General features: G+C 60.0%; 58 protein-coding genes and 2 tRNA genes (2 of these 60 running past the window's edge). 30 read left to right on the top strand and 30 right to left on the bottom strand.

The features are described from left to right. From FHT28_RS12745 to FHT28_RS36675, 4 genes are all read right to left on the bottom strand, one after another. Positions 1–720, bottom strand: the 5' portion of a protein-coding gene (locus FHT28_RS12745; protein WP_037195791.1) for an ABC transporter permease. It extends 306 nt beyond the left edge of the window; only the first 720 of its 1,026 coding nucleotides appear in the window; it begins with the start codon at positions 718–720; its stop codon lies beyond the left edge, outside the window. A gap of 32 nt (positions 721–752) precedes the next feature. Beyond that, on the bottom strand, positions 753–2,294 hold the full coding sequence (locus FHT28_RS12740; protein WP_168596447.1) for a sugar ABC transporter ATP-binding protein: 1,542 nt from the start codon (positions 2,292–2,294) through the stop codon (positions 753–755). 72 nt (positions 2,295–2,366) lie between these two features. After that, the gene (locus FHT28_RS12735) at positions 2,367–3,296 is read right to left on the bottom strand and encodes a sugar ABC transporter substrate-binding protein (protein WP_037195787.1); all 930 of its coding nucleotides are present in this window, start codon (positions 3,294–3,296) and stop codon (positions 2,367–2,369) included. A gap of 38 nt (positions 3,297–3,334) precedes the next feature. Continuing rightward, a complete protein-coding gene (locus FHT28_RS36675; protein ID WP_280518134.1) occupies positions 3,335–3,457 on the bottom strand; it encodes a hypothetical protein in 123 nt (40 codons plus the stop codon). Positions 3,458–3,665: 208 nt separating this feature from the next. On the opposite strand from FHT28_RS36675, the gene FHT28_RS12730 reads away from it, so the two are divergent. Next, on the top strand, positions 3,666–4,172 hold the full coding sequence (locus tag FHT28_RS12730; protein WP_037195786.1) for a DUF1993 domain-containing protein: 507 nt from the start codon (positions 3,666–3,668) through the stop codon (positions 4,170–4,172). A 21-nt stretch (positions 4,173–4,193) separates the two neighbouring features. Here FHT28_RS12730 and FHT28_RS12725 read toward each other — a convergent pair whose 3' ends face one another. From FHT28_RS12725 to FHT28_RS12710, 4 genes are all read right to left on the bottom strand, one after another. After that, positions 4,194–5,765, bottom strand: coding sequence for an alkaline phosphatase family protein (locus FHT28_RS12725; RefSeq protein WP_168596446.1), 1,572 nt, complete (start codon positions 5,763–5,765; stop codon positions 4,194–4,196). Next, on the bottom strand, positions 5,743–6,726 hold the full coding sequence (gene galE / locus FHT28_RS12720) for a UDP-glucose 4-epimerase GalE (protein ID WP_034510998.1): 984 nt from the start codon (positions 6,724–6,726) through the stop codon (positions 5,743–5,745). Before galE ends, FHT28_RS12725 begins: the two co-directional genes overlap by 23 nt. A 139-nt stretch (positions 6,727–6,865) precedes the next feature. Further along, entirely contained in the window at positions 6,866–7,549 is a 684-nt protein-coding gene (locus FHT28_RS12715; RefSeq protein WP_168596445.1) for a DUF1275 family protein, read from the bottom strand. Positions 7,550–7,675: 126 nt separating this feature from the next. Further along, entirely contained in the window at positions 7,676–7,864 is a 189-nt protein-coding gene (locus FHT28_RS12710; protein ID WP_168596444.1) for a hypothetical protein, read from the bottom strand. 258 nt (positions 7,865–8,122) lie between these two features. Between FHT28_RS12710 and FHT28_RS12705 the strand changes: the two genes are divergently transcribed. Continuing rightward, the gene (locus tag FHT28_RS12705) at positions 8,123–9,409 is read left to right on the top strand and encodes a nucleotide sugar dehydrogenase (RefSeq protein ID WP_168596443.1); all 1,287 of its coding nucleotides are present in this window, start codon (positions 8,123–8,125) and stop codon (positions 9,407–9,409) included. A gap of 32 nt (positions 9,410–9,441) precedes the next feature. On the opposite strand, the gene FHT28_RS12700 is transcribed toward FHT28_RS12705, so the two are convergent. After that, complete coding sequence (locus FHT28_RS12700; RefSeq protein ID WP_168596442.1) at positions 9,442–10,377, bottom strand: NAD-dependent epimerase/dehydratase family protein; 936 nt, start codon at positions 10,375–10,377, stop codon at positions 9,442–9,444. A gap of 189 nt (positions 10,378–10,566) precedes the next feature. Here FHT28_RS12700 and FHT28_RS12695 point away from each other — a divergent pair, with 189 nt between their 5' ends. Both FHT28_RS12695 and FHT28_RS12690 read left to right on the top strand, forming a co-directional pair. Further along, positions 10,567–11,142 carry a sugar transferase gene (locus FHT28_RS12695; RefSeq protein WP_168596522.1) on the top strand — a complete coding sequence of 192 codons (576 nt, stop codon included), beginning with the start codon at positions 10,567–10,569 and terminating at the stop codon, positions 11,140–11,142. Positions 11,143–11,312: 170 nt separating this feature from the next. After that, positions 11,313–12,698: an O-antigen ligase family protein gene (locus FHT28_RS12690; protein WP_246704855.1), complete on the top strand. Its 1,386-nt coding sequence runs from the start codon at positions 11,313–11,315 to the stop codon at positions 12,696–12,698. A gap of 5 nt (positions 12,699–12,703) precedes the next feature. Here FHT28_RS12690 and FHT28_RS12685 read toward each other — a convergent pair whose 3' ends face one another. The 12 genes from FHT28_RS12685 to FHT28_RS12630 form a co-directional block, all read right to left on the bottom strand. After that, on the bottom strand, positions 12,704–13,819 hold the full coding sequence (locus FHT28_RS12685) for a glycosyltransferase family 1 protein (RefSeq protein ID WP_168596440.1): 1,116 nt from the start codon (positions 13,817–13,819) through the stop codon (positions 12,704–12,706). A 42-nt stretch (positions 13,820–13,861) separates the two neighbouring features. Further along, the gene (locus FHT28_RS12680; RefSeq protein ID WP_168596439.1) at positions 13,862–16,717 is read right to left on the bottom strand and encodes a glycosyltransferase family 1 protein; all 2,856 of its coding nucleotides are present in this window, start codon (positions 16,715–16,717) and stop codon (positions 13,862–13,864) included. 542 nt (positions 16,718–17,259) lie between these two features. After that, positions 17,260–18,225, bottom strand: coding sequence for a GDP-mannose 4,6-dehydratase (locus FHT28_RS12675; RefSeq protein ID WP_047554421.1), 966 nt, complete (start codon positions 18,223–18,225; stop codon positions 17,260–17,262). Positions 18,226–18,253: 28 nt separating this feature from the next. After that, on the bottom strand, positions 18,254–19,228 hold the full coding sequence (gene gmd, locus FHT28_RS12670) for a GDP-mannose 4,6-dehydratase (RefSeq protein ID WP_168596438.1): 975 nt from the start codon (positions 19,226–19,228) through the stop codon (positions 18,254–18,256). Between the two features lie 351 nt (positions 19,229–19,579). Further along, positions 19,580–20,713: a glycosyltransferase family 4 protein gene (locus tag FHT28_RS12665; protein WP_168596437.1), complete on the bottom strand. Its 1,134-nt coding sequence runs from the start codon at positions 20,711–20,713 to the stop codon at positions 19,580–19,582. A gap of 123 nt (positions 20,714–20,836) precedes the next feature. Further along, positions 20,837–21,385, bottom strand: coding sequence for a dTDP-4-dehydrorhamnose 3,5-epimerase (rfbC, locus tag FHT28_RS12660; protein ID WP_092573093.1), 549 nt, complete (start codon positions 21,383–21,385; stop codon positions 20,837–20,839). A 62-nt stretch (positions 21,386–21,447) separates the two neighbouring features. Further along, on the bottom strand, positions 21,448–22,335 hold the full coding sequence (gene rfbA, locus FHT28_RS12655; protein WP_168596436.1) for a glucose-1-phosphate thymidylyltransferase RfbA: 888 nt from the start codon (positions 22,333–22,335) through the stop codon (positions 21,448–21,450). Between the two features lie 83 nt (positions 22,336–22,418). Next, the gene (rfbD, locus tag FHT28_RS12650; RefSeq protein WP_168596435.1) at positions 22,419–23,318 is read right to left on the bottom strand and encodes a dTDP-4-dehydrorhamnose reductase; all 900 of its coding nucleotides are present in this window, start codon (positions 23,316–23,318) and stop codon (positions 22,419–22,421) included. Continuing rightward, positions 23,315–24,382, bottom strand: a complete 1,068-nt coding sequence (rfbB, locus tag FHT28_RS12645; RefSeq protein WP_168596434.1) for a dTDP-glucose 4,6-dehydratase — start codon at positions 24,380–24,382, stop codon at positions 23,315–23,317. The genes rfbD and rfbB overlap by 4 nt, the downstream gene beginning before the upstream one ends. A gap of 521 nt (positions 24,383–24,903) precedes the next feature. After that, positions 24,904–24,977, bottom strand: a tRNA-Gln gene (locus FHT28_RS12640). A gap of 239 nt (positions 24,978–25,216) precedes the next feature. After that, positions 25,217–25,852, bottom strand: a complete 636-nt coding sequence (locus tag FHT28_RS12635) for an NrsF family protein (RefSeq protein WP_168596433.1) — start codon at positions 25,850–25,852, stop codon at positions 25,217–25,219. After that, positions 25,839–26,405, bottom strand: coding sequence for a sigma-70 family RNA polymerase sigma factor (locus tag FHT28_RS12630; protein ID WP_037195762.1), 567 nt, complete (start codon positions 26,403–26,405; stop codon positions 25,839–25,841). The genes FHT28_RS12635 and FHT28_RS12630 overlap by 14 nt, the downstream gene beginning before the upstream one ends. Positions 26,406–26,716: 311 nt before the next feature. On the opposite strand from FHT28_RS12630, the gene FHT28_RS12625 reads away from it, so the two are divergent. The 5 genes from FHT28_RS12625 (at position 26,717) to FHT28_RS12605 (ending at position 29,523) form a co-directional block, all read left to right on the top strand. Further along, positions 26,717–26,983, top strand: coding sequence for a DUF2282 domain-containing protein (locus FHT28_RS12625; protein WP_037195760.1), 267 nt, complete (start codon positions 26,717–26,719; stop codon positions 26,981–26,983). A 47-nt stretch (positions 26,984–27,030) separates the two neighbouring features. After that, on the top strand, positions 27,031–27,315 hold the full coding sequence (locus FHT28_RS12620; RefSeq protein ID WP_037195758.1) for a DUF2282 domain-containing protein: 285 nt from the start codon (positions 27,031–27,033) through the stop codon (positions 27,313–27,315). 84 nt (positions 27,316–27,399) lie between these two features. Continuing rightward, positions 27,400–28,254: a DUF692 domain-containing protein gene (locus tag FHT28_RS12615; protein WP_168596432.1), complete on the top strand. Its 855-nt coding sequence runs from the start codon at positions 27,400–27,402 to the stop codon at positions 28,252–28,254. A 9-nt stretch (positions 28,255–28,263) separates the two neighbouring features. Then, a complete protein-coding gene (locus tag FHT28_RS12610) occupies positions 28,264–29,019 on the top strand; it encodes a DNA-binding domain-containing protein (protein WP_168596431.1) in 756 nt (251 codons plus the stop codon). 18 nt (positions 29,020–29,037) lie between these two features. Beyond that, positions 29,038–29,523: a DoxX family protein gene (locus FHT28_RS12605; protein ID WP_047637656.1), complete on the top strand. Its 486-nt coding sequence runs from the start codon at positions 29,038–29,040 to the stop codon at positions 29,521–29,523. Between the two features lie 67 nt (positions 29,524–29,590). Here FHT28_RS12605 and FHT28_RS12600 read toward each other — a convergent pair whose 3' ends face one another. Further along, positions 29,591–30,547 carry a phytanoyl-CoA dioxygenase family protein gene (locus FHT28_RS12600; RefSeq protein WP_112440721.1) on the bottom strand — a complete coding sequence of 319 codons (957 nt, stop codon included), beginning with the start codon at positions 30,545–30,547 and terminating at the stop codon, positions 29,591–29,593. 480 nt (positions 30,548–31,027) lie between these two features. Between FHT28_RS12600 and FHT28_RS12595 the strand changes: the two genes are divergently transcribed. After that, complete coding sequence (locus FHT28_RS12595) at positions 31,028–31,945, top strand: DUF1003 domain-containing protein (RefSeq protein WP_092573085.1); 918 nt, start codon at positions 31,028–31,030, stop codon at positions 31,943–31,945. A 128-nt stretch (positions 31,946–32,073) separates the two neighbouring features. Here FHT28_RS12595 and FHT28_RS12590 read toward each other — a convergent pair whose 3' ends face one another. Further along, the gene (locus FHT28_RS12590) at positions 32,074–32,736 is read right to left on the bottom strand and encodes a flavin reductase family protein (RefSeq protein ID WP_168596430.1); all 663 of its coding nucleotides are present in this window, start codon (positions 32,734–32,736) and stop codon (positions 32,074–32,076) included. Between the two features lie 271 nt (positions 32,737–33,007). Between FHT28_RS12590 and FHT28_RS12585 the strand changes: the two genes are divergently transcribed. Next, positions 33,008–33,403: a cupin domain-containing protein gene (locus FHT28_RS12585; RefSeq protein WP_047559473.1), complete on the top strand. Its 396-nt coding sequence runs from the start codon at positions 33,008–33,010 to the stop codon at positions 33,401–33,403. 64 nt (positions 33,404–33,467) lie between these two features. On the opposite strand, the gene FHT28_RS12580 is transcribed toward FHT28_RS12585, so the two are convergent. Then, positions 33,468–33,557 (bottom strand) — tRNA-Ser (locus FHT28_RS12580). A gap of 305 nt (positions 33,558–33,862) precedes the next feature. Here FHT28_RS12580 and rplU point away from each other — a divergent pair. The 11 genes from rplU (at position 33,863) to modC (ending at position 43,474) form a co-directional block, all read left to right on the top strand. Then, positions 33,863–34,180, top strand: a complete 318-nt coding sequence (gene rplU, locus FHT28_RS12575) for a 50S ribosomal protein L21 (RefSeq protein WP_168596521.1) — start codon at positions 33,863–33,865, stop codon at positions 34,178–34,180. A 32-nt stretch (positions 34,181–34,212) separates the two neighbouring features. Then, entirely contained in the window at positions 34,213–34,482 is a 270-nt protein-coding gene (gene rpmA / locus FHT28_RS12570; protein WP_037195734.1) for a 50S ribosomal protein L27, read from the top strand. Positions 34,483–34,610: 128 nt separating this feature from the next. Beyond that, entirely contained in the window at positions 34,611–35,246 is a 636-nt protein-coding gene (locus FHT28_RS12565; protein ID WP_047637652.1) for a GNAT family protein, read from the top strand. Further along, complete coding sequence (locus tag FHT28_RS12560) at positions 35,243–35,830, top strand: GNAT family N-acetyltransferase (RefSeq protein WP_168596429.1); 588 nt, start codon at positions 35,243–35,245, stop codon at positions 35,828–35,830. The genes FHT28_RS12565 and FHT28_RS12560 overlap by 4 nt, the downstream gene beginning before the upstream one ends. Before the next feature lie 267 nt (positions 35,831–36,097). Then, positions 36,098–37,198: a GTPase ObgE gene (obgE, locus tag FHT28_RS12555; RefSeq protein WP_112440766.1), complete on the top strand. Its 1,101-nt coding sequence runs from the start codon at positions 36,098–36,100 to the stop codon at positions 37,196–37,198. Further along, the gene (gene proB / locus FHT28_RS12550) at positions 37,195–38,364 is read left to right on the top strand and encodes a glutamate 5-kinase (protein ID WP_168596428.1); all 1,170 of its coding nucleotides are present in this window, start codon (positions 37,195–37,197) and stop codon (positions 38,362–38,364) included. The genes obgE and proB overlap by 4 nt, the downstream gene beginning before the upstream one ends. Continuing rightward, positions 38,357–39,640, top strand: a complete 1,284-nt coding sequence (locus FHT28_RS12545) for a glutamate-5-semialdehyde dehydrogenase (RefSeq protein ID WP_168596427.1) — start codon at positions 38,357–38,359, stop codon at positions 39,638–39,640. The genes proB and FHT28_RS12545 overlap by 8 nt, the downstream gene beginning before the upstream one ends. A gap of 37 nt (positions 39,641–39,677) precedes the next feature. Then, positions 39,678–40,259 carry a nicotinate-nucleotide adenylyltransferase gene (locus tag FHT28_RS12540; protein WP_234903911.1) on the top strand — a complete coding sequence of 194 codons (582 nt, stop codon included), beginning with the start codon at positions 39,678–39,680 and terminating at the stop codon, positions 40,257–40,259. Between the two features lie 558 nt (positions 40,260–40,817). Then, on the top strand, positions 40,818–41,615 hold the full coding sequence (gene modA / locus FHT28_RS12535; protein WP_168596426.1) for a molybdate ABC transporter substrate-binding protein: 798 nt from the start codon (positions 40,818–40,820) through the stop codon (positions 41,613–41,615). Positions 41,616–41,702: 87 nt separating this feature from the next. Next, positions 41,703–42,404 carry a molybdate ABC transporter permease subunit gene (gene modB / locus FHT28_RS12530; protein ID WP_037195715.1) on the top strand — a complete coding sequence of 234 codons (702 nt, stop codon included), beginning with the start codon at positions 41,703–41,705 and terminating at the stop codon, positions 42,402–42,404. Continuing rightward, positions 42,401–43,474: a molybdenum ABC transporter ATP-binding protein gene (modC, locus tag FHT28_RS12525; protein WP_168596425.1), complete on the top strand. Its 1,074-nt coding sequence runs from the start codon at positions 42,401–42,403 to the stop codon at positions 43,472–43,474. Before modB ends, modC begins: the two co-directional genes overlap by 4 nt. Positions 43,475–43,481: 7 nt before the next feature. Here modC and FHT28_RS12520 read toward each other — a convergent pair whose 3' ends face one another. Next, entirely contained in the window at positions 43,482–43,865 is a 384-nt protein-coding gene (locus tag FHT28_RS12520; RefSeq protein WP_037195711.1) for a winged helix-turn-helix domain-containing protein, read from the bottom strand. A gap of 174 nt (positions 43,866–44,039) precedes the next feature. Between FHT28_RS12520 and FHT28_RS12515 the strand changes: the two genes are divergently transcribed. The 7 genes from FHT28_RS12515 to FHT28_RS12485 all read left to right on the top strand — a co-directional run bounded on the left by FHT28_RS12515 (position 44,040) and on the right by FHT28_RS12485 (position 50,452). Continuing rightward, positions 44,040–44,339, top strand: a complete 300-nt coding sequence (locus tag FHT28_RS12515) for a DUF1330 domain-containing protein (RefSeq protein ID WP_037195709.1) — start codon at positions 44,040–44,042, stop codon at positions 44,337–44,339. A gap of 151 nt (positions 44,340–44,490) precedes the next feature. Further along, complete coding sequence (gene rsfS / locus FHT28_RS12510) at positions 44,491–44,946, top strand: ribosome silencing factor (protein ID WP_034510911.1); 456 nt, start codon at positions 44,491–44,493, stop codon at positions 44,944–44,946. 116 nt (positions 44,947–45,062) lie between these two features. Then, positions 45,063–45,545, top strand: coding sequence for a 23S rRNA (pseudouridine(1915)-N(3))-methyltransferase RlmH (gene rlmH / locus FHT28_RS12505; protein WP_037195705.1), 483 nt, complete (start codon positions 45,063–45,065; stop codon positions 45,543–45,545). A 200-nt stretch (positions 45,546–45,745) separates the two neighbouring features. Continuing rightward, positions 45,746–47,176, top strand: a complete 1,431-nt coding sequence (locus FHT28_RS12500) for a murein hydrolase activator EnvC (RefSeq protein WP_047559544.1) — start codon at positions 45,746–45,748, stop codon at positions 47,174–47,176. Further along, entirely contained in the window at positions 47,166–48,494 is a 1,329-nt protein-coding gene (locus FHT28_RS12495; protein WP_037195701.1) for a S41 family peptidase, read from the top strand. Before FHT28_RS12500 ends, FHT28_RS12495 begins: the two co-directional genes overlap by 11 nt. Positions 48,495–48,721: 227 nt before the next feature. Next, entirely contained in the window at positions 48,722–49,897 is a 1,176-nt protein-coding gene (locus FHT28_RS12490; RefSeq protein ID WP_092573077.1) for a divergent polysaccharide deacetylase family protein, read from the top strand. A 15-nt stretch (positions 49,898–49,912) separates the two neighbouring features. Then, positions 49,913–50,452: an RNA pyrophosphohydrolase gene (locus tag FHT28_RS12485; RefSeq protein ID WP_168596424.1), complete on the top strand. Its 540-nt coding sequence runs from the start codon at positions 49,913–49,915 to the stop codon at positions 50,450–50,452. A gap of 46 nt (positions 50,453–50,498) precedes the next feature. Here the strand turns inward: FHT28_RS12485 and bfr are convergent, their stop codons facing one another. Further along, the gene (gene bfr, locus FHT28_RS12480) at positions 50,499–50,984 is read right to left on the bottom strand and encodes a bacterioferritin (RefSeq protein ID WP_047559539.1); all 486 of its coding nucleotides are present in this window, start codon (positions 50,982–50,984) and stop codon (positions 50,499–50,501) included. Further along, complete coding sequence (locus FHT28_RS12475) at positions 50,950–51,222, bottom strand: (2Fe-2S)-binding protein (RefSeq protein WP_312865278.1); 273 nt, start codon at positions 51,220–51,222, stop codon at positions 50,950–50,952. The genes bfr and FHT28_RS12475 overlap by 35 nt, the downstream gene beginning before the upstream one ends. On the opposite strand from FHT28_RS12475, the gene FHT28_RS36840 reads away from it, so the two are divergent. Beyond that, entirely contained in the window at positions 51,109–51,351 is a 243-nt protein-coding gene (locus FHT28_RS36840; protein WP_312865279.1) for a hypothetical protein, read from the top strand. The two genes, FHT28_RS12475 and FHT28_RS36840, sit on opposite strands and share 114 nt — an antisense overlap. 51 nt (positions 51,352–51,402) lie before the next feature. Here the strand turns inward: FHT28_RS36840 and FHT28_RS12470 are convergent, their stop codons facing one another. The 3 genes in view from FHT28_RS12470 to FHT28_RS36160 are tightly spaced (at most 40 nt apart) and all read right to left on the bottom strand, a layout consistent with a single transcriptional unit that may run on beyond the window. Next, a complete protein-coding gene (locus FHT28_RS12470) occupies positions 51,403–54,873 on the bottom strand; it encodes an error-prone DNA polymerase (protein WP_168596423.1) in 3,471 nt (1,156 codons plus the stop codon). Continuing rightward, on the bottom strand, positions 54,870–56,297 hold the full coding sequence (locus FHT28_RS12465; RefSeq protein WP_246704858.1) for a DNA polymerase Y family protein: 1,428 nt from the start codon (positions 56,295–56,297) through the stop codon (positions 54,870–54,872). Before FHT28_RS12465 ends, FHT28_RS12470 begins: the two co-directional genes overlap by 4 nt. Positions 56,298–56,337: 40 nt before the next feature. Next, positions 56,338–56,525 carry the final stretch of a hypothetical protein gene (locus tag FHT28_RS36160; RefSeq protein WP_246704854.1) on the bottom strand. It continues 763 nt past the right edge of the window, so only the last 188 of its 951 coding nucleotides appear in the window; its start codon lies off the right edge, out of view; it ends in the stop codon at positions 56,338–56,340.

The following is a 56,525-nucleotide window of genomic DNA, read 5'->3' as shown; positions in this document are numbered from 1 at the left end:
AATTGCATAGACCTTGACCAGATGCCCCTCGACATTGATGCCCGACACGCGCGCTGCCTGCATGTTGGCGCCGATCGCATAGGTGAACTTGCCGTAGCGGGTGTAGCGCAGCACGACATGGAACGCGACCGCGATGATCAGGAAAACGATGACGGGCCAGATTCCGGAACCGATGAAATTGAACTGCTCGGTGAGGCCGGAGATCGGCTGTCCCTTGGTGTAGAGCTTCGACAGGCCGCGCGCCGAGACCATCATGCCGAGCGTGGCGATGAAAGGCGGAATTTTCGTCCGGGTGATGAGCTGACCGTTGATATAGCCTGCAAGCAGGCCGATCAAAAGCCCGACGCCGATCGGAACGAAGAAGGGCATGTCGGTCAGCGCCGGATAGACGGCCCGCGCCCAGGTGGAGGACTGGGCAAAACTCGCAGCGATCATGGCGGTCAGGCCGACGACGGAGCCCGACGACAGATCGATCCCGCCGGTTATGATGACCTGCGTCACGCCGATGGAGATGATGCCGATGACGGAGACCTGCAGGATCATGATCTTCAGGCGCTGCACGTTCATCAGGAAGCTCTGCCCGACGAAGATCCAGCCAAGGATTTCGCAGACGAGTGCAATGCCGATCAGCACGAGGAAGATGCCGAGTTCGGGCGGAACACGGCGACGTCTCGGACGCGTCAATGCCGGTGCGGCCGCCTCTGCAACTTTGCTAACCATGGTTCAATCCTCCCTTGCGATGATTGACGGCGTCACTGCGCCGCCAGCTCCATCACCTTCACTTGAGTTGCTTCCGCTCGATCCAGGAATCCGGTGACCCGTCCCTCATGCATCACCATGATGCGGTCGCTCATGCCGAGTACCTCGGGCATTTCCGACGAGATCATGACGACGGCGACGCCGTCGCGCGCCATTTCGGTGACCAGGCGATGGATTTCCGCCTTGGCGCCGACATCGATGCCGCGCGTCGGCTCGTCCAGGATCAAAATGCGGGGTTTGGTAAGCAGCCACCGGCCGATCAGCGCCTTCTGCTGATTGCCGCCGGAAAGATTTTCGATCCGCTCATCAAGGTTCGGCGTCTTGACGCGCAGCTTGCGCGCCATCTCCTCGCAAGCCTGCTCCACAGAGCCCTCCTGCACGAAGCCGCCACGCACGAACTTGTCGTGCAGCACGGCGACCTGCATGTTTTCGAGCACGCTGAGGATCAGCAGACAGCCGGTGTCCTTGCGGTCTTCGGTCAGAAACGCCATGCCGTGACGGATCGCCGCCGCCGGCGAGGAAATCTCGACCTTCTTGCCGAAAAGCTCGATCGTGCCTGACGATGCCGGCGTCACGCCGAAGATCGTCTCGGCGACATTCGATCGCCCGGAGCCGACCAGTCCGGCAACACCGAGGATTTCGCCGGCCCTGACATCGAAGGAGACATTCGAAAAGACGCCGTCGAGGCTCAAGTCCTCGACCGAAAGGACGGTTTCGCCGATCGGCACCTCCTCTTTCGGGAACATCTGCGTGATCTCGCGACCGACCATCATACGGATGATGTCGTCGCGGGTGACATCGGTGGACGCATGCGTGCCGATATATTTGCCGTCGCGGAAGACCGAGAATTCGTCGGCGATCTCGAACAGCTCGTTCATCTTGTGGGTGATGTAGACGATACCGATGCCCTGTTCGCGCAGGCCGCGGATAATCTCGAACAGATGCGCCACCTCGCGCTCGGTCAGCGCCGAGGTCGGCTCGTCCATGATCAGCACGTCGGAATCGTAGGAGACCGCCTTGGCGATTTCGACCATCTGCCGGCTGGCAACCGAAAGCTCGCTGACCTGGATTTCGGGATCGATCGAAATGTTGAGGCGGCGGAAAAGCTCTTCGGTCTTGCGGCTCATCTCGGCGTGATCGACGAAACCGAAGCGGTTCTTCGGCTCGCGCCGGATCCAGATATTCTCGGCAACAGTCATGAACGGCATCAGGTTGAGCTCCTGATGGATCATCGCAATGCCGTTTTCCAGCGCATCCAGCGGCGATTTCAGCCGGATCTCGACGCCCTTGAGGCGCACTTCGCCCTGGTCTGGAATATAGATGCCGGCAAGGATCTTCATCAGCGTCGACTTGCCGGCGCCGTTTTCGCCCATCAGCGCATGCACAGTGCCGCGCTTCAGACGGAAGGAAACATCGTCGAGGGCCAGGACGCCCGGAAATTCCTTGCGGATGCCTTCTGCGCTGAGCAGGTAGGCGGCGTTGGGGACGGCGCCGCTGGCGCGTACCGCAGCCATGGTGGATGGGCTGACAGCCATTTTTTCCTCCCGGGCAGCTCGGATTTGTGAGGATGCGGGCTCAAACGCCCGCATCCGTCGATCATCGCACCGTCAGTTCTTCTTGACGAAGTCCTTGACGTTTGCCGGCGTCACGAGCTGGAAGGGAATGTAAACCTTCTTCTCGATCTTATCACCCTTGGCGAGCTTCAGCGCGGCATCCACGGCGCCCTTGCCCTGACCGGCGGCATCCTGGAATACCGTGACCTTCAGGTCGCCGGCCTGCATCGCAGCCAAGGCATCCTGCGTCGCGTCGACACCGGCGACGACGATCTTGTCGAGCGATTTGCCGGAAGCCTTCAGCGCCTGGATGGCGCCGATCGCCATTTCGTCGTTGTTGGAGATAACGGCATCGAATTCGATGCCGCTGGAAAGCCAGTTGGTCATCAGGTCGGCGCCCTGGGTACGCTGCCAGTTGGCAGTCTGCTCCTGGACGATGGTAATGCCCTTGCACTGGTCGGTGGCGATAACGTCATGCACGTCCTTCGTGCGCATGCGAGCAGCCTGGTTGGACAGCTCACCCATCATGACGACAGCCTTGCCCTTGCCGCCGAGAAGCCGGCAAACTTCCTTGGCTTCCAACGTGCCGGATTCCTGCTCGTTGGATGCGACGAAGGCCTGCTTGTCCGGAAGGCTGTCGACGTTCGCCGGCTCGCGGTTGACGTAGATCAGCGGGATCTTGGCATCGGCAGCCAGTTTGGAGATGGCAGCCGTCGCGTCGGTATCGACCGGGTTGACGATGATGGCATCGACCTTACTGGCGATGAAGTTCTGAATCTGGCTCTGCTGCTTGGCGATGTCGTTCTGAGCGTCTTCGACCTGCAGGTTCACGCCCTTCAAGGTCTTGGCGTAGTCCTGCATGCCGTTGCGCAGGACGGTCAGGAAGTTGTCGTCGAACAGCGCCATCGAGACGCCGATGGTTTCGGCATGGGCCGCAGTCGACAGCATAAGTGCCATCGCCGAGCCAAGGATGAATTTCTTCATGTTTTTCCTCCCAGATACGGTGCCCGGCCGCACCCCTCCTAAATGCCGGAGCCCCCGGTTTCGACCGCAGGACCTACAATCAATTCGGCCGTCACTCCCATGGCGGCCACATTGAAAAACGGAACAAACAAACCGTAAAATTCTCTATGCGGAATATTCATTCCATTTTTCCACACAAAGGTCAATACTATTTTCTGACCGCATCGCAGAAGCCGGCGATGACGGATTTCTCAGGGCGGATACTGCAAGAATCGACGATCGAACCTACATACGGGCACCCCTCAGGTGGAACCGACGTTCCATCGCCATATGAACGGGGTAGAATGCCATTGATACCGGCCGCCCGGCCGGCCATAACGGAGAACAAGCATGCCTTCGATGTACAGTTTCTCGGTCCCCGTCTTTCAGCGCGGCCTGCAAAATCTTTCCGCCTATCTCGACAGGATCGAAGCCTATGCCGCTGAAAAAGGCATCGAGCCCAATGAACTCATCGCGGCGCGTCTGTTTGACGACATGCTGCCGCTTTCCGGTCAGTTCCAGCGCGCTTCCGATACCGCAAAGCTCACCATATCCCGGCTCGCCGGCATCGATGCTCCGCGCTTCGAGGACAACGAGACGACCGTCGCCGACCTGCGCGAGCGCCTGAAGAAAACGCAGGATTTCCTCGCGACGGTGACGCCGGAGGCTATGGAAGGCAGCGCCGAGCGGGAAGTCACCATCTCGCCGGGAGGCAACAAGACGGTCTTCAAGGGCGAGGATTATCTTGCAAAGTTCGCGCTGCCGAACTTCTTCTTCCACATCACCACGGCACACGGCATATTGCGCAGCCGTGGCCTGCCCGTCGGCAAGATGACCTATCTCGGACCGTTTGCCTGATAGCCTGCCATTGAATCTCGATCAGGGCCGGCGCGAAACCGGCCCTTCTTCCGTCAGCTCCGTATAGGCAAGCGTCTGGTCCAGGTGCTGTGCCCGCAGGGACAGGAGCTTTTCGGCATAGGCAAGCCGGGTTGCCGCGTAGGCTCCATCAGCAGCGACATTGGAAAGCTCCATCGGGTCTTTCGCCAGATCGAACAGGAGTGGCGGCAGGCCGGCGAAATGGACATATTTGAAGCGCTCGTCCCTGATGACGGCGAGGTTGCAGGCGTTGGATTTCAGGCCGAAATGCCGCTCAGGCTCGCCATTGGCGATATCGCGGAAATCGAACTCCCAGAATGCCGCCTCGCGCCAACCCTCCGGCACCGCGCCCGCGAGAAAAGGCAACAGCGTCTCACCATCGACATGGTTTCGAGGCTCGATACCGAGCCGGTCGCACAGGCTCGGGAAGATATCCGCCGCGCTGGTGAAATGCTCCACTTCCCGACCGTGGGCAACAGGCCGGCCCGGATCGCGAATAACGAGCGGGACATGATAGCTGCCGTCGAAAAAGCCGCCCTTGCCGAGCATCCAGTGATCGCCCATCATTTCGGCATGGTCCGATGTGAAGATGATCAAGGTGTCATCCCAGGCATCGGCATCCCTGAGCGCCTGCCAGATCCGCCCGAGCTGTGCGTCGACCTCGGCAATCATGCCGTAATAGATGGCGCGGATCGCCGACAGATCCTGCGACGTCCAGTCGGCGATGGGACCTTCGCCGCCGTAGATGAAACCGCTCTTGTCGATCAGCGGCAGGGCGAAGGCAAGAAGCGGATGCGCTGCCTGCTCCGTCCCGCGGTCGGCGGCGCGCGCAAAAGTCGGGCCATCACTCGCCGAGAACATGCGATTATAAGGCTCCGGCACCGAGAACGGCGGATGGGGCCTCAGAAAGGAAACATGCGCGAACCAGGGCGCATCCTGCTCGCCGAGCCAACGGATGAATTCGCCGGCGAGGAAGGCCGTCTGCGTCTCGTCCCTGGAATAGGTGGGCGCATTGCTTGAAATTTCGCCGGGCTTCGCGCCGACAGGAATATGGATTTCGCGGCTGACGGCATCGGCATGGCCGCGCGAACGCAGCCAGGATAGCCACTGCTTTTCATGCTCGGGCAGAAGCTGCCGCGCCGTGAAGCCCGGCAGCACGCCCTCATAGGTCGTCAGGTGCGGATCGTGAGGATCCCTGCCGCGTGGATCGGGCGCCGTGTCCGTATAGCCGAACAGCGTCGGATCGTAGCCGGCCCGGCGGGCTGCAAGCGCCAGATTGTCGAAACGGGCATCCAGCGGCGACCCGTTGCGGCAAACGCGATGGTTCATCTGATAAAGGCCGGTATAGAGCGTCGCCCGCGCCGGCGAGCAGGGCGCGGCCCCCGCAAAATGCCGGCGGAACAGCACGCCCTCCCGCGCCAGCGCATCGACATTCGGCGTCCTGACGCAATCGTGCCCAACCGCGGAAAGGCAATCGCCCCGCCACTGATCAGCCGAAATCAACAGCACGTTTGGGCGCTTGCCCCCAATACCATTCAGAGAGGAACGCTGCTCAGTGCTGGTTCGACTTGGCATGCCAATTCCAGGCGGATTCGACGATCTCAGTCAGATCATATTTCGGCGACCAGCCGAGAACGTCGCGGGCCTTGTCGTTATTGGCGACCAAGGTCGTCGAATCGCCCTCGCGACGACCGACATATTCGACCGGGAACGGCCGATCCGACACGGTCTCGATCGTTCCCAGCAATTCCTTCACCGTCGTGCCGGTGCCGGTGCCGAGATTGAGCGCGACGGATTCGCCGCCGCGCAGCAGATATTCCACCGCCCGGACATGCGCGTCGGCGAGGTCGAGCACATGGATGTAATCGCGCACACAGGTCCCATCGCGGGTGTCATAATCGCTGCCGAACACCTTGAAGCCCTGGCGGCGACCGAGCGCGGCATCGATGGCGAGCGGAATGGCATGCGTTTCCGGCGTGTGCCACTCGCCGATGCGCCCCTCGAAATCGGCGCCGGCGGCGTTGAAATAGCGCAGCACCACGGAACGCAGCCCCTTGTACTGATCATAATCGGCAAGCGCCTGCTCGACGATATATTTCGTGCGGCCGTAAGGGTTGATCGGCACCTGCCGATGGCTTTCGTCGAGCGGCACGCTCTGCGGCAGGCCATAGGTCGCGCAGGTGGAGGAAAAGACGAAGGCCCCGACACCGGCCGCCTGCGCCGCCGAAAGCAGGGTCAACGTGCCGATGACGTTGTTTTCATAGAAGGAAACGGGATCCTTGACCGACTCGCCCACTTCGATCAGCGCGGCGAAATGCAGGATGGCGGCTGGCTTGTGTTTGGCAAGCACCTCGTCGAGGCGCGCGCGATCGCGGATATCCCCCTCCTCGGCCGGACCCCATTTGACGAATTCACGATGGCCGTTGGAGAAATTGTCATAAACGACTGGCTGAAATCCCTTGTTCGCAAGATCCAGACATGTATGCGAGCCGATATAGCCGGCTCCGCCTACCACAAGCACCGTTTCTCCTGCCATAATCACCTCTTCTCAACCTTCAACGACACCTAGCCCAAGCGCGGGGGACCGTATTCGATCCGACGCGTAGAGTTAGAGAGCTGTAGCCGACTTGCAAGGCCGGAGAAAGGCGCAAGATTGGCAGGATCGGGACGAAAAGCTAAGCCGGCTTCGCCGCAGCCTTACTGGTGTGCATGAGAATTCCGACAAGCGCCAGAACTGGCGGCAGCAGGAAACATTGCATGCCGGCGAACAGAAAAAGTGCGGCGGCCATGCCGCAGCCAAGGGCAAAACCGCCGACGGCAGCTCCCATGCGGGCAAGCCGGGCGGTCATTGCCGCCCGCGCCTCCGGCTCGGCCCCGCGCAGCATATCGGCGATATCGATCATGATCTGCGTCGTCGTCCCCGTCATCATCGTCGTCGGCGGCGTCGAGCCGAGATGGACGCGATGAGCCGTCGTCTGGATCGCCATCGCCGAGACCAGCGTCATGCCTGTGAGGATCGCCTGCCAGCCATCCCCATCGGCGAACGGGCCGAAACGGATGGCGAAAATGGCGGCAAGCACCAACAGCAGGAATTTCAGCGACAGGATGATCTGCAATGTCGGCAGGTTGCGCCGCGACAGATCACTGCCAATGAGGCGCGCGAGAATGACGACGACGCAGAAGACCGGCAGCGCCAGAAGCTTGGCCGCAGCGCCGGACGTTCCGAGCGCCATGGCCGCGCCGAAGGTCACGAAATTGCCTGTGACATGCGCCGTGAACAGTCCGTGCAAGGCAAGAAATCCGGCGGTATCGACATAGCCGCCATTGATGCTCAGGAGGGTGGGCAGGCTCGGCTTCATCGGCTCCTCGTCTTCGCGTTGATCGCCTCCGATCTTATCGCGCCGAACAATCGCCAATGTCGAGATAATTGCGCAATCACGCTGTACAAGCTTGTGACGATTTCTCCAGCTAATCGCCGCTCGCGCCTATTCGCCGCGCTCGCTTTCGAGTGCGTCGATTTCGTCGGAGATTTCCGTAATCCTTTGCTGAAGCTCTGCTTCGGTGCCGTCCTCGACGTCACCTTCGCCAAAACAATAGCGCGCTATATGCAGCTCAAGCTTGGCCTCGAGTTCCTCGCGCTGGGCGTGGAGATGTTTGAGATGGCTGTTTCGCATTGCGAACCACGCTTTCGATAAAATAAGTCTCACCCTTATAAATAGGTTGGAGACCAGAAAGTTTCGATGCACATGTCAGGCGCCTGGCCAAAACTGCTTCCGCAACACGCTGTAACACCGTATCCCCCGCCTATTGCAAAGCCCTCACCCGATATTCACATTCACGCGACCTGCACCTGAAACGCGCTGAAGGCAAATATTGGCGCTGACACGGGCCATGGATTTGGGCTAATTCAGGTGGCTTGTTCGAGGTATGGTGTGTTGAACGAAAAAATTGCCGTCATCGGCCTGGGTTATGTGGGATTGCCTGTAGCGATCGCGCTGGCCGAAAAATTTCATGATGTGGTCGGTTTCGACATCAAGGCCTCCCGCGTCGCCGCGCTGAAGGCGGGTGACGATGATACCCGCGAGGTTTCCGCTGAGAGGCTGAAAGCGAGCGGGCTGCGCATCAGCAGCGACCTGCAGGACCTGCGGGACCGCGATATTTTCATCGTCGCCGTGCCGACGCCGATCGATCGCAACCGGCAGCCGGATCTCAGGCCGATGATTTCCGCCTCGCGCACGGTGGGCCAGATTTTGCGCAAGGGCTCAGTCGTCGTCTACGAATCGACTGTCTATCCCGGCGTGACGGAAGAGGTATGCGGCCCGGTGCTCGCAGAAGTTTCCGGCCTGCGGCAGGGTGAGGATTTCCATGTCGGCTATTCGCCTGAGCGCATCAACCCCGGCGACAAGGAACACACCTTCGAGCGCATCGTGAAGGTCGTCGCCGGCGACAGCGAGGAAACGCTGGACAGGATCGCCGCCGTCTATGGCGCCGTGGTCGAGGCCGGCATTCACCGCGCGCCCAGCATCAAGGTCGCCGAAGCCGCCAAGGTGATCGAAAACACCCAGCGCGACGTCAACATCGCGCTGATGAACGAGCTGTCGATCATCTTCGAAAAGATGGATATCCGCACCGCCGACGTGCTCAAGGCGGCAAGGACGAAATGGAATTTCCTGCCCTTCACCCCCGGTCTCGTCGGCGGCCATTGCATCGGCGTCGATCCCTACTACCTCACCGCCAAGGCGGAAGAGCTCGGCTATCACCCGGAGGTCATTCTTTCCGGCCGCCGCATCAATGACGGCATGGGCGCCTTCATCGCCCAGAAGCTCATCAAGATGCTGGTATCGGCAAAGAAGCCTATCAATGGCGCCAGAATCGGCATCTTCGGCCTGACCTTCAAGGAGAACGTGCCCGATCTGCGCAACAGCCGCGTGCCCGACATCATCCGCGAGCTGCACCAGTTCGGCCTGGAGCCGCTGGTGCACGATCCGATGGCGAGCCATCCGGAAGCGGAAGAGGAATACGGCATACGCCTGGCGCAACTGAAGGATTTCGGCAAGCTCGACGCCCTCGTTCTTGCCGTTCCGCACAAATCCTATCTGGCCGAGGGTGCTGCCGGTATTCTCGATCTGCTGACCGAGAACGCCGTGGTCGTCGACGTGAAAGCGGCACTCGACCCCCGCAATCCCCTGCTACAGAGCCATTCGGTCTGGAGCCTCTAGGGGTCTGGCGGAAGACCCCGGCCCGACGCCGATCAACCGTCTTTGGCGTCGGGACCACCGACCGTCAGCGCCAGTCCCTCCTCGACGGAATAGGGCGGCGACCAGCCGGTGATCGCTTTCGTTTCGCCGATATCGACCTGAAGCGAGCCAAGAAGACGCTGTGCCGCCGCACGGCGCCCGAGGAGCGCTGCTAGTCCTTCCAGCAAAATCGGTGGCACCGGCAGCATGAGGGCTTTCCGCCCCGTGGCCGACGACAGCCTGGCAATCAATTCGCCGATCGAAAGATCCTCGCCGTCGCTGATCAGAAACACACGATTTCCGACGGCCGGATGACGAACGCAGAGCAGCATGAAATCGACGAGATTGCCGACGAACACGAGAGACCGCCGATTGACGACATTGCCGAACGGCCAGGGGAACGGCCGCTTGGCCCATGTCATCAGGCTTGCGAAATTCGCTTTGACGCCGGGTCCGTAGACCAGCGGCGGCCGGATGATGACGACATCCATGCCCGTCTCTGCGGCCACGGCCAGCAGTGCCTCCTCCGCTTCCAGCTTCGAGCGGCCATAGGCATCTTCCGGGTGCGGGACATCCGAGCCCTTGAAGGGCTTATCCCGCGCGGTTTCCTCGCCATTGACCTTGATCGAGCTCAGGAAGAGGAAGCGCCTGACACCGGCTCTCGCCGCCTGCCGCGCCAGATTGACCGTGGCATCGACATTGACGGCGCGAAATGCGGCAAGCGGATCGGCTGCACTCTCGTTCATGACATGAACGCGGGCGGCCAGATGCATGACGACGTCGGCACCGGCAAGCGCAGCCGACCAATCCGTCCCGCCATCGATCGCGCCCATGGCGACGAATCCCGGCCTCGGCGCGCGGCTCACCGGCCGATACTCCATCTGCCGCCGGGAAAGCTCGGCACAAAGCGCCTGTCCGACAAAGCCCGTCGCACCGGTGACCAGGATCATGCGCCCATTGCCTCTATTCGTTCGTCTGTTCGTTTTGTCGGACATGCTTTGCATAGGACATCGGCTGAGAACAAGCCCGAGGAATTTTGAGCAGGGCGGTTGTGCGCCAATCCGCGATATGAGATGCACAACGGAACAATGGCTATCATCGCGACCGCAAAGCCGGTGCCGATGCAACTCAACGAGACGATGCTCTATACGATCGCCAAGCGCCTTTTCGATTTTCTTGCCGCTCTTGCCGCGGCCATCGTCTTTTCCATTCCGATCCTGATCGTCGCCATCGCCGTTCGCGTGACATCGCCAGGCCCCATCCTCTACTGGTCGGATCGGGTCGGCCGCGGAAATAAGATTTTCGGCATGCCGAAATTCCGCAGCATGCGCACGGATACGCCCGCGGTCGCCACGCATCTGCTGAAGGATCCCAAGATCTATCTGACGCCGATCGGCTCCTTCCTGCGCAAATCCAGCCTGGACGAGCTGCCGCAGCTCTGGTGCATCCTGAAGGGAGAAATGAGCATCGTCGGCCCCCGCCCCGCTCTTTTCAATCAGCACGACCTGATCGCGCTCCGCACCGAGCGCGGCGTCGATGCCTTGTTGCCCGGCCTTACCGGTTGGGCGCAGGTCAATGGTCGCGACCAACTGCCTATTCCTCAGAAGGTTGCGCTGGACGAGGACTATCTGCGCCAGCGCTCCTTTCTCTTCGATCTCAAGATTATCATTCTGACGGCATTGAAGGTGGTTCGACGCGATGGAGTGACCCATTAGCAGGCACCTTGGCAAGCATCGGACGGAAATCGCCGTGGCGGAGGGAGTGGTGCGCAAAAATGCCGTATTCCTGCCCCTTTGCGACCCTAGGGGCCGTCATCGGGTTCCGGAATGCCGGATATTCAATCGAATGTGGACGAAGGCGGACGACGACATTGGACGACTCGCGCATGAACAACCTGCATGCTGATCTCGCAGCCGAAACTCCTGGCGTCGCCAAAGCAGCGAGCACAATGCCGAAAGCTGTGGCGATCATCGGCGGCTTGCTTTGGCTTTTCCTGGCTTCTCCGACCGTCGTCGAAAGCGATGCCTATCGCTATGCCGCCGCGCTCCTCTCGCTGATCGCCCTCTATTACTATATGAGAGCGCCCGTGCGGCCGCGCACGGACTGGATCGGCTGGCTCTGCATGGGCTGGGCTTTCTACGTGATGGCGCGCTTCGGCATCAACTATTGGCTGACGCCGCAGCATGATATCGGTGCATCGGACTGGCTCTACGCCTTTCCCTTCTTCTTTCCCATCATGGGCGTCGCCTTCCTGATCTATGAAGAGCTGATGGAAAAGATCGTGGCGGCCTATTTCACCATGGCCCTCATCATGCTGGTCGCCACGCAGCATTTCCGCGAGGTTTTTGCCGGCGAGACCATCCGCCCGCTGATCATGAACAATCAGATCCACGGCGCCGTCGCCTGCGGCATGATCGTCATCTTTACGCTGTTCTGGCTGCTGCACTACCTGACGGAAAAATCCGGCGATCGACGGATTGCCCGCTTCGCCTACATCGTTTCGCCCTTCATCTTCGCTCTCTGCTTCATCGCCATCTACGGTGCCAAATCGAAGGGCGTCTGGCTGGCGCTCGGCATTACCCTACCGCTGATGGCGCTTATCACGCTGACCTATCTGCGCATGAAGAGCGGCATCATCGCCATCGTCGCCGTAGCGGCCTTGCTGATAGCCGGCATCTATGGTGTGCGGCACAATCTCGACAAGACGGCAGGTCCGACCGTATCGGCGGCTCTTGCCATGGTGGAAAATGTCACCGGCGGTCACGATCTGGGCGGCGTGGTCTCAAGCACCATCAGCTCCACCAATACCCCGGTATCGATGGACGAGCGCCTGCAGCTTTGGTCGAACAGCTGGGAGGTCTTCTCCTCCGCGCCCGTTTTCGGCTGGGGCAGCAAATGGCTCGAGCGCTGGTACCAGACACGCTACGCGCATATCCAGTACACGCTGCTGCACAATGGCTATCTGGAGATTTTGGTGCGCTACGGCCTCTTCGGCGCGGCCGTCATGGCATTCATTCTCGGCGTCTTCATCCGGGCAGTCTGGCGCGCCCGCAGGGCGGGAATCATCCCTCGGGCCGCATGGCACGCCTATATCGTATGCATTTTCTTCTTCTCGCTGACGCTGCTCAGCAACTCCAACAACCGTCTCGCCATCGGCGAAGGCTTCGCCTTCGCAAGCTCCGCCTTCGCCTGCTGGTGTCACATGCGCACCAAAGGCGAATATCTGGCAGCGTCGAAGCCGGTGCTGCAGGGCGCCACAGCCGGCGCTTGAGTTCATCAGCCACGGCGCTTGGCGATCGCCTTTTCAAAGATGCGCTCCAATTGCCGCGCACTTTCCATCCAATCGAAGCGAGCGGCATTCGGCCTTGCCTTTTCGGCAAGGCGCGCATGAAGCTCGCTATCGGTCGCAAGGCTTTCCAGACCGCCAAGGATGGATTGCACGTCGTTGGGGTCGACGAGGATACCCGCCTCCCCGGCAGCCTCCGGCATGGATGATGTATTTGATGTCACCACGGGTATGCCCATCGCATTGGCTTCGATGATGGGAAATCCAAAACCTTCATAAAGCGACGGCATCGCCAGAAATCGGGCCTGGCCATAGAGCTGCGCCAAATCGGCATCGGATACATAGCCGGTCAGCCGAACGAACGGCTCGATCTGCAGGGTCGCGATGTGCTCCTTGAGATCACCAAGCCTCCAGCCTTGGCCGCCGGCGAGCACGAGCAGCAACTCTTGCCGTATCGCTTCCGGCAAAGACGCGTAGGCCTGCAACAGCCGCAGCAGATTTTTGCGCGGCTCAAGCGTCCCCACGAATAGAATATAGGGGCGATCGACGCCAAAAGACGACAGAGGCTTGGGCTCGGTCGTCCCGCCGATGGCCGTCAAACCGGGATAGATCACGTTAAGCTTTTCGCCGCATGCCGGAAACTGAGCCTTCAGCACATTGGCCGTAGCGGCGGAAACGGCAACGACTTCATCCGCAACTGCAATCCCCGGCTTCATCAGCCAACGATCGCCCATCCATGTCTGCCAGCGCATGGTTGCGGCCATGTCCTTCCAGACGAGGTCATGGATCGTGATGACTCGCGCGATCCGGCGATCAAGAAAGGACGGCAGACGGTGCGCCGGCCCCCAGAAGACGTCAATCCCGTCCTGTGCCGCGCGGCGTGGCAGCTCCGTCTGCGCCCAGATCATTCTCCTCACGCCGCCCGGAAAGCGCGCGACGCGCAGCTCCGCGGGGGGCAGAGCCTTTACGTCCCCATGAGGCTCCTGCGGAAAATAGAGATAGAGCTGATGGCCAAGAAGCGCGAGATGCCGGCTCGTTTCCAACACATACCGGCCAATTCCGGTCATGCTCGTCACCAGATTGCGCGCGTCGATACCGATCTTCATTTGGAAATCACCCCTGCGCCGACATGTGTCGCGATCTTGTCATCACAACGGGACCCTCAGCGGATTGCTCCACCAGCCGACTGACTCTTGAACCATGCCTATCTCGGCAGAGGCAGCACCCCGTCGCTTGAACTCCAGTGGGATATCGATCGCCAAATAGACACTATCGCCGGGCGGCACTACGAGCGGAATACGAGATTCATAGTTGTCGGGACCTATAAAGCCGCCGTCTTTCGACGGGATGCGATAACTCGCCGCCACTCCAAACGAACCATCGGCGGTGCTGGCGCCCGCCCATGATTTTGGCGAGAGATTTGTCACTCGGACGAAGTATTTCAGGTTCCCGCTGTCGGTTGCGATCGGTCCTTCGACCAGCTCGATCTTGTGCCGGGTGTCCCCGCGAACAAGCGGCTTGGACATTTTCGTGTTGCCGATATCGGTAATCGGGACATAGGTCTTGTCCGCAGCTGGCTTGTATATCCGATACCAGTCGTCAGCGAGGACGACCCGCTGCAATTCCTCGGCGCTTTCCCTCCAGCTTGTCCCTCTATTCACCATCGGCTGCGAAGAGGAAGAGAGGACGCTATCGGTGGAAGCATTCACGAATGAACGGATCGTTGCTGCAAGAGAATCGGCGGAACCGCTGGTGAAGAAGCGACAATTTTGGTCACTCGCCGTGACTTCGCGAAAAACGGGAATATCGCTCGCGATCACGACTTTCCCGAAATGCGCCGCTTCCACGATCGGAAGACCGAAACCCTCCGCATAGGAGGCCGCAATCAGCGCATTGCTGCTCGCATAGGCCTGCTGCAGCTTTTCATCCGAAATGCCATTGAGCCAGACGAGGCGCTTTCCGTATTCACGATGCTGCTCGATGCGCCGAACAAGATGCTCGACGCCCCACCCGGGCTTCCCGACGATCGTCAGCCCGATATCCTGACCCTCATCCCACAATCGATCGAAAGCGTCCAAGGCGATCGCATAGCCTTTACGAGGCTCGAGTGTCCCGACCATAAGGAAGGCGGGGCGCTCGTTTTGGCGATCAGCGGCGATGCTTGTGGAAACGGCCGCTCTGCCAAAATCGGCACCGAGATGCCAATAGCCTATCTTCATCTCTCGCGGAAACTGGATGGCCTCGAGTATCGTGATCAGCTCATCGGCAACGGCCTTCGAAATACAGACAAATCCGTTCGAATAAGCAAGTGCCGTCTGAAACCATGCCGAGAAGGTGGGAGGCATGCCTGGATCGCAGAAGCCGGGAAATCTCAACGGAACCGTGTCGTAGAGACACGAAATGACTGTCGCGCCTCTGAGCCGCGCGGCGCGCAGTGTTTTATAGTGATGCCTGAAAAACTCCCAGGAACTGTCGAGCATCAAGATGCGGTCACTCGCGGAAAACTCCAGACGCGCATCTTCTGCGAATGCCGTCGCACCCTTGGGTTTCTCCAGCGTCCTTGGAATAGCGAACCAACCGTCGGGGGAATCGCTATAGGCCACGATCCGCTCGACACGCTGGCTGTCTGCATCCTGCAACGCAGGCAGATTGGCACATATGTTCTTGACGACCCGTTGAATCCCGGTCTTGTGATCGACGCGATATGTGGATGTGGCGTCGATGATCAGCCGCGACGCTGTCGATCTTATGATCTCCGCGCGCGCAAGCGCCTCCGAAACCATGTCCGGCGGGAGATCAAGACTTTGAACCTGGCGCAAAACGGCTTGCTGAGCCGTTGAAAGCGGTTCAGCGTTGCCTTTGCTCCGGGCTGTCGCAACGGCATCCTTCAATGCGGCAACGGCGATGGCGGCGGATCTCGTCCAGCTGAAGTCCAGAGCATGGCTCCGCTGCCTCTCGGCCGCAACTCTTGTCGCCTCGCGGTCGCTCAGCGCATGCTGCATGACCCGTGCTATGTCAGTCACATCGGCTGGGTCGAAGAGAAATTCTTGATCTCCAATGACTTCCGGCAAGGCGCCGGTGTTCGACGCTATCACGGGGGTGCCGCAAGTTGTCGCTTCCAGCGCCGTCAGGCCAAAACCCTCCAGTAGAGAAGGCTGGATTACTAGGTCAGCCTTCTTATAGAGTGCTACAAGTTGGCTGTCGGTCACATGTCCAACCGCTACAAAGTCCCGCGCGGGAAGCCCCAGCTTCCGCCATCTCTCCTCTTCTTCTTTGAGGGGCGATTTCGGATGATCGCCGGCCAGCACGAAACTGTACTGCGCTCGCAGATCTGCCGGCAACCGCGCAAACGCCGCGATGGCGGATTTCACATTCTTTCGCCAATCCAGGCCACCAACATAAAGGATGAAACGCTTCTCCGTTGGCCTGGGAAACTTTCCATCAGCATGGTCGATCGCATCCCTGAAATCTTTCGATATTCCTGCGAGCATATTGATGGCATGAGAATTTTTCGAGATTTCGACGCACTCGCTGCGAGAGTATTCGGAAATGCAGAGATTGAGATCGAATTGTGAATAAAAGGCAAGGCGCCGCTCATAGCAGGTACGCGTCGCCGACGTCAGCAAATACTGTTGGGGGTAACGGTGAGGTATCGCATCGTAGAATATGGATGCGACAGGAATTTTCAAAATACCATTGGGAAGAAGGGGAATGGCCTTATCCCTGAAACCTTCGAAAGGGCTTGCGGAGAGGGCGATGTCCGGATTGAGCGAGGCCACATGATATGCGAGCGCGATCTCGCTGAGCCGCCGTCGCTCGGAATAGCCGTCGATCCCTTCCCCACCCTCGGCAACGCCATGCCACATGAGGATGTTGGCGGGTTTTATCCATTGTTGAAGATGGTCACGAGCAGCAAGCGCATCCTGCGGCATACCGGCATTGAGCGAGACGAGGAGATCGATCTCCGGGTGATTATCGATGATCCCCAGGAGCAGTTCCTGCACATATCGACCAATTCCGCGCCACTTGCTCGCTGTCTGAAAGCATTGCCCATCAATCCACAATCGCATCAAAGACGATCTTTCATTTCGATTTTGAGATGCCCTGAAGCAACATGTTCCATTTGGTCACAGCGCCCTTCGGCGCATCGATAAACCATTGCCCCTCCTGGTCGCCGTCCAGGAATTCGAGCGTTGGAACTCCATATCCCTGGGCTCTTGCGAATGCCGCAAGCCTTCCCCTTAACATTGGAAAGCGCTGCGCCGACCGAAGGCAGGCATCCTTTAACCGCGGCCTTTTGGCAAGCCAACCCAAGAGCCTTTCGAGAAAGACAGCGACGATACGTTTCAGTAGCCTCTTCATCTCCACGAGCTTTCGATTTCCTGCCCGAAGCGGGCGAGTAAAACATCATGAAATGCTATTGTGCACCTGTTCGAGTTGGTGGCGAGGAACACTCTCCGGACTGCTCGCGTCCCGGGCAGCGTCCTCCAGATCGCAGATTTGATCGTCCTCTGCTGACGCGCAAGCTCCGCGCTGGTCTACATTATCAGCGCGCGATCCGGATCTTCCAGTCCTCTAATACGTCGCCAAGGGTGCGACGCAGGTCTATTTCCGGCTTCCAGCCCAGGGCTTCGAAGGCCGCCCTGTTATCACCGGCGGCGACGGCAATTTCCGATCCGCGCAACCGCTTCGGATCAACTTCAACGTCGACATCCGATCCGGACAGCTCAATCAGCATATCGAGTATCGACTGAATCTGCACCGGCCGGCCTGACGATAGATTGAAGACTCCGCCCAGAACCTCGGATGTCACGTCGTTCAGCGCGGCATCGGCATAGGCGCGCACGACATCGCGAACGTCGAGAAAGTCGCGGTATGCCGAAAGATTCCCGACGCTGATACGAGGAACTCCGACACCCGAGGCAATTTCGGCGAGTTGCTTCGCGAAAGCGGGTACGACATAGTCGACCGTCTGGCCAGGTCCGGTATGGTTGAACGGACGAAACCGGATCGCTTTCAATCCATCATAGGCAAGTTGGCCGATCAAAATATCGGCCGCCGCTTTCGTCGCGCCGTAAACATTCATCGGCTTGAGCGCCGCGGTTTCCTTTATCGGCACCTTCGCCGCGTCAACGAACGAGGCGCCATAGGCTTCAGAGCTGCCGACGAAGACAAACCGGGCCTCCGGCGCATATTCCATCACGGCATAGGCGAGATTCATCGTACCCTGGAAATTCACATCCCAGGCCCGCTGTGGCATCTTTCGCGCATCCCCCGGGGCGGCGATGGCAGCGAGATGGATGATGGCCGTCGGGCGGCAATCGCGGATCAAGGTCGCCACCTGCTCCCGATCCGCAATTTCGGTCTTCCAGTCCGATACATCGCTTTGACCGGCGGTCAGAACGGTTAACTCCGTACCCAACTCCAGCCGTCGCTTGTTGAGCTCATGCAACAGCCACGAGCCCACGAAGCCGCTCGCGCCTGTTACAAGAATTCGATGTTCCCTCGGCATGAGCTGCCTCGCCATCCGCTAGAGAGTCTTACTTGTCCAACCGCTTGAGGTCGGCCTCGACCATTTCGACAATCATCTCTTCGAGGCTGATTTTCGGCTCCCATCCAAACGTCTTGCGAGCCTTCTCCGGGTTGCCGAGCAGCACATCCACTTCCGCCGGGCGGAAGAGTTGAGGATCGATCACCAGATGATCCTCCATCTTCAGGCCGACATGCTGAAAGGCGATGGCACACATGTCGCGCACGGTCGTCGTCCGACCGGTCGCAATGACATAGTCGTCAGCGACGTCCTGCTGCAGCATCAGCCACATGGCACGAACATAATCCTTCGAATGCCCCCAATCGCGCTTGGCATCGATATTTCCGAGCCGAAGTTCGTTTGCCAGGCCAAGCTTGATGCGAGCGACCGCATCCGTCACCTTGCGCGTGACGAACTCGATACCGCGAAGTGGAGATTCATGGTTGAAGAGAATGCCGCTCGACGCATGCAGGCCGAAACTCTCACGATAGTTGATCGTGATCCAATGGCCGTAGAGCTTGGCGACCGCATAAGGCGAGCGCGGGTAGAAGGGCGTCAGCTCCGACTGCATCGGCTCCTGAATGAGCCCGTACATTTCCGAGGAAGACGCCTGATAGAAGCGAGCCTCAGGCCGCTCGAGACGGATGGCCTCCAGGATATTCGTCACGCCGAGAGCCGTTACCTGGCCGGTGAGATAGGGCTGCTGCCAGGAGGACTTGACGAAGGATTGAGCACCGAGATTATAGACTTCGTCCGGCGTAACGTCCTTTATGGTACGGACGAGACCGGAAAGATCCATCAAGTCACCGTCGACGATACGGACGTCTTGTTCGATGCCAAGCCATTGCAGGCGGCTGAGATTGACATCCGAAGTGCTTGAACGACGGGCAAGTCCATGGACTTCATAACCGTTCTTCAGCAATAGTTCCGCCAGATAGGCGCCGTCCTGACCCGTGATCCCCGTTACCAGTGCTTTCTTCGCCACTTATATCTCCATTCTCGCCGCATTTGACCAAATTGCTTACAGCAAGGCACCGCTCTCTGCCGAACACATAGTCACTCCGGGTGCCGATTTTCCAGCGCCATTTAGCCGTTATGTGAGCCAATGACAACGACTGGCGACAAGTTCCCCCATGGCGTGCGCTATCGATAACAAAAAACCACCTATGAGGAAGTCCATACTGCAATCGTTCGTTCCATGTCAAAATCGGACTGGGCAGCAAGTTTGGGGATTCTGGGGCCGCCGCATTCGTCGGCCGCAATTGGGCACCGAAGACAGACCGCGTCATAATAGGCCGAACGAGCTCAATTGAAGACTTCCGCGATCGAATTTTCCCTAGACGCGCTCGCTCTGGATCGGCAATTCGCCCGCCAGTTCGCGATATAGACCATAATAGGCCAAGCACATTTTCTCAGCGGTGAAATGCGAGAGATAGCGATCCCGGGCCGCGGCACCCATCGCGATCGCCTTCTCCCTATCCTGCCAGATGCGCTTCATCGCCTCCGATAGGGCATCGATGTCATTCGGCGGTACCACGAATCCCGTCTCGTTGTTCAAATTGACGAAACTTGTCCCAGTGCCGATTTCGCAGGAAATCATCGGCTTGCCGAACATGGCAGCCTCGACGAGCGACAGTCCGAAAGCCTCTGAACGGAGCGGGGACGGGAAAACCAGCGCCTCGCAGAGTTCGAGCAGGGCGATCTTGTCGGGATCCGGCAGGGCGCCGACAAAGTGGACATTGTGGACACCTTGTTCGGCCGACTGCTTCAACTCCGCTTCCATCGGCCCGCTGCCGACGACGACGACGCTTAGGCCGTTCCTCCTTGCCGCCTCCAGCAGGATGTGGACACCTTTGTAATATCTCAGAACGCCGACAAACAGGAGAAAGCGGTCGGGAAAGCGGTTGCGCCACCGCGCACGGGTCGCCTCATCAGCCCTTGGATAGTCCGCCTCGTCGAGACCCAAGGGAATGACTGTCGTCTTCGATTCGAACCGTTTCAGGACGTCACTCGACGCCAGATAGTTGGGGGACGTCGCAACGATGCTATCGACACTTTTCAAAAAGCGAGACATCAACGGCTTGTAGAATTGCAGCAGGACCTTTTGCTTCACGATATCGGAATGATAGGTGACGACCGTCGGCTTGTCGGTATGGGCCGCAAGATGGACGATATCCATCACCGGCCAGGGGAAATGATAGTGGACGATGTCAGCCCTGCTGCTCAGCTCGCGAAAACGTCCGAACACCTCGCGCGAGAAGCCGGTGGAGGCGAATTCGAAATCGAGTCTGGCCTTGTGAGCCATATGGCCATCGAATTCCACGCTGTGTTCGCTGGGCTTTTTGCTAAGTGACAGAACATCGGATTCGACGCCGTATTTGGCAGTCCCTTTGGCAATCGCATGGATTGTCCGCTCGACACCACCAAATGTATCGGGCCAATATGTTTTGAAGAAATGTAGAACGCGCATGCTATTCCTGTATCGAAAAGCGATGGCGGCGTCACCTACGGCATCGTTTGGCCTGTCAAAAACACATGACGAGTCGCATTGCCTTGCATGCATGCTTCGCCGGCGAGCGGCCCCGATATCGTCTCAATCGAATAGTTCTGCGTCCGCGAGCAACGGCTGGCGTTGATCCTTGGCGGAAAGTGTCGATACGTCGGCGGTTTTCCAGTCGATGGCGATTTGAGGGTCATCCCAGCGAATTCCGCGATCGCTCTCCGGCGCATAATAATCCGTCGTCTTGTAAAGGAATTCGACATGGTCGCTTAGCGTCAGGAACCCATGGGCAAATCCTTCCGGGATCCAAAGCTGGCGCTTGTTTTCCTCCGACAGCAAAACCCCCACCCATTGCCCGAATGTCGGCGAGGATTTCCGGATATCGACAGCGACATCATAGACTTCGCCAACTACGACCCGAACGAGCTTGGCCTGGGCATGCGGCGGCAACTGATAGTGCAGACCGCGCAAGACGCCCTTTCCCGACCGGCTATGGTTGTCCTGCACGAAATCGGCGCTTCGCCCGATCGCCGCCTCGAACTTGGCCTTGCTGAAGCTTTCGAAGAAGAAGCCACGGTCGTCGGCAAACACCGTGGGTTCGATGATCTTGACATCCGGAATGGCGGTATCGATGGCTTTCATTCGTCTTCCTGCTTCAGTTGATCGCATTGCGGAGGCAAGCTGCGGGAGATGTCACGGCGCGGTCAGAATATCCGCTCGCGCAGCATTCCGAGAAGATATTGCCCGTAGCCGTTCTTCTTCAGCGGAAGGGCCAGCGCCTCGACCTGCGATGCATCGATCCAGTCGCTGCGATAGGCGATTTCCTCGGGGCAGGCGACTTTCAGGCCCTGCCGGTTTTCGATGGTGGCGATATAGTGACTGGCCTCCAGCATGGATTCGTGCGTGCCGGTGTCGAGCCAGGCATAGCCACGCCCCATCGTCTGCACATCCAGTTGTCCGGTGTTCAGATAATGCATGTTGACATCGGTTATTTCCAGTTCGCCACGCGGCGAAGGGCGTATGGATTTCGCCACGTCGACAACGCTCGCATCATAGAAATAGAGCCCGGTGACGGCATAATTGCTCTTCGGCAGCGCCGGCTTTTCCTCCAGGCTGATCGCCCTGCCCTGCTCATCGAACTCGACCACACCGTAGCGATGCGGGTCCTGGACGTGATAGGCAAAGACAGTTGCTCCGGTCTCCTTCCCGCTTGCCTCGTGGAGCAATCGAGTAAAGTCATGTCCGTAGAAAATATTGTCCCCGAGCACCAGGGCGGACGGTGCTCCATCCAGGAATTTCTCGCCGATCAGGAATGCCTGCGCCAGACCATCCGGGCTCGGCTGAACCGCATACTCAAGCTTGATCCCCCATTGGCTGCCATCACCGAGCAATTGTTCGAAGAGAGGCGTGTCCTGCGGCGTCGAGATGATGAGGATTTCGCGGATGCCGGCCAGCATCAAGGTCGTCAGCGGATAGTAGATCATCGGCTTGTCGTAGATCGGCAGGAGCTGCTTGCTGATTGCAAGCGTCAGGGGGTAAAGGCGTGTTCCCGATCCACCAGCGAGTATGATGCCTTTGCGTGCCTTGTTCATGGTCCAGCGCCTCGTCTCTATCGCGTTCTCGTTCCGTCAGGCCATGGAGGGTGACCACAAGCCTTCATGAGATCTTGCCAGTTTCAATGCGTCGAAGGCTTCAGCCTGTCGATGACGTCCTCGACACCCTCCTGCCAGGCAGGAAGACTGAGGTCGAAGCCATCCATAAGCTTTGTGCAATCCAGTCTCGAATTGTGCGGGCGCTTTGCAGGCGTCGGGTATTCGGCGGTCGGGATAGGCTTGAGCGCGTCGATGGTCAGCGCAAGCTTGACGTCCCTGGCAGATGCCTGGCGGACGATATGCGCCGCATAGCCATGCCACGACGTGTTGCCTTGCGCGCTGAGATGATAGGTGCCCGACAGATCCGACGCATCCGGACGGGCGATACGCTCGATGACCGTGCGCGTGACATCGGCGATCAGGGCCGCCGATGTCGGCGCCCCCACCTGGTCGGCAACAACATTCAAGGAGCTGCGCTCTTGCGCGAGCCGAAGGATGGTCTTCAGGAAGTTGTTGCCGTGATGGCCGTAAACCCAGCTCGTCCGCAGGATGAGATGGCGACCGCCGGCGGAGCGGACGGCCTCTTCACCCAGCCATTTGCTTTCGCCGTAGACCGATTGCGGATTGGCCGTATCGCTCTCCACATACGCATCGGCTTTTGTGCCGTCGAAAACATAATCGGTCGAATAGTGCACCAGCCAGGCGCCGTTGTCGGCGGCCCAGCGCGCCAATAACCCCGGCGCCGCCGCATTCACGGCCATCGCCTGCTCCGCGTCGCTCTCGGCACGATCAACAGCCGTATAGGCGGCCGGATTTACGATGACGCGCGGCCTGTGCGCCTGCAGTGCTAAGAGAATGCTTGCCTCATTGGCAAGATCCATCTCGCCGCGGTTCATGGCCACCACGTCGCCGAGTGCTGCGAGCGAGCGCTGCAATTCGAACCCGACCTGTCCGTTGGCGCCCGTCACCAGAATTGTGCTCACAGCTGCACCTCATACTGCTTGCCGACCCATTCGCGATAGGCGCCACTGGTGACGTTTTGCACCCAATCCTGGTTACCGAGATACCATTCGATCGTCTTGCGAATGCCCGTCTCGAACGTCTCCTCGGGCTTCCAGCCCAGTTCGCGTTCGAGCTTGCGGGCATCGATGGCATAGCGGCGATCGTGACCGGGCCTGTCCTTCACGAAGGCGATCTGATCGCGGTAACGGGTGCCATCGGCCTTTGGCCGCAGCTCATCGAGGATGGCACAGATGGTATGAACCACATCCAGATTGGGCTTTTCGTTCCAGCCGCCGACATTGTAGGTCTCACCGACCCTGCCGGCTTCCAGCACGCGACGAATGGCGCTGCAGTGATCCCTGACGTAAAGCCAGTCGCGGATCTGCTGTCCGTCGCCATAGATCGGGAGGTTCTTGCCCGAAAGCGCATTCAGGATCACCAGCGGGATCAGCTTTTCCGGAAAGTGATAGGGGCCGTAATTGTTGCTGCAATTCGTCGTCAGCACCGGCAGCCCATAGGTATGATGCCAGGCGCGAACGAGATGATCCGATGCAGCCTTACTGGCCGAATAGGGGCTGTTCGGCTCATAGCGATTGAGCTCGTTGAACGGCGCGTCGTCCTTGGACAGCGTACCGTAGACCTCATCGGTCGAGACATGGAGAAAGCGGAAGGCCGGCTTCTCGTCGCCCGGCAAGCCATCCCAGTGACCACGAACCGCCTCCAGCAGATTGAACGTGCCAACGACATTCGTCTGAATGAAATCGCCCGGTCCGTGAATGGATCGGTCGACATGGCTTTCGGCGGCAAAATTGATCACCGCGCGGGGTTTGTGGGTCGCAAGCAACGTATCGACCAGTCCGCGGTCACCGATATCGCCATGCACGAACACATGACGATCATCGCCGTTCAATCCCCTCAGCGTATCCAGATTACCGGCATAGGTCAGCTTGTCGAGGTTGATGACCCTTTCATCACCCTGCCTGAGCCAGTCGAGAACGAAATTCCCGCCAATAAAGCCGGCTCCTCCGGAAACCAATATCGTCATTTAAATTCCATTTTTGCCGAAATTTTTTATAAAACTGCAGCCGAGGCCTGCAGCACCGAGAAATAAACAGCGTTGGCAATGTCCCCGCCACCTGAAGCCTGCTCGAGCATACTGGAGAACGGTGGGCGGCGTACAAAAGATGGCCGGGACCGATCCGCCGGTCTCACCAGGTCACCCTGAGGACGCTGTACGCAGAACCGTCGCCGGAGAACCACTATGGGCTTGGGCTGGAATCAATTCCATTTGGCGGGAGACAATCATCCCTTCTTGAAATGTTCGCATAGGAACAACGACGCAGCTCTTCATGTGCGGCGGCAATTGGCTAAATCAGGCTACCTTATTATCCGGCGACACCACCAAACACAATATACCGTGACAAGCAATGGTTGAGAATCGCAACTCCTTTGAAAAAAAATAACTGAACTTCAGCGCGATCCGGAAGCGTCAACCGGCTTCGAAAGCGACTAGAGTAACCCGGCTCGAGCCAAGGCTGCTACTTCTATTGATTGGAAGCCGAGAATTGGCTGGGGAACCTGGACTCGAACCAAGATTAACGGAGTCAGAGTCCGTCGTTCTACCATTGAACTATTCCCCAACGGCCGCCTAGCGATGAAATCGTTCGCGGCGAAGGCTGCGCCTCTATAATAGAATTCGCCGCAGATGCAAATAGTTTAACGCGGACAAATGCAATTTTTTGAAAGCCAAAAGCTGAAATCCGGGATGGCCGGCGAATGCGCGTTCTTCAAGGGGATTCTGCGGATATCACCGTCCGCGTCGCCCATGACAGCTGATCAGGGATAGCCGGCGTCTCTCAAGACCAGCATTTCGGCCGGTTTACCAGCGCAAGATGCGTCGGCCGATCACATAACCCACCGCGGTGACCATGGCGATTGCCATCGGATACCAGAGCAGGACGAAAAGCGGGCTGTCATCCGTGCAGTTGGATGCATAAAAGGTCGCGGCGATGCCGCTGGCGGCAAGCCCCGCGACGGCGCCAGCCAAACCCGGCTGCTCCGGCGCCCCATGACGCAATGCAAAGAGGAAGCAGGCAAGCGGGCCGATCGACAATAATGGAATGAGCGTCAGGCAAAAGCGGGCATTGTGTCCGATCATCCGTGCGCTCCAGCTATCCGCCGGTATGACCGCCATCTCAACGGCCGCCGCCGCCAGCAGCAATAGCGGCGCGGCCAGAAGCGTCCAGCCCCAGATGCGCAAGGAGACGCCTGGCCGGCCGATGCGGAAGACGACGGCGCAGGCCGTCGCGGCGAGAGCGATCGTGACGACGAATTTGAACAGGAAACGAACGGTCTCGATCGCGCTGCCTATATCGGCGCGGAAACCGATCATCGCAAAGAAAATGCCACCGCTGATCAGGATGCCCGCGATGACCGACAGGGCCAGGACCTTGCCGATCCGCGTGCGGACCGGCGCATCCTGCGCCAAAAGATTGATGAGGTCATCGGTTTTCACTGGTCTCACTCCGGTACAAGGCCGCAAGCACCTTCAAAGCACGATGCAGTGCAACACGCACCGCACCTTCTGTCATCCGCAACCGATCCGCCGTCTCCCGCACGCTGGTTCCCTCGACGGAAATCGAACGCACGATGGTCTTCTGCGGATCCTTCAATTGTTCCAACATACGATCGACGTCTAACCGATCCAAGGCGTCCGTCTGGTCTTCCGCCTCGAGAATATCGATCACGTCATCGATCGGTACGCTCGTATGTCGTCCACGTCGCCTGAGGCCGTCGATCAGCTTGTTGCGCACGATCGTCGATATCCACGGGCCGATCGGGCGCGATGCGTCCCAGGTTCCGCGCTTCAGATGGATGGTCAGCAGCACTTCCTGAACCACGTCCTCGGCCTCGCTTACCGGCGCGCCGAACTGTTCGCAACGCCGGCGCGCCATAGCGCGCAGATGCGGTGTCACTGCGGACAGAAAACGATGGTAGGCCTGCACGTCGCCGTTGACGGCGGCACGCATCCAGACTGCCCATTGCTCTTCGCGCGCCGAATGATTCACCCGACATCTCCTCTACGCAGGACCGCAGGCTTTCGTTACCGGCAACGGCCATTCTTTTTCAAGCCTTTTCGGAAAAGGCTTCGATCTAAGACGACGGCGCCGTGATCGAACGGTATTATTCGCCCGCTTGCGCGCTTCCAATTAGAGCATCGTTGGCTACACTCAGAGCAGGTAGGATAAACGCGTAGCCGGCGCATGACATCGTAACGACGTTCAAAAAAATTTCGCACCGCCTGTAACATCCGCTCGGACAGCTCCGTAGACCTTGATGCAAGCCAATGACGGCTCGCACCCATCAAGGAGACAGTCCCATGAAGAACAGCCTCATCACCCTGGCCATTGCCGGTTCGATCGCCTCAGCACTTGCCTCCGTCGCGGTTCCCGCTGCGGCTGCCGACTCCAAGGAAAAATGCTACGGTGTCGCCCTCAAGGGTCAAAATGATTGCGCCGCAGGCAAGCATGATTGCGCCGGCAAGTCGACCATGAGCTACGACAAGATGTCCTTCAAGCTCGTTCCGACCGGCACCTGCACCTCCATGAAGACCCCGAAGGGCCACGGCACGCTGACCCCGGCTTGACCCTAACCCGGATCACCGATCCAATCACAGGATGTAAGGAGCATGGCATGAACAAGATTTCCGCAGTCGCCTTGGCCGCGTCGGTCGCGACGGCTTTGACATTGGTCGCCGGCGTCACCACCGCCTCGGCCGCCGATGCCAAGGAAAAATGCTACGGCGTCGCCCTCAAGGGCCAGAATGATTGCGCCGCCGGTCCCGGCACGACCTGCGCCGGTACATCGAAAGTCGATTACCAGCGCAACTCGTGGAAGCTCGTTCCCGCTGGAACCTGCGAAACGATGAAGACACCGAACGGCCACGGCACCCTGATGCAGGGTCCGGCGCCTGTCTGACCCAAGCGCGGTGACGCAGGGCGGCGCAAATTCCCGCGCGCCGCCCTCCTCCCAAGATCAAGCATATCCAAATGGAGGCTTGCAATGAAACCGTCAGAACTTCCCCGTCGCGCCGGCGTCGGCTTCAAGCCGGAGCATTTCGCCGCCATAGACGCCGTAAGCCAACCGATCGGCTTTTTCGAGGTCCATGCCGAAAACTACATGGGCGCCGGCGGACCGCCGCATGCTCAACTCGGCAAGCTCCGCCAGGACTATGCCCTGTCCATTCACGGCGTCGGGCTTTCGATCGGCTCGATGCAGCCGCTTGATGCCGATCACCTTGCCCGCCTGAAGATTGTCTGCGACCGCTACGAGCCGGAGAGCTTTTCCGAGCATCTGGCATGGTCGAGCCACGACACCACCTTTCTCAACGATCTCCTGCCTTTGCCCTATACCGAAGCGACCCTCGCCCAGGTTTGCGCCCATATCGATGAAGTGCAGACGCTGCTCGGCCGCCAGATGCTGCTCGAGAATCCGGCTACATATCTACTGTTTGAGGAAAGCACGATCGAGGAAGTCGATTTTCTCTCAGAAGTGGCCCGCCGTACCGGCTGCGGCCTGCTGCTCGACGTCAACAACGTCTTCGTCGCCGCCACCAATCACAGGCTGGATCCGCGCGACTACCTCAAACGTTTTCCAGTGCAGCAGGTGCGCGAAATCCACCTGAGCGGCCATTCGGAAACCACCGACGATGCCGGCGCGCCGCTTCTGATCGACAGCCACGACACGCCGGTGAAGGATCCGGTCTGGGAACTCTATGAGGAGCTGATCACCCGCACGGGACCGATCGCCAGCCTGGTCGAGTGGGACAATGATGTCCCGCAATGGCCGGTTCTAAGGGCCGAGGCGGAGGCCGCCGACACCATCCTGCGGCGCGCCGCCGAACGCCGGGCGGCATGAGGAGGAGTAATGTCTCTCTCGACGCAAACCGAATTCGCCGCAGCGCTTGTCGATCCCGGCCGGTCCGTTCCTGAGGGCCTCGCGGCCTGGAACGGTCCCCGCCCCGAGCGACGCTTCGGCGTCTACCGCAACAACGTCGCCATCGGCCTGATCGGCGCGCTCGCCTCGCGCTTTCCGGCTGCCGAAAAGATTGTCGGCGCGGAATTCTTCGCCGCCATGGCGCATGAATTCATCCGGCAGCATCCGCCGCGATCGCCGTTGCTGCTGGCTTATGGCGACGACTTTGCCGATTTCGTCGCGATATTCGAACCCGCGCGCGAAATTCCCTATCTGCCCGATGTCATCAGACTGGAGGCTGCACGCGGCAGGGCCTATCACGCCGCCGACTCAACACCGCTCGACGCCGCCTTGCTGGCAACGATCGAGCCGGAAGGGCTGGCAGGTTTAAGCTTCGTGCCACATCCCTCCACGTCGATCATTCGCTCGGCTTTTCCGGCGGTCACCATTTGGGCGATGAACGTCGGTGAGATCGAGCTGGCGGACATTGAAGATTGGACGGGTGAGGATGCGCTCGTCGTCCGCCCGCGGATGACTGTGGAAGTGCACCGCTTGCCGGTCGGCGGCGCCGCCTTTCTCGAAGCGCTCATTGCCAGCGCCGATCTGGGCAGCGCCTTCGAGACGGCTCTCGCTGAAACTCCGGACTTCGATCTTTCCGCCAACCTTGCCGGCGCGCTCGCGGCCGGCGCATTCACGGCCGTTCGCTGAACGCCAGGGAGAACCAATATGCAAGACCAGATGATGACGGCCGCCACGGCCGAACGCGAAACCGTGCCGCAAAGGCTCCACGGCGCCCTCAGGCTTCTCGACCGCATTCCGCATGATCTGATCGCCCTCGTTGCACGCCTGTCGATTGCCGCCGTCTTCTGGCAGTCCGGCCAGACCAAGGTGGATGGGTGGCATGTGACCGATAATGCCGTCTACCTCTTCCAGACGGAATACAAACTGCCCTTCGTCGATCCCTGGATCGCCGCCCACATCGCCGCCTTCAGCGAGCATTTCTTTCCCTTTTTGCTGGTAATCGGCCTGGCCAGCCGGCTGTCGGCACTGGCACTGCTCGGCATGACGCTTGTCATTGAAATATTCGTCTACCCCGACGCCTGGCCGACGCACGGCACATGGGCGACCTGCTTTCTGGTGATCATCGCCGGCGGTCCGGGCCGGATCGCGCTCGATCATTTCATCGCCAAGCGGTTCGGCCGATCGTCATAATGCCGAAGCGGCAGGAGCGCCGGTCGCCGGCGCTCCATAGCATGGCTTCCGCAGAGTAATCCGCGCCCTATCGCAGCACGGGCTCCCCATGGAAGCGGCGTTGCGACGGCTTCGAGACGCCAAAGCCGACTTCCATCATCAGGCGCGGCTTTTGCGTGGGAACGGTGCCCATGTGGAAGCCGAAAGGATCCTCGACAAAGCCGGAGCCGGCCTTGCCCGTCAGCGTTAAGGTGCTCGCTTGCCCATAATAATCGAGCACTTCGTCTGCCGAATGTCCCACAAGCAGCGTGAGCTGATGTTTGACACGCCTCCGCTTGTGGCTGCCTTTGACGAAGACGTGCGGGCCGGTGCCCTCGTCCACGTCGACCAGATTGAAGAAGAACTTCAGCATCCGCCAGTCGTCGAGGTCGAAATGGAATTTGTCGAGCGAAGCCATGCTTCTGTCCGCTTCCGACGCCTGCGTCGGAAAACTCCACCAGATGCGCGTGGTAATCACCTTTGCCTGCCCACCAAGATATTGCCGGGCGACGTCGATCAACAGCGGATCGCGTTGAACTGCGAGGACCGCATCGCAATCGAGCGAACGCTCGAAGAAATGCCCGCTGAGGATCGGGCGTGCGAAGCGGGTCTCCGCCTGCTTATGTTCGCTCGCGACGAATTCGAGCTTCCTGTTGAAATTGCCGAAGCAGCCGGTGGTTTGCGCGAATTCTGTGATTTCGCGATGGATATGGTCCGGGAGCATCAGGCCCGAATAGATGCCATCCGTCCGCAATGCGTTGACGACAGTGCTACGCTCGAGCCCAGTGAACATGGAAGCACCGGAAACGGGAAGCGTGACGGCTTGCCTGGTGGCAAACCAATGCATGCGCCGAAACGGGAGTGTTCGCGCCAGGAGGAACATCGGCAGCCAGGCTGGATTTTCCCGAAGATCGGTCAGGTAGGTGGGTATCCTAACAGCCATTCGCTTGAAGCGACCGCCTTGCCGGGCAATGGACTCCAAGTCTTTTGCCGGGGGATTGTGCATAGCTATCCTTTCCGCACATGTGCAAAAGCCACGCAACAGGCCCAACATCCTGTTGATGTAATTCTTTGAACATAAACATTTATTCGCTGCAGCGGGGGTCTCTGCTGCACTGCGGCAAATAGAAGCCGGTGGACCCCGGTCAAGGGGGCGGAAAATCACAATCCTGATTTAAACGGTAGAATTTTTCGCATAAACACGCTGCGATTTAGAAAATGCTTACGGAAGCGCACGGGCCGGTTGTTTTCACGGCCTCCGGTCCGAAAACAGCATAGCCGGACGCATAAACGGGACATTTCATTTGCCGTTGCTTAGGACAATGGCGCTATTAAACACTTGGCAAGCGCAAGCCGAACGACAGGATCGAGACCTCGCGGCAACAAAGTTTGATGGCGGCTACGATTTTGACAGTCTTCCAACCGTCACAATCCTGTTCGCATTATTGGCTAAACGAGCGGAAAACGTGAAAGAAGGCCCCCGTATATGACAGAAACGAAGACCTTTGACCCGGCGGACGGGATAGTCGACTTCGATGCCGGCGAAGGCGAAGCCGCAACCGTGGTGGAGATGGACGACTATACCAAGAGCCTTGCCCAGGCGAAGGCAAAGTCCGTCAAGCTCGTCGATGCCATCACCGGCCAGACGCTCAAGAAAAAAGATGCCGTGCACGTCGACGACCTCCGCCCCTCGCTGGCGGATTTCATGCGGTTGAAACATCCCGAACTTCGCGCCGACGACTATATCAGCCGCAAGGCGATGGACGACTATCGCGCCCAGTATATCGCCGAACTTTTGACCGATGAGCGCGGCGAGCTTTCGAACCTCGAAGACGAAGTCGTCGAAAGCCTGAAGACGCATGATACACTGGCCGAGAATATCGAAGAGGATTACGAGGATCACCGCTCCATCGGCGACCGCATGGCCGACATCGTCGCGTCCTTCGGCGGCAGTTGGACCTTCATCATTTCCTTCTGTTTGTTCCTGACCGTGTGGATGGGCATCAATGCCCTCATGGGCGAAAACAAGGCCTTCGATGCCTATCCGTTCATTCTGCTGAACCTCATTCTCTCGACGATCGCTGCATTGCAGGCTCCCATCATCATGATGAGCCAGCGCCGGCAGGAAGCAAAGGACCGGCTGCGCGCGCTCAACGACTACAAGGTCAACCTGAAAGCCGAACTGGAAATCCGCCACCTGCATGAAAAGGTCGACCATCTCCTCAATCGCCAATGGGAGCGGCTCACCGAAATCCAGCAGATCCAGATCGAGATGATGCTGGAACAGGCCAAGGCGGCCACACGCGCCATGAAGGCCAACAAGGCGGTGAAAGCCAAGACCAGTGCGCTGAAGAGCCTCTTCGGCAAGGTCAAGGAACCCGAGCCGGACGATTCGCCGAATTGACGCGACGAAGACCGATGCGGCCATGGCCCTGCCCCGCGGCCATGGTTGCGCCGGATAGCCGGCTATTCTCCAAAGTTGGTTCTGCGGATCTCGGTCCCGCAAGATAGTCGACCCAAGCGCGGAACACGTCACGCCTCGGCCTTGAACGTGCGGCCGAGATCCGGCCCGAGGCCGAAATAGTGCCTGAACACGTAGAGAAGCGGGCTCCATCTCGTCGTATCGATATGATTGCTGCCCGGTATGACGATACTCCGGTGCGCATGAACGCGAACCACCTTCGCTTCGATGATCCGGAAATTCTCAGGCCGGTCCGAGGGCCATTCGCCACCGGGTTCGTACGACGCCACGACCTCGGCTTCGAATTGAATCGGACACTCCGCTATGCGCAGCGGACCGACAAGCTCTGCAGCTTGCGGCGTAAAGCCGGCGACATCGAACTTGTCGGATTCGAACCGGTATCCGATCTTCTCCTTGTGGGGAGGAACCGGATCGCGACCCGTCGTCGGAGCAATCGCTTCGATCTTCTGCCACAGATCCGGAGAGGGAAAATTCAACACCAGCTGCCGCTCGCGCATGGCGTTCTCCCGACCCTTGCTTGTCGATGTCAGGCCCAGAACGACGCGGTCGAAGAGCGTCCAGGCCGACGACATGGGCGAGATATTCGTGGTGCCATCGGGATTGAGACTGGTAACCAGCACGACGGGCGTGCCGACATAGAGCACGCTGGGCTTGATGACGATATGTTCGCGATCACTCTCGACGGACTTGGATAAGGCTGTGTTCATCAACATTGCAAACTCTCCTTATTGAGCTGCAGTGTAGCCGAACAGGCACATGGAATAGTTCGGTCGTGGCCGAACAATGGACATCAGAGAACAGATCGGTCGATGTGGGCGGCGGCAAATATGCCCGGGCCTTCCTCGCGCTTTTGCGTCGCAGCGGTCTGGTCGCCGGGTAGATCGAGGCGGCCCGAAGACGCGGATTCCCACGCCCGGGCAATTGACATTCGCCGCCGGTGTGACACCGTTTCGGCTTGTTGCTGAAACACCGTTTTGAGGCAAAATGACAAAACGATCGCAAGCAGTTATCACCACGGCCGAAGAACGCCCGCGCGACGGATGGGACGACCCCATCCATGGCCGCATATCCTGGCACACGCTGCTGAGCAGCGACATCACCCCGACAGACAGCATGAGCGCCGGCATTGCGGAACTTGCCCCCGGCGGCGAGCTCAAGCCTCACCGGCATGACCCGTCGGAGATCTATTTCATCTTCGAGGGGACAGGCATCGTGCGGATCGACGGGCAGGAAACGACAGTCAAGGCCGGCACGACAGTCTTCATTCCCGGCAACGCCGAACACGGCATTCGCAACGAATCGGGCACAGATCTGAAGTTTTTCTACGTCTTCCCGACCGGCTCTTTTGCGGACGTGATCTATCGCTTTCCGGAAAACTGACCAATCTCAAGACCATTCTTATCTGGCAAGCGATCTGGGAAACTGGGCAACCAAGGCCCAAGAATGGCGGAGAGGGTGGGATTTGAACCCACGATGCCCTTGCAGGCATGCCGCATTTCGAGTGCGGTGCATTCGACCACTCTGCCACCTCTCCGGTTATGCTGGTCGGCGCGTTTGAGCGCGGCGTTCTCATAGCGAGAGACGGGGGGGATGGCAAGGGCGAATATGAAAGCTTTTCATCCTTTTGCCTTGACAGATCAGGGGCGCTTATATATCCCGTACGACGCAATAGGTGTGGATAAGTCCGTACCTTGCCAGCCTTGCTTTGCGCGAGGTTTCACCGGCAGATCTTCTTGAGGGCCTCAAGCCTTTGGAATCCCTGCTAAGTTTCGACTGATAAAAAGACGGCCACTTGTCCTTGTTGGCAAGAGAGCCGGAACGAACATGAAAGGACAAAAAATGTTCGCAGTCATCAAGACCGGCGGTAAGCAGTACCGTGTGGCAGCCGACGACGTGCTGACCATCGAAAAGCTGGAAGTCACCGCCGGCGACATCGTAGAATTCACCGAAGTCCTCGTTATCGGCGAAGGCGCCGACGCTGCGATTGGTGCTCCCTTCGTCAAGGGCGCTTCCGTCAAGGCCGAAGTGGTCGAGCACAACCGCGGCAAGAAGGTCATCGCCTTCAAGAAGCGCCGTCGTCAGAACTCGAAGCGTTCGCGCGGCCATCGCCAGCATCACACGGTCGTCCGTATCAGGGACATCGTGGCTGCCAAGTAAGTAACGGGATCAGGGTTTAAAGGAGAACTCCAATGGCACACAAAAAAGCTGGCGGTTCGTCGCGCAACGGTCGCGATTCCGAATCCAAGCGCCTTGGCGTGAAGAAGTTCGGCGGCGAGAACGTCGTCGCAGGCAACATCATCGTGCGTCAACGCGGCACGCAGTGGCATCCGGGCACCAACGTTGGTCTCGGCAAGGATCACACGATTTTTGCGCTTACCGCGGGCAACGTGAACTACCGTACGAAGGCCAATGGCCGCGTGTACGTGTCTGTAATGCCGAAAGCGGAAGCAGCGGAATAAGCCGGTAGCGCTCTAAAACAGCCGGCGTCTCATCGACCCGGCTGATCGCATCAGGTTCAGTCAAGAAAAAGGGGAGATGGGGCGCCATCTCCCCTTTTTCTTTACCCTCAACCAAGGAGGACTGAACCATGCAAGGCGAATTGTTAAGGGAAGACCAATCAAGGTCTCCCGAAGAACGGCTGAGGCCGGAGCGGTTAAGGACCGATTGCCCTGTCTTACTGTCGGAAAGGCTCGTTCTGCGCGCGCCCCACGAAGAAGACATCGACGCCCTTGCCCATCTCGCCAACAACGCCAATGTCGCTACTATGGTATCGCGTATGCCGCATCCGTATACGACCAATGATGCCGCCGATTTCGTGCGACGCACGAAGCTTGGCGAGATTGGCAAGTGCGTCTATGCGATTACCAAAGCCGATAACGGCGCCTTTCTTGGATGCTGCGGCGTCGAGCCGACGGCCGATCCACGCACCGTCGAGATCGGCTACTGGCTGGGCGAACCGCACTGGAACCAGGGCTATACGACGGAAGCCGCCCATGCCCTGATCGACATGGTCTTCCGCACGCGCGAAAACGTCGGCCAGATCGATGCCCGTTGCCGGGTCATGAACGTCGCGTCCAGACGGGTCGTGCAGAAGTGCGGCTTCCAGTTCCAGGGGTCCGGCCTTGCCGCATCCCTGGCGCTCGGCAGCTCCGTGCCGGTCGAATGGTACAGGCTCGACCGCAAGACCTGGATATCCTTGCGCAGCTGGGGAGGTCTGAGATGAACGCGCTCGCTCTCAACCGCCGCAATGACAGAATGCTGATGCCGGGGCCGTCGCCGGTCATCCAGACCGGGCGGCTGACGCTGCGCCCGCACCGGCTCGGCGATGCCGACGCGATCGCCGAATCGCTGTCCGATTTCGCCGTCACCCGCATGCTGGCCCGGGTTCCCGCGCCCTATGACCGGCAGGATGCGCTGGACTGGCTGGTCCAGCACACCTCTGGCCTCGGCATCGATTGGGAACTGGCCATCACCGAAGGGGATGATGCCCATATCGGCTGTGTCGGCATCGAGCTCAGGCATGGCCGGTGGCATCTCGGCTACTGGCTAAACCGCTATTACTGGCGGCAGGGCATCATGACCGAGGCGGTCACATCGGCTCTGGAGCGCTTTGGCCGCCGCATGCCCGAGGTCGCCGTCCATTCCGGCGCCTTCGCCGATAATCCGGCATCCCTGAAGCTGCAGCAGAAGCTCGGCTTCGAGATCACCGGATGCTCGGAGATCTACAGCTTTGCCCGCAACACCATGGTTCCGCATATCGAAACCGTGCTGAAGCCCGGCGCGCTGCGGCTCTCGCACGCGGCGTGAAGCCCTGAAATCCAGTCATCGCCGGCCGCCGGCGATGACGCCACACCAATCGGGCTGTTCTTGATGTTATGGCACGTCGAGCGCACGATATTCTTTGACCTCAGCCCGAAGCGCCTATATCGAAGGCGACATGACGGGTAAATGGCCGGCCGATGCGTCTCTATGGATGCGCAAAGGGCGGCTGAAATCGATTAAAGAGCGCATAGGCTTTTCTAAATCCCATTCGATCCGAAGGGATATGCGCCGACACCGGGTGACGGACGTAAGATGAAATTTCTCGATGAAGCAAAAGTCTATATTCGCTCAGGCGACGGCGGCGCCGGCAGCGTCTCCTTCCGGCGCGAGAAGTTCATCGAGTTCGGCGGACCGGACGGTGGCGATGGCGGTCGCGGCGGCGATGTCTGGGTCGAGGCCGTCAACGGCCTCAATACCCTGATCGACTTCCGTTATCAGCAGCATTTCAAGGCGACGATCGGCACGCATGGCATGGGCCGGAACCGCGCCGGCGCCAAGGGCGAAGACGTGACGCTGAAGGTGCCTGTGGGAACGCAGATCTTCGAAGAAGACGGGGAAACCCTGATCTGCGACATTACGCAAGAAGGCCAGCGCTTTCGCCTGGCACCCGGCGGCAATGGCGGCTTCGGCAACGCCTATTTCAAATCCTCGACCAACCAGGCGCCGGACTGGGCCAATCCCGGCCTGCCGGGCGAAGAAAAGACCATCTGGCTGCGGCTGAAGCTGATTGCCGATGCCGGCCTCGTCGGTCTGCCGAATGCGGGTAAATCGACCTTCCTTGCCTCTGTCAGCCGTGCCCGGCCGAAGATAGCCAACTATCCATTCACGACGCTGCATCCCAATCTCGGCGTCGCCACCATCGATGGCCAGGAATTCGTGCTGGCCGACATTCCCGGCCTGATCGAAGGCGCGCATGAAGGCGTCGGGATCGGCGACCGCTTCCTCGGCCATGTCGAGCGCACCCGCGTGCTGCTGCATCTGGTTTCCGCCCAGGAAGAGAAGGTCGGCAAGGCCTACAAGACGGTCAAGCACGAGCTTGAAGCTTACGGCAACAACATAACCGACAAACCTGAAATCGTTGCGCTATCGCAGATCGATGTGGTGGACGAGGAAACGCTGAAAAAGAAGACGCGCGAGCTGGCACGAGCCTGCGGCAAGACGCCCTTCCAGATCTCCGCCATCACCGGCCGCGGCATGACCGAAGTGCTGCGCGCGCTGCGCGACGTCATCGTCGAAGCCAATGCCGGCGAGGCGGACAAGCCGGCAAAAACGCATAAGATACGCCATCGCGACCTGCAGACCTCCGACGACGTGGATGAGGGGGACGACGATCACGAGGAGCAGCAGGGATGACCGCCCGCAAGCCGCTCGACCGCTATCGCCGGATCGTGATCAAGATCGGCTCGGCTCTTCTCGTCGATCGCAAGACGGGCCTGAAGAAATCCTGGCTCGACGGCATGTGCGCCGATATCGCCGCCCTGAAAGCCAAGGGCATCGACATCCTCGTCGTCTCATCCGGCGCCATCGCGCTCGGCCGTTCGGTGCTCGACCTGCCCTCCGGCGCCTTGAAGCTGGAGGAAAGCCAGGCCGCCGCAGCCGTCGGGCAGATTTCGCTCGCCCGCGCCTGGTCCGAAAGCCTGTCGCATGACCATATCGTCGCCGGCCAGATCCTGCTGACGCTCGGCGACACGGAAGAGCGCCGCCGCTATCTGAACGCCCGCGCCACCATCAATCAGCTGCTGAAGATCGGCGCCGTGCCGATCATCAACGAGAACGACACGGTCGCCACAAGCGAAATCCGCTATGGCGACAATGACCGCCTCGCCGCCCGCGTCGCCACCATGACAGGCGCCGACCTTCTGATACTGCTCTCCGACATCGATGGGCTCTACACCGCCCCGCCGCATCTCGATCCGCAGGCACAATTCCTCGATACGATTGCCGAAATCACGCCTGATATCGAGGCCATGGCCGGCGGCGCCGCCTCCGAACTGTCGCGCGGCGGCATGCGCACCAAGATCGATGCCGGCAAGATCGCCACCGGCGCCGGCTGCGCGATGATCATCGCCTCCGGCAAGACCGATCGGCCGCTGAAATCAATTGAAAACGGCGCGCGCTCGTCCTGGTTCGCACCGTCGGGTACGCCCGTCACCGCCCGCAAGACCTGGATCGCCGGACAGCTGCAGCCGGCTGGCGAGCTGCATGTCGACGAGGGCGCGGTGACCGCGCTCGGCGCCGGCAAGAGCCTGCTGCCCGCCGGCGTGCGCAAGGTCGTCGGCCATTTCGGCCGCGGCGATACCGTGGCCGTGATCGGCCCTACCGGTCGCGAAATCGCCCGGGGCCTAGCCGGCTACGACGCCGAGGAGGCGCGCCAGATCACCGGCCGCAAGTCGGCGGAGATCGAGGCCATCCTCGGCTATGCCGGCCGCGCCGCCATGGTGCACCGCGACGACCTCGTCATGACCGCGTCCGTCAAGACGAAGGCGGAGAAATTGAAGAGGGATGAAGCCCATGCTTGATACTGTCGCACAAAGCCCCGACATCGAAGCGCTGATGAGCGATATCGGCCGCAAGGCCCGGGCTGCGTCGCGACCGTTGGCCTTCGCCTCCACAGAGAGCAAGAACAGGGCGTTGAGCGCCATGGCAGACGCCATTCTGGCCCGCAAGGATCATATTCTTGCCGAGAACGCCAAGGATTTGAAGGATGTGGAGGGCACGGATATGCTCGCCTCCTTCGTCGATCGCCTGACGCTGAACGACAAGCGCGTCGCGGAAATGGCCGACGGCATTCGCGCCATCGCCGCTTTGCCGGATCCGGTGGGCGAGGTCATCGCCGCCTGGGACCGTCCGAACGGGCTGAAGATAGAGCGCGTCCGCACCCCGCTCGGCGTCATCGGCGTCGTCTTCGAAAGCCGGCCGAACGTGACAGCCGATGCCGGCGCACTCTGCCTCAAGGCAGGCAATGCCGTGATCCTGCGCTGCGGCAGCGATTCGCGTCGCTCGTCGCAGGCGATCTACGACTGCCTGGTCGAAGGGCTGAAGGTGGCGGGTCTGCCTGAACATGCCATCCAGCTCGTGCCCGTCAGCGACCGCGCCGCCGTTGGCGCCATGTTGCGCGGCCTCGAAGGCAATATCGACGTCATCGTGCCGCGCGGCGGCAAGAGCCTGGTCGCCCGCGTGCAGACCGAAGCGCGCGTGCCGGTCTTTGCCCATCTCGAAGGCCTTTGCCACATCTATATCGATGCTTCGGCAGATCTCGACATGGCGAAAGCGATCGTCGTCAACGCCAAGATGCGTCGCACCGGCATCTGCGGCGCAGCCGAAACGCTGCTGGTCGATTCGAAGGTCGCATCCACGCATCTGAAGCCGCTGCTCGACGGGCTTGCCGAAGCGGGCTGCGAAATTCGCGGCTCCGCCGAGGTGCTGCAGCTCGTGCCCGGCCTGAAAGCGGCAACGGAAGAAGACTGGACGACGGAATATCTGGCCGCGATCATATCCGTCGCACTCGTCGACGGCATTTCCGGCGCGATCGCCCATATCGGCAAATATTCGTCCAACCATACCGAAGCCGTCATTGCCGAGGATCCCGAGGTCGTCGAGCGCTTCTTCACCGAGATCGATTCGGCGATCCTCTTGCACAATGCCTCCACGCAGTTCGCCGATGGCGGCGAATTCGGCATGGGCGCGGAAATCGGCATCGCCACCGGCAAGATGCATGCTCGCGGACCGGTCGGCGTCGAACAGCTGACCTCCTTCAAATATCGCGTGCGCGGCACCGGACAGATACGGCCCTGACGTGCTGAGAGAAGAGATCGATCAACGCTATCTGCGCATGCCCCATGCCGAGCGTGGCATGGTGGTCGGTCTTTTCGGCGGCTCGTTCAACCCGCCGCACCGTGGCCACGCGCTTGTGGCCGAGATCGCCATTCGCCGGCTCGGCCTCGATCAACTCTGGTGGATGGTGACGCCGGGCAACCCGCTGAAGAACCACAATCATCTTGCGCCGCTTGCCGAGCGGATCGCGCTCAGCGAAATGGTCGCCCGCGATCCGCGCATCAAGGTGACGGCATTCGAGCAGGCGCTCGGCATGAACTACACGGCCGATACCCTGGCTCACGTGAAAGCCCGCAACAGCCGGGTGCATTTCATATGGATCATGGGCGCCGACAGCCTCAATACGTTCCATCGCTGGCAGAAATGGGAGGAGATCGCCCGCACCTTCCCGATCGCCGTCATCGATCGGCCGGGATCGACGCTGTCCTACCTTTCCGCGAAGATGGCCAAGACATTTCATTATGCCCGCGTCGACGAGGATGATGCCCGGGTGCTTTGGAAGAAGCGTGCACCGGCCTGGACTTTCATCCACGGACCGCGTTCGGCGCTCAGCTCGACAGCCCTGCGCGCGGCACAATAACCGACTGAATTTTCAGGAAAACTCCCAGAAATGAAAAGCCCGACGGGGGAGGAGGATCCGTCGGGCTTTAAACCTGATCAGCAACTGGGAGGAGGAGAGTTGCCGATCCATATCTAGCGGCATTGGGAGGAGGAGATCGCCGCTTCGATGATTATGTTTTAGCAGATTTCACCGATAGATAAATGGCCGATTGCGCATTGCAGCAATGCATTTAACGCATATCTTTGAAAATTTCCTGCCCAAAAAACGCTTCTTTTGCGAATTGTCTGATTTTTTAACGTCACCCAGACTCCAGAAGCCGGAGCGGAAAAGCGCCAGAACCCACGGTTCGTAACGTTACGTCTTGTTTCGTGAGCGTTCGCCAAACCACTGGGCGAATCCAGTCATGCGTTTTTGACGTAGCATAATCCACTCATATGCGCCTTTGAAAAGAAAACCCATAAAATTCGTAGGGTTACATAGCAACAATGCGATGTATTTTTCGAGATACATCCCTAGCCAAGCTTCGCGCATCGTTATATCTCTCGAAATATGTCGATATCTTTGGGGAGAAATAAGATGGCAACCAGCCGACGCCGATGGATCAAGCTTGCAACCGCCGCACTATCAGCGGCATGGCTTGGCCTCTCGGTCATTCCGACGTCGGCTCTCGCCGCCGACAAGATCGTGGTTTTTGCTGCCGCCAGCATGAAAAACGCGCTCGACAATGCAGATGCCGCTTTCACCAAGGAAACGGGCAAGGAAGTCACCGTGTCCTACGCCGCGAGCGGGCCGCTGGCCAAGCAGCTTGAGAACGGCGCCCCCGCCGATGTCTTCATTTCCGCCGACACCAACTGGATGGACTATGTCGCGGGCAAGAAATTGATCAAGGATGACAGCCGCACCAACCTCCTCGGCAATAAGCTCGTTCTCGTCGCCGCCAAGGACAAGGCCAAGCCGGTCGAGATCAAGCATGGCCTGGATCTGGCCGGCCTTCTCGGCGACGGTCGCCTGGCGATCGGCCAGCCGGAATCGGTGCCGGCCGGCAAATACGGCAAGGCAGCGCTTGAAAAGCTCGGCATCTGGGCTTCGGTTGAAAAGAAGGCCGCCGGCGCTGAAAGCGTACGCGCAGCCCTCGCGCTCGTTTCGCGCGGCGAAGCGCCCTACGGCATCGTCTATCAGACCGACGTCTCAGCCGATCCCGGCGTTGCCGTCGTCGGCACTTTTCCGGCAGATAGCCATCCGCCGATCGTCTATCCGATCGCAATCACCAGCAACAGCACCAATCCGGATGTGCAAGCCTATTTCGACTATCTGAAATCGGCTAAGGCTGTTCCATTCTTCGAGCATGAGGGCTTCACGATCCTGAAGCGGTGAGCATTCTCACCGCATATTGGGCATAGAAGTTCAACGATCCAGGCTCGCCGACCCATGGCGGGCCTAAGATGTTTTAAGGGGCGGGATTTGGACGCATTGGGTTTGAGCAGCGATGAATGGACAGCCATCGAGCTGAGCCTGCGCGTTTCCATTGTCGCCATGCTGGTCAGCCTGCCCTTCGGCATCGCCGCCGCGTATCTGCTCGCCCGCGGCAGGTTCTGGGGCAAATCGATCCTGAACGGCATCATCCATATGCCACTGATCCTGCCGCCAGTCGTGACCGGCTTCATCCTTCTCATCCTTTTTGGCCGCAAGGGGCCGATCGGCTCGCTGCTCGAGCAATATCTCGGCATTGTCTTTTCATTTCGCTGGACAGGCGCCGCACTCGCCTGCGGCGTCATGGGCTTTCCGCTGATGGTCAGAAGCATCCGCCTGTCAATCGAAGCCGTCGACCGCAAGCTGGAGGAGGCGGCCGGCACCTTGGGCGCCAACCCCCTATGGACGTTCCTGACAGTGACCCTGCCGCTGATCCTGCCCGGCATCATCGCCGGCATGATCCTGTCCTTCGCCAAGGCCATGGGCGAATTCGGCGCCACCATCACCTTCGTCTCCAATATTCCAGGCGAGACGCAGACCCTGTCTTCGGCCATCTATACCTTCACGCAGGTGCCGGGTGGCGATGCCGGCGCGATAAGGCTGACGATCGTCGCCATCGTCATTTCCATGGCCGCCCTGCTCGCCTCGGAATTCCTCGCCCATCTCGCCGGCAGAAGGGTGGATTTCGAATGACGCTCTCCGTCGACATCCGCCACCGGCTGGGCGCCTTCTCGCTTGAGGCCACGTTCACCTCCGACGGCGGCGTGACAGCCCTTTTTGGCCGTTCCGGCTCCGGCAAGACCTCGATCATCCGTATCATCGCCGGTCTCATCCGGCCCGATCATGGCCGCGTCAGCCTTGACGACAGCGTCCTTGCCGACACCGGCCGGCAGGTCTTCGTTCCGCGCCATCGCCGCCGCTTCGGCTATGTCTTTCAGGAGGCGCGCCTGTTCCCGCACCTATCGGTGCGGCAGAACCTCAGTTATGGCCGCTGGTTCGCGCCCAGGAACGAGCGCAGCGAAAGCTTTGACGGTGTGGTCGATCTCCTCGGCATCGCCGCACTGCTCGACCGCAGGCCAACCAAGCTTTCCGGCGGCGAGAAACAGCGCGTCGCCATCGGCCGCGCACTCCTGTCCTCGCCACGGCTGCTGTTGATGGACGAACCGCTGGCGGCACTCGACGAGGCGCGGAAAGCGGAAATCCTTCCCTATCTCGAGCGGCTGCGTGACGAGACGAAGATCCCGATCATCTATGTCAGCCACTCTATCGCCGAGGTGGCGCGGCTGGCAAACCGCGTCGTCGTCATGCGTGACGGCAAGGTGGAGGCGATCGGCCCCGCCCTCGATATCTTCAGCCAGCTTTCCGGCCCGCTGGCGATCGACCGGCGAGAGGCGGGCGTGCTGCTGGAAGGCCGCGTCGAGCATATGGAGGATCGGCATCGGCTGACCGTCGTCGCCCTGAAGGCGGCGAAACTCTTCGTGCCCGGCCAGGCGACCTCCCTCGGCAAGACGGTGCGCGTCCATATCCCCGCTCGCGATGTCATGCTGGCAACAGCCAGGCCCGAAGGCCTCAGCGCGCTGAATATTCTCGAAGGCGAAGTGCGCGATATCAGCGCTGCAGCCGATGGAACCGTGGAGGTGAAGGTCGATTGCGGCGGCGATATCGTGCTCGCCCGCATCACGCAGTTCTCGGCCGAAAGGCTGGGTCTGCGGGTCGGCCTGCCGGTCCACGCGGTCATCAAGACCGTGGCGCTCGAACAATAGGGCTTGATCAAGACTTTCTGGACGAAGCTTCCGCCGCGCTGCGATTGGCTTCGAGCCATTGCAGATCGGCGGCTATCGCCGCGCGCAAGGTCGTTTCCATGCCGCGAAAGCGCTGCAACAGTTCTTCGCCGAACGGGGTAAGGGCAGCGCCGCCACCCTTCTGGCCACCGCGCTGCGATTCGACGACCGGCTCCCGGAACATATGGTTCAATTCGCTGATGAGCAGCCAGGCACGACGATAGGACATGTCCATGGCGCGGCCGGCGGCCGAGATCGAGCCGGTGTCACGAATATGCTCGAGAAGTTCCATCTTGCCGCGCCCGAGCCGGTCCTGCCCAGAAAAACTGATGCGGAGAATAGGCTTCAACGATGGCTGCGGAGTGTCGGTCATGGCATCTGGGCGTTTTGGTCTGCCTTCGTGTATACGCGGCCTTCGCGCGCCTGTACATGGCGGTTAGAATGGACAAGCGACGGCACAGACCTATCTGATCTTCAGCCTCACGACGCATTGATGCCGACAATATCGGCAACGAGAAACTGCGTTTTGCATAGGGATTGGAAACAGATGTCAGCCTATATCATCTCCGATGTCACCGCCAAGGATGCCGACGCCTTCCAGATCTACCGGACCCGCGCCGCTGCCTCGATAGCCTGCTATGGAGGCCGTTATCTGGTGCGTGGCGGCCCGATCGAACAGTTGGAAGGAAACTGGGCGCCGCGAGCGATCATCGTCGTGGAGTTTCCGGACATCGAACGGGCCAGAACTTGGTATCGTTCTCCCGAATACGCGTTTGCTCTCGAAGTTCGTGATCGGGCTCTGAGCCGAAACCTCATTCTTCTCGACGGAATAAGCCAGGAAAGCTAGCGAGGACGCCGTCAGAGCGATCATTTGCCCATATATGGTGCGAATGCGCGGGATTTTGATACAAATCCTTGTCTTCGCAGCCGATAGATGGCCGCGTGCGTCTTGAAACCTTAATGCTTTGATGCCTATCTTTGTAGCGTGATCGACTCAGATCGCGTATGAGCATGTTCTGTTACTCAAGGAAGGAAGAGCACTGACAACAGTACACGCCAAGGGGAGAACGCCTGTCGTTATCCCGAAGAGCTCGGAACGTGGCGCCGATGCCGCTGCCCGCGCCCTGCAAGCCGTCCTCGCAAGCCTCGAGGACTCCAAGGCCGAAAATATCGTTACCATCGACATTGCTGGCAAATCCGCGCTTGGAGACCATATGGTCGTCGTCTCCGGTCGCTCGAGCCGCCATGTCCTGGCGATTGCCGACCATGTCATGACCGACCTCAAGGACGAGGGCTTCGGCAACGCCCGCGTCGAAGGTCTGGATGGCGGCGACTGGGTGTTGATCGACACCGGCGACATCATCATTCACGTCTTCCGTCCTGAGATTCGCGAGTTCTACAACATCGAGAAGATGTGGGCCGCGCCTGACCTCGACGAAGGCACGCTGCACTAGCCGATCCAAGGGCGCTGTTCCCGGCCCCGGCTGGCAGCTTCATATCGCCGGACATGACTGTCCAGCAAGAGTTTGGTTTCGTGCCGCCATCATGGCGGATAGGCTTGGGAGCGGGAATGCGGATAGGTCTTTTTGCCGTGGGACGGTTGAAAACCGGCCCTGAGAAGGATCTTGCGGCTCGCTATCTCGATCGTTTCGCCAAGGCCGGGCCGGCAATCGGCCTGGAGCTGATGCGCTTGACCGAGGTTGCCGAAAGCCGCGCCTCCAACGGCGAGACCCGCAAGCGCGAGGAGGCGGCTCTGCTGCAAAAGGCGCATCCGGAAGGCGGCGTCCTCATCCTGCTCGACGAACGCGGCAAGGCGCTTGATAGCGAAGCCTTCGCCGCCATGCTCGGAACGTTCCGCGATCAGGGCAAGCGCGACCTGACGATCGCCATTGGCGGCGCCGACGGGCTCGACCCGTCTCTCTACGACAAGGCCGACATGACCATATGCCTCGGCAAATTGACCTGGCCGCACCAGCTCGTGCGCATCCTCATTGCCGAACAGCTCTATCGCGCGGTCACCATCCTTTCCGGCCATCCCTATCACCGGGTCTGACCTCCAATCGCGACAACGTGCCTCCTTCGAAAACAGTTTGGCTTTCGGTCATTTTGCGTTAACGAAACGCTCACACAGGCGTGTTTTGATTCCTGCTTCAAAAATGACGATGCTTCCTAGCTGATCGCGGCAAATCGGCTTATTTTCACGCGATCCGAAGGGACCAGGCCCGAACCGACTGGATGAGAAAAGCCCCGCCCATGCTTTCCCGGCTTCTGCTGCCATCTTTGGCCGCATGCCTTGGCGTGGGCGTCTATGTGGCAGGCCCGATTTCTCTCATGGACATGGCCCTGGCGCAGGAGGCCGATGCCGGCACGGCACAAGCGCCCGACGAACATCCTTCGACGACAGCGCCTGCGCAACAGGCACCCGACCCGGCCGCCGAACTCGCCCGCAAGCGCGACGAAACCCGCGCCGAGCTGGAGACGCTGTCGAAGACGATCAACCTCTCCTCCGACAAGACGAAAGAGCTGGAAGACAGCATCGCATCCCTCGACAAGAGCACCGCCAGCCTGCGCCAGGCATTGATCGACAGCGCCGCCCGCCGCAAGGAAATGGACCGCAAGATCCAGCAGAGCGAGAAGACGTTGACGGATCTCGCGATCAAGGAGGACAAGATCCGCGGCTCCCTGCATGAGCGCCGCGCCCTGCTGGCCGAGGTTCTGGGGGCCCTGGAGCGCATGGGCCGCAATCCGCCGCCGGCACTCCTGGTCACACCGGATGATGCGCTCGCCTCGGTGCGCAGCGCCATTCTTCTGGGTGCAGTCGTGCCCGGAATGCGCAAGGAGACGGACAAGCTCATCGCCGACCTGACCGATCTCAGCAAATTGCATGCCGCCGCCGCCGCCGAAAAGACGAACCTCACCGCCACCATGACCAACAGTCTGGAGGAGGAGCGGCGCATGGACCTGCTGGTTGCCGAGAACGACAAGCACAGCAAGGAAAATGCCGCCCAGCTCGACGCCGAACGCAAGCGTGCCGAGGAGCTTGCGGGCCAGGCGACCAGCCTCGAAGGGCTCGTCGCTTCGCTGGAAAGCCAGATCGGCTCGGTCCGGGACGCAGCGGCCGCTGCCCGGGCGGAGGAGGTTCGCAGGGGGCAATTGACCGACCAGCAGCGCGAGCAGGCAAAGGCTTTGGCCGAGAGCGGCGTGCCCGATAAAAACCGCATTGCCCCCGCATATCCCTTCTCCGATCTTAAACAGAAGTTGGAGTTGCCTGTGGCGGGCGATATTCTCCGCCAGTTCGGCGACGACGACGGCACGGGCCACACGGCGATGGGAGCAACCATTGCGACCGGCCCCGATGCGCTTGTCACAGCTCCCGCCGATGGCACGGTCGTTTACGCCGGCGCGTTTCGCAGCTACGGCCAGATGATCATTTTGGATACAGGGGACGGCTACCACATGGTGCTGTCGGGAATGGACGCGATCAAGACGCGTCCGGGCAGATTTGTCTTCGCCGGCGAGCCGCTCGCCGTGATGGGCCAAAAAAGAGTCGCGAGCGCGACTGCATTGGCGCTGGAAACGGATCGGCCAACGCTTTACATTGAATTCAGAAAAGATGGGAAGCCGGTCGATTCTCGACCCTGGTGGACCTCCAAAGACACTGGAAAGGCACGCAATGATACGTAGGGCTTCTCTTGTTCTCGTTGGCGCATTGATGGGTGCGACTGCGATGGGCGTTATCTACACGGCGGTCGTGCCGGCGGAAGCCGCTGGCGCGTCCACCTACAAGGAATTGTCGATTTTCGGCGATGTCTTTGAGCGTGTTCGTGCCCAATACGTGACGCCGCCGCAGGAAGACAAGCTGATCGAATCCGCGATCAACGGCATGCTGTCCTCACTGGATCCGCATTCGAGCTACATGAATGCCAAGGATGCCGAAGACATGCGCACCCAGACCAAGGGTGAATTCGGCGGTCTCGGCATCGAAGTCACGATGGACAACGATCTCGTCAAGGTCATCACCCCGATCGACGACACGCCCGCCGCCAAGGCCGGCGTCCTCGCTGGCGACTACATCACCGCCATCGACGGCCAGTCCGTGCGCGGCCTGAAGCTGGAAGACGCCGTCGAGAAGATGCGCGGCCCGGTCAAGACGCCGATCAAGTTGACGCTCATGCGCAAGGGTGCCGACAAGCCGATCGAGCTCACTATCGTCCGTGACGTGATCGCTGTTGCCGCGATCAAGTCGCGCGAAGAAGGCGGCGATGTCGGCTATATCCGCATCATTTCCTTCACGGAAAAGACCACGCCCGATCTCGAATCCGCGATCGCCAAGATCAAGAAGGACATCCCCGCCGACAAGCTGAAGGGCTATGTCCTCGACCTGCGCCTCAACCCGGGCGGCCTGCTCGACCAGGCGATCAACGTCGCCGACGATGTGCTCGAGCGTGGCGAAATCGTGTCGACCCGCGGCCGCAATCCGGACGAGACCCGCCGCTTCAACGCCACCCCGGGCGACCTGACCGACGGTAAGCCGATCATCGTGCTCATCAACGGCGGTTCGGCTTCGGCTTCGGAAATCGTCGCCGGCGCCCTGCAGGATCTGCGTCGCGCCACAGTCCTCGGTACCCAGTCCTTCGGCAAGGGCTCCGTCCAGACGATCATCCCGCTGGGAGACGGCAACGGCGCGCTTCGCCTGACGACGGCGCTCTACTACACGCCGTCGGGCCGCTCGATCCAGGGCACCGGCATTACGCCCGACGTCAAGGTCGACCAGCCGCTACCGGACGATCTGAAGGGCAAGCTGACAACCGAAGGCGAATCGAGCCTGCCGGGTCACATCAAGGGCCAGAGCGAAACCGATAAGGGTTCCGGCTCGTCGGCCTATGTGCCGCCGGATCCGAAGGACGATATCCAGCTGAACTACGCGCTCGACCTGCTGCGTGGCGCCAAGACGGATCCGTCCTTCCCGCCGAACCCGGAAAAGGCAGTTTCCTCCAAGTAAGGAAATGACGCCGGGCTGGAAACAGACCCGGCGCTTTCATAAGGAGGGAGCGGAACTCGCGTATCGTTCCGCTCTCCTCGATCGAACGAGTATGGGCTCGTTCAAAAGCTGTTTCGTTCATGTTTTGACACTTTGAACCTGAGGCGCGGTTTTCCGTTGCGGTGACAACGCTGGAAAGCGGAATGCTCAGGGCCGAAACAATTTCCCGTTTGGGGCGGATACGGACTTTGGGAACGGATTTGCATGCACCGCTGGGACAGAATCGCGGCCCCGGCCGTCAGCGGAGACTGCCGCCCTTCGGGCGCATTCTTGGCGGCTTCTGTCTGATCGCCATCGCCGGCTTTTCCCTTTATTCGGCGCTGCTGCGCGACGATCTCAAGAAAACCCAGCCGATCGAGACCGCCAAGAAGGAAGAACCCGCGCCTGCTGTCGAAGAAAAGCCGGCGGCAACGGGCCTGACGCAGGTCGATCCGCAATCCGGCGCCAATACCACGCGCATCGTCACCGGCGACGGCTCCGTGGTCACGATGTTCAGCCCCAATAATCGCGATGGCAACGGCCCGGTATTGATCAACGCCAATCAGATCGGCCAGGACCCCCGCATGGCGGCAACGCCGAACGACAGCCTGCTGGAGGATTCGCCCTTCGGCAAGTTGCCGATCACGGGGCCGAGCGGCTTGAGGCCGATGGATCAATATGCCAGACCCTGGTCCGGCGCACGCGGCACGCGCGTCGCCATCGTCGTCAGCGGCCTCGGCCTCAGCCAGACCGGCACGCAGCGCGCCATCGAGAAACTGCCGGAAGAGATAACGCTCGCCTTTGCGGCCAGCGGCAACAGCCTGCAGCGCTGGATGCAGGATGCGCGGCGCGGCGGCCACGAGATCCTGATTCAGGTGCCTTTCGAACCCTTCGACTACCCGGGCAACAATCCGGGTCCCGACACCCTCCTGACATCGTTATCCGCCACGAAGAATATCGACAACCTGCACAAGGCGATGGGCGAGATCACCAACTATACCGGTGTGATGAACTATCTCGGCGGCCGGTTCCTTTCCAATACCAGCGCCATGGAGCCGGTACTGCGCGACATCGGCAAACGCGGTCTGCTTTTCCTCGACGACGGCTCTTCGGCGCAATCGAAATCCGGAATGCTCGCCAAGACGCTGGAGGTGCCGCATGCCTTTGCTGACGTACAGCTCGACGGAGAATTGCAGCAGGATGCGGTCATGAAGAAACTCGACGAGCTCGAGCGCATCGCCCGGCGCAACGGCTCGGCGATCGGCGTTGCCTCCGCCTTCGACGAGAGCGTCGACGCCATCAGCAAGTGGAGTGAGGAAGCCGCCATGCGCGGCATCGAAATCGTCGCGGTCTCGGCGCTTGCCGACGACCCCAAGCACCCCTGATCTTTGGAGAGAATGATGAGCAAGCCCCACGCGCCCGTGAAGGCCGAAGACCTGCCCTACCGCCCTTGCGTCGGCATCATGGTGCTCAACCGCGATGGCCTGGTCTGGGCCGGCCGGCGCATTCCGATCGGCAATTCCGAGTATGACGGCTCGCCGCAGCTCTGGCAGATGCCGCAGGGCGGCATCGATGCGGGCGAAGATCCGCTGGAGGCCGCCTATCGCGAGCTCTATGAGGAAACCGGGATGAAAACGGTGAGCCTGCTGGCCGAAGCGAAGGACTGGATCAACTACGATTTGCCTTCGCAGCTGATCGGCATCGGCCTGAAAGGGAAATTCCGCGGCCAGACCCAGCGCTGGTTCGCCTTCCGCTTCGACGGCGACGAAAGCGAAATCGCCATCAACCCACCGCCGGGCGGCCATGAACCGGAATTCGACGCCTGGGGATGGAAGCCCATGGCAACGCTGCCCGAGCTTATCGTCGCCTTCAAGCGATCGGTCTACGAACAAGTGGTCGCCGAATTCGAGCACCTGGCGGATCTGCAGGCCGAAGACTGAACGGGGGATCCGGCCGCTCAAAAAGCGGCCGGCTTCGTGATACCAGTTATTCTGCTGAGTCGGCAGAATCGGCGTTCAGCTGGCCGTACTTGGCTTCGCCGATCTTTCCGAGCAGCTCGAGCTGGGTTTCCAGGAAGTCGATATGGCCTTCCTCATCCATCAGCAGCTCTTCGAACAGCTTCATCGAGACGTAGTCGCCGGCGTCATGACAGATGTCGCGCGATTTCTTGTAGGCCGTGCGGGCGTCGTATTCGCCGGCGAGATCGGCCTCCAGTACTTCCTTGACATTCTGGCCGATACGCAGCGGTGCCAGCGTCTGCAGGTTCGGATGTCCCTCGAGGAAGATGATGCGGGCAACGAGGCGATCTGCGTGCTGCATCTCCTCTATGGATTCCGCACGCTCCTTCTTTGCCAGCTTGGTATAGCCCCAATCTTCGAGAAGTCGGTAATGGACCCAATACTGATTAACTGCGCCAAGCTCGAGGAACAGTGCCTCGTTAAGCCGCTCGATGACTTTTTTGTCGCCTTTCAATGTCCGCTCTCCTGCTGTCTTCATGAAATTTTTTCAAGCGGGACATGAAATCAAATATTTCTGCTTCCGTCGAGTGACGACGGGCATGATAGTCCTCGGTTGTCTGTATAATGATATCAACGACATTCGGGAAACATCCGCAGCAGCGACCGCGCTTCGACATGGCGTGATAAACCTTGGCGGGGACGATGAGCTGCCAACAGTCCTCATCCAGGAACTCGTTGATGACGTCCCGGATTTCCTTGTCGGTGATGTAATTACAGCTACAAACCAGCATTCTTCGCTCAGCCCGTCAAACATGACACTTGCTGTCTTGTTATCTGCTAAAGAAGACGCTCTTTGTCAAGAAAGAAACGATTCATTTTGATCGGCAGGCGACACCGGTGGCCTATGGGCCCCGGATGCAAACCCCTGCATTTCAATGAAAGTTACGGCCTCGCGGCATCACCTTCGCCGTTTCGACAATATCGGTGCGGCCTTCCGTCGCTGCCCCGGCCTCGCGCTCCAGCGGGTCGGGCGATACACGCCTCTTCTTTTGTCGGTGGTCCATGGTTGGCCGCAGCGCCTCATCCGCCCGGTCGCTGACGCCGAAGCGCCGTGCCTCGCGCTGCAGAATACCGAGCGCCGCGGTCATATCCTCGATATAGTCGACCACCACATGGATGACACCGCTCTCGCTCTGCAGGCGGCCGCGAATCTTCACCAGCCGCGCACCCATGACGATGGCGCGGTATTTTTCGAACATTTTCGGCCAGACGATCGCATTGCCGACACCCGTCTCGTCCTCCAGCGTCATGAAGATCACCCCATTCGCCGAGCCCGGCCGCTGGCGTACCAGCACCAGACCCGCGATCGTCACCATCCGCCCATTCGCCACATTGGGCAGATCCCGGTTCTGCACGATGCCCATGTTGGCGAAGTCGGCACGCAGGAACGAAACCGGGTGCGCCTTCAGGGACAGCGACAGGTAGCGATAGTCCTCGATGACCTGCTCGCCGGGCAGCATCTCGGGCAGTGCGACCGCCGGCTCGAGCTGCAGGTCCGTATGGTCGCCGAGATCGAAGAGGGGAAGTGTTTCCGCAGCGCTGCCGGCATCGAGCGCCCGAACCGCCCATAGCGCCTCACGCCGGCTCAAGCCGATGGAACCGAAAGCATCGGCATCCGCCAGGCGCTCGATCTGCGACTTGGCAAGCCCGGAGCGCAGCCAGAGATCGCGCACGGACCGATAGCCATCGCCGCGACGCTCGACGAGCTGTTCCATCTCCTCATCCGACAGGCCCTTGACCTGCCGGAAGCCGAGACGGACGGCACATTTCGTCTTGATGTGGCCGCGCATCGACGCATGGCGGGGCTCGACCGCGTCTTGATCGAAGCGCGCCTCCTCCAACAGGCAATCCCAACGGGAATGATTGACATCCACCGGCCGCACCTCGACGCCATGTTCGCGCGCATCGCGCACCAGCTGCGCCGGTGCATAAAAGCCCATAGGCTGGGCATTGAGGATCGCCGCGCAGAAGACATCGGGATAATAGGTCTTCAGCCAGGAAGAGGCGTAGACGAGCAAGGCAAACGAAGCCGCATGGCTTTCGGGGAAACCATATTCGCCGAAACCTTCAATCTGGCTAAAACAGCGTTCGGCAAAGTCTTGAGGGTAACCGTTCGCGACCATGCCCGAAACCAGGTCCTGCTTGAATTCGTCAACCTTTCCTGTCCGCTTGAACGTTGCCATGGACCGGCGCAAACGATCAGCTTTTGCCGCCGAAAATCCGGCTGCTGTAATGGCAATCTGCATCGCCTGTTCCTGAAATAGGGGAACACCTAACGTTCTTTCCAAAACCGCCTTCAATTCAGGCCGATGGTAATCGATCGGCCGATTCTGAAGAACGTCATCCCGTCGTTTGAGATAAGGATGCACCATATTGCCCTGGATAGGACCGGGCCGGACAATCGCCACCTCGATAACCAGATCATAGAATCTGCGGGGTTTGAGACGCGGCAACATGCTCATCTGCGCCCGGCTTTCGATCTGGAAGACGCCGATCGTGTCGGCACGGCAGATCATGTCATAGACAGGTACGCGGTCGGGATACTCGCCACTCCCGAGATCGGCGAGTTCCTTCTTAACGTCGTAATGCAGCAGCAGCAGGTCGAAAGCCTTGGCAAGGCAGGTCAGCATGCCGAGGGCCAGGACGTCGATCTTCAATATGTTGAGATTGTCGAGATCGTCCTTGTTCCACTCGATCATGTAGCGATCGTCCATCGCCGTGTGCATGATCGGCACGACCTCGTCCAGCCGATCCCTGGTGATGACGAAGCCGCCGACATGCTGAGTCAGGTGACGCGGAAACCCCATCAGCGTCGCGGCATAGGAAAGGACGTTCCGTGTCGTCTTGTCGGTGAGATTGAGACCGGCAAGCTTGGCCTCGCGTTCGGACAGTTCCTCCGTCGACCAGCCCCAGACACCGCTAGCAAGAGCTGACTGCACATCCTCCGACAAGCCGAAGGCCTTGGCCACTTCGCGACCGGCCGAGCGTGCCCGATAGCTGGTCACCGCCGCCGTCAGCCCGGCATGCTCCTTATGATAATGCCGGTAGATGAACTGAATAACCTCTTCGCGCTTCTCATGCTCGAAATCGACATCGATATCCGGCGGCTCCTCGCGCTCCGTCGAGATGAAACGCTCGAACAAAAGTGTCGTGATCTCCGGATTGACCTCGGTAATTCGAAGACAGTAGCAGACTGTGGAATTGGCGGCAGAACCGCGCCCCTGGCACAAGATATTCTGACTGCGGGCATATTCCATGATGCGATGCACCGTCAGGAAATAAGGCTCATATTGCCGTTCGCGGATGAGCTTGAGCTCATGATCGATCTGTTTGGCGACCTTTTCAGAGATCCCATTGGGATAGCGCCATTTCGCACCCTCCCGCGTCAACCGCTCCAGCGTTTCAGAAACCGCCTCGCCCGGAACACTTTCGTCGGGATAATTATGCTTCAGCTCATCGAGCGAAAAAGACAGCCGACTAAAGAATTTCTGCGTATTGGCCACGGCCTTCGGATAATCCCTGAAAAGGCGCGCCATCTCGGCAGCACCCTTCAGATAGCGTTCGGCATTGGCCGCGAGCCTGAAGCCCGCTTCCGCGATCGTCACATGCTCGCGGATCGAAACGACGATATCGGCAAGCGGCTTGCGTTCTGTTGCGTGATAGAGCGGCTGGTTGCTGGCGATCAGCCGCACCCCGTTGCGCAATGCAATGATGGAGAGCGTGGCAAAGACCAGCCGATCCCGCCCGTCATAGGCAGGCGACAGCACCATATGGAGCTTCCTGCCGAAGCGCATCCATAGCCGCGCCAGGCATTGCTCCAGCTTCTCCTGCCCTTCCGGCGTCTCCACGCTCTCAGCGTCGGGAACGAGCGCCAACATCATCTCGTCACCCCATACCATCAGGTCGGCTTCTTCAAGCGTGCAGGAGCCTTTCTCAGCCTTGAGATTGCCGGCGCTCAACAGCCGGCAAAGGTGCGCCCAACCCTTGCGATTCTGCGGATAAGCAAGAATGTCGGGCGTATCGTCCGAAAAGACCAGGCGAGCGCCGGGCTGGAAAGCGACCGGCTTCAGGAGCGGCTTTTCCGGCTTCCCTTTGGCTCGAAGCTCCAGATTCTCCTTGAGAGTTTCCTTATATTTCGTCTGGAGAAGCTTGGTATGCGCATGTGCCTTGACCACGCCGGCGACCGAATTGCGGTCGGCAATCCCAAATCCGGAAAGCTTCAGGCGGGCGGCCTGTACCACCATCTCCTCCGGATGCGAGGCTCCTTCGAGAAAGGAGAAGTTCGTTCTCACTCCGATCTCGAAGAAGGGCACAGGCTCGTGAAAGCTCGGACGCGCGTTCATGCGAAAACTCCGTGCATGTACCAGTCCGGCGCCGTCTCGCCTCGGCCATAGAGACCCTTGCGGAACAGCCAGAAACGATGGCCCTCCTCGTCCTCGACCTGGAAATAATCGCGGGCCGGCGTTTCTTCCTCCTCGATCCACCATTCCGCCGAAAGCCGCTCCGGCCCTTCGGCTCGGCTTACCCGATGCATGACGCGCCGCCAGCGGAATTGCCGGGGCGGCCCGTCAGGTACTTCGGCGGCAACGGTTTCGATCAGTTCCGGCATGCGAAACAACCGTAGCGGCCGTTCACCCCGGAAAAAGCCGTGGCCGGCATAGTCGCTGCCTGTCCGCCTATGGGCGGCGAGGATTTCCATGGCGGGCACCGGTCGGGCGGCCCGTTCGGGAATATGACTTTCCCTGAGCTCGAAACCCTGCAGGCAATCCGGTCCCAGCCGCGCCGCGACCCGGTCGGCGAAGGCAGCAAGCGACGTGCCCTGCCGGCCTTCTCCAACGAAATCACCCTGCATCGCATCGAAGGGTGCATGCTGCAGAACATTCAGGCGGACGATCTCGAAGCCGTATCCCACATCGAGATCGTCATGAATGGCGGTAAAACGCTCGGTGAACAGGCTGGCGATCCGGCTCGGCTCCCGCAGCGGCTGCGATGCCCCGGCGGCAATGCGGAATACCGCCCCATCCACCCTGAACAGCAAAAGCTCGAAGGAGCGGCCTCCGACACCACGCGCTTCCAACCCCGGTTTCAGCGTTTCGGCAAGCTGGCGGGCGAGCTGCAGAATATCGGCTTCCGCCTGTACCGGTTCGGCAAGCCGGCGCTCGACAGACAATTGCGCGACCGGCCGGCGCGGCGAAATCGGCTCTTCGACCAGCCCAACGGCCTGATCGAGCCGCAACAGCAGCGATGCGCCGAACCGGCGGGCAAGCGGTGCGCGCGGTGCGGCCAGAAGATCGCCCACCTGCTTCAACCCCAGCTTCTGCAGCGCGGCGATCGTCTCCTCGCCAAGCCGCAGCGAAGCCACCGGCAACGGCGCCAACGCCTCCTCCATGGCTTCTGGGGGAACGATGCGGCTTTCCTCGAAACGGGCGACCGCCCAGGACAGGCCCGGCGCCGAGGAAATGGCGCCGCGCACGTCGAGCCCCAGCCGGGAAATCCGGATCAATATATCCTCGAGCAGCGCCTCCTCGCCGCCGAAGAGATGAGCGCAGCCTGTAATATCGAGAAACAGCCCATCCTTGCCGTCGATCGCCACCAGCGGCGTATAGCGATCGCACCAATCGGCGATCGCTTCCAGCAGCTTGCGATCCGCCGAGGGTTCCTCCTCGACGACATCGAGGGTCGGGCAGATCGCCCTCGCCTCGGCCACGCCCTGGCCCGGCTTCAGCCCGATCATCTCCGCCCGCTCGTTGAGCGCGGTCAGCCGCATGGCATTGTTCAGCTTGCCGGCGCAGACCAGCGGCGGTGTTTCAAGCCGGCCTGTCGAACGCCAGGACAGGCCCCAGCGCTTGCGGGCGATCCGGTCGGTGGGCAGATGCGGAAAGGTCAGCGCCAGAATGCGCTGCGTGTTCGCCGGGAAGGGCAGGGTGCTGAGCATCGGGGACAAGGGCAAAGCGGCGGTCATGGGCATTCCACTCCAGGGTTATGGAAAGAGGCG

It is taken from the genome of Rhizobium sp. SG570 (genome assembly GCF_012275345.1).
GTDB classification, from domain to species: domain Bacteria; phylum Pseudomonadota; class Alphaproteobacteria; order Rhizobiales; family Rhizobiaceae; genus Rhizobium; species Rhizobium lusitanum.
The sequence above is the reverse complement of the archived record's forward strand: the minus strand, read 5'-3'. Positions and strand labels throughout refer to the sequence as shown.

Bases quoted from the DNA above. Each gene is read 5' to 3' on its own strand.
- proB (WP_168596428.1), top strand. From the start codon at position 37,195: ATGACCGCCCGCAAGCCGCTCGACCGCTATCGCCGGATCGTGATCAAG.
- FHT28_RS12730 (WP_037195786.1), top strand. From the start codon at position 3,666: ATGCCTTCGATGTACAGTTTCTCGGTCCCCGTCTTTCAGCGCGGCCTG.
- FHT28_RS12485 (WP_168596424.1), top strand. From the start codon at position 49,913: ATGAGCAAGCCCCACGCGCCCGTGAAGGCCGAAGACCTGCCCTACCGC.
- FHT28_RS12545 (WP_168596427.1), top strand. From the start codon at position 38,357: ATGCTTGATACTGTCGCACAAAGCCCCGACATCGAAGCGCTGATGAGC.
- rfbC (WP_092573093.1), bottom strand. From the start codon at position 21,385: ATGAAAGCCATCGATACCGCCATTCCGGATGTCAAGATCATCGAACCC.
- FHT28_RS12715 (WP_168596445.1), bottom strand. From the start codon at position 7,549: ATGAAGCCGAGCCTGCCCACCCTCCTGAGCATCAATGGCGGCTATGTC.
- modC (WP_168596425.1), top strand. From the start codon at position 42,401: ATGACGCTCTCCGTCGACATCCGCCACCGGCTGGGCGCCTTCTCGCTT.
- galE (WP_034510998.1), bottom strand. From the start codon at position 6,726: ATGGCAGGAGAAACGGTGCTTGTGGTAGGCGGAGCCGGCTATATCGGC.
- FHT28_RS12740 (WP_168596447.1), bottom strand. From the start codon at position 2,294: ATGGCTGTCAGCCCATCCACCATGGCTGCGGTACGCGCCAGCGGCGCC.
- FHT28_RS12665 (WP_168596437.1), bottom strand. From the start codon at position 20,713: ATGCGCGTTCTACATTTCTTCAAAACATATTGGCCCGATACATTTGGT.
- FHT28_RS36675 (WP_280518134.1), bottom strand. From the start codon at position 3,457: ATGAATATTCCGCATAGAGAATTTTACGGTTTGTTTGTTCCGTTTTTC.
- FHT28_RS12600 (WP_112440721.1), bottom strand. From the start codon at position 30,547: ATGCACAATCCCCCGGCAAAAGACTTGGAGTCCATTGCCCGGCAAGGC.
- FHT28_RS12615 (WP_168596432.1), top strand. From the start codon at position 27,400: ATGAAACCGTCAGAACTTCCCCGTCGCGCCGGCGTCGGCTTCAAGCCG.
- FHT28_RS12520 (WP_037195711.1), bottom strand. From the start codon at position 43,865: ATGACCGACACTCCGCAGCCATCGTTGAAGCCTATTCTCCGCATCAGT.
- rplU (WP_168596521.1), top strand. From the start codon at position 33,863: ATGTTCGCAGTCATCAAGACCGGCGGTAAGCAGTACCGTGTGGCAGCC.
- FHT28_RS12565 (WP_047637652.1), top strand. From the start codon at position 34,611: ATGCAAGGCGAATTGTTAAGGGAAGACCAATCAAGGTCTCCCGAAGAA.
- obgE (WP_112440766.1), top strand. From the start codon at position 36,098: ATGAAATTTCTCGATGAAGCAAAAGTCTATATTCGCTCAGGCGACGGC.
- FHT28_RS12725 (WP_168596446.1), bottom strand. From the start codon at position 5,765: ATGCCAAGTCGAACCAGCACTGAGCAGCGTTCCTCTCTGAATGGTATT.
- rpmA (WP_037195734.1), top strand. From the start codon at position 34,213: ATGGCACACAAAAAAGCTGGCGGTTCGTCGCGCAACGGTCGCGATTCC.
- rfbB (WP_168596434.1), bottom strand. From the start codon at position 24,382: ATGACGATATTGGTTTCCGGAGGAGCCGGCTTTATTGGCGGGAATTTC.
- FHT28_RS12495 (WP_037195701.1), top strand. From the start codon at position 47,166: ATGATACGTAGGGCTTCTCTTGTTCTCGTTGGCGCATTGATGGGTGCG.
- FHT28_RS12625 (WP_037195760.1), top strand. From the start codon at position 26,717: ATGAAGAACAGCCTCATCACCCTGGCCATTGCCGGTTCGATCGCCTCA.
- FHT28_RS12590 (WP_168596430.1), bottom strand. From the start codon at position 32,736: ATGTTGATGAACACAGCCTTATCCAAGTCCGTCGAGAGTGATCGCGAA.
- FHT28_RS12690 (WP_246704855.1), top strand. From the start codon at position 11,313: ATGAACAACCTGCATGCTGATCTCGCAGCCGAAACTCCTGGCGTCGCC.
- FHT28_RS12500 (WP_047559544.1), top strand. From the start codon at position 45,746: ATGCTTTCCCGGCTTCTGCTGCCATCTTTGGCCGCATGCCTTGGCGTG.
- FHT28_RS12605 (WP_047637656.1), top strand. From the start codon at position 29,038: ATGCAAGACCAGATGATGACGGCCGCCACGGCCGAACGCGAAACCGTG.
- FHT28_RS12470 (WP_168596423.1), bottom strand. From the start codon at position 54,873: ATGAACGCGCGTCCGAGCTTTCACGAGCCTGTGCCCTTCTTCGAGATC.
- FHT28_RS12540 (WP_234903911.1), top strand. From the start codon at position 39,678: ATGCCCCATGCCGAGCGTGGCATGGTGGTCGGTCTTTTCGGCGGCTCG.
- rlmH (WP_037195705.1), top strand. From the start codon at position 45,063: ATGCGGATAGGTCTTTTTGCCGTGGGACGGTTGAAAACCGGCCCTGAG.
- FHT28_RS12620 (WP_037195758.1), top strand. From the start codon at position 27,031: ATGAACAAGATTTCCGCAGTCGCCTTGGCCGCGTCGGTCGCGACGGCT.
- FHT28_RS12735 (WP_037195787.1), bottom strand. From the start codon at position 3,296: ATGAAGAAATTCATCCTTGGCTCGGCGATGGCACTTATGCTGTCGACT.
- FHT28_RS12610 (WP_168596431.1), top strand. From the start codon at position 28,264: ATGTCTCTCTCGACGCAAACCGAATTCGCCGCAGCGCTTGTCGATCCC.
- FHT28_RS12585 (WP_047559473.1), top strand. From the start codon at position 33,008: ATGACAAAACGATCGCAAGCAGTTATCACCACGGCCGAAGAACGCCCG.
- FHT28_RS12560 (WP_168596429.1), top strand. From the start codon at position 35,243: ATGAACGCGCTCGCTCTCAACCGCCGCAATGACAGAATGCTGATGCCG.
- FHT28_RS12595 (WP_092573085.1), top strand. From the start codon at position 31,028: ATGACAGAAACGAAGACCTTTGACCCGGCGGACGGGATAGTCGACTTC.
- FHT28_RS12695 (WP_168596522.1), top strand. From the start codon at position 10,567: ATGCTCTATACGATCGCCAAGCGCCTTTTCGATTTTCTTGCCGCTCTT.
- FHT28_RS12465 (WP_246704858.1), bottom strand. From the start codon at position 56,297: ATGCGGCTGACCGCGCTCAACGAGCGGGCGGAGATGATCGGGCTGAAG.
- FHT28_RS12710 (WP_168596444.1), bottom strand. From the start codon at position 7,864: ATGCGAAACAGCCATCTCAAACATCTCCACGCCCAGCGCGAGGAACTC.
- rfbA (WP_168596436.1), bottom strand. From the start codon at position 22,335: ATGAACAAGGCACGCAAAGGCATCATACTCGCTGGTGGATCGGGAACA.
- modA (WP_168596426.1), top strand. From the start codon at position 40,818: ATGGCAACCAGCCGACGCCGATGGATCAAGCTTGCAACCGCCGCACTA.
- FHT28_RS12515 (WP_037195709.1), top strand. From the start codon at position 44,040: ATGTCAGCCTATATCATCTCCGATGTCACCGCCAAGGATGCCGACGCC.
- FHT28_RS12675 (WP_047554421.1), bottom strand. From the start codon at position 18,225: ATGCCGAGGGAACATCGAATTCTTGTAACAGGCGCGAGCGGCTTCGTG.
- FHT28_RS12700 (WP_168596442.1), bottom strand. From the start codon at position 10,377: ATGATCCTGGTCACCGGTGCGACGGGCTTTGTCGGACAGGCGCTTTGT.
- FHT28_RS12685 (WP_168596440.1), bottom strand. From the start codon at position 13,819: ATGAAGATCGGTATCGACGCGCGCAATCTGGTGACGAGCATGACCGGA.